Below are 57,671 nucleotides of genomic sequence, written 5' to 3'. Positions count from 1 at the left end.
TCCATCAATTTTAACATTAAAGATTTGCTCACCAAAGCTGTGATGAACCTACAAATAGAACTTGAACAGTAAGTATGAACAAAAAACTGATAGAAGTAGCGCTTCCACTTGATACCATTAACGATGCGTCTGCATACGATAAAATGCCAGGCATTGGAGCACATCCAAAAGGCATACATTATTATCCTGCGAGATTACCATTGCCTTCTGCTCGTGCAGTGCTATTTGCTTCAATGGTTGATGACCCCTCATCCCATCCCGACAAATTCCCTACAGAAGAAGAGCAAGAAAAAGAGCGAGACAGATTATTTGCATTGATTAGGTCACTTTGCGAAAATAAAATTCACACAAAGCCAAGGGCATTTCAAGCAGCCATTGATGAAATCAAGAAGCAATGTGATAATGATTTACCTAATGTTCATGATCCGTTCGCAGGTGGTGGTGCAATACCACTTGAAGGTATGCGCTTAGGAATGAAGGCAATTGCCACAGACTTAAACCCAGTTTCTATTTTCCTCAACAAAGCGACAATAGAGCTTCTTCCGAAATTTGCAAACCAAGCTCCAATTAATCCTGAATCGCAGATAAAAAGTGAAGGTCTAGAGTGGAAAAATGCTGCAGGATTGGTAGAAGATTTGAAATACTATGGAAATATCATTCATAAAAGAGCAGAAAAGAAACTGCAGCAGTATTTCCCCAAGGTTAAAGTATCAAGTAATCGGGAATCCAAAGTAATTACCTACATATGGAATAGAACGGTAAAATGTCCCAATCCTGCCTGTGGTTGTGAAATGCCTTTAGTCAAGTCATTTGCCCTACGCTCCAAAAAGAAACCTAAAGTATTTTATCGCCCATTAATTGAAAGAAATGATGGCAATAAGCTAGTCGGCTATGAAATAGTTGGCGAGAATCCCGAAAAAGGCACAGTACAGCGAAACAAAATAACCTGCTATGCTTGCCAGGAAGTAACCACTTTAGATTACGTTAAGAAGGAAGGTAAAGAAGGTAGAATGGGCATGCGTCTTGCCGCAATGGTTGTAGATAAAGGACGTGGAAAGGATTACTACCCTCCAACACTAGAGCAAGAAGAAATTGCATTAAATACTCCAACTGATTGGGCACCTGACTACATAATGTCAGACCATCCTCAGTACATGGCTCCTCCCCGATATGGCCTGACTCACTTCAAAGATTTATTTACAAAACGACAGTTATTAGCTCTCACCACAATTTCAAACTTGATTCACGAATGGCATGCTGAGCAAAAAGGCAAAATTGAACAAGACTACTTAAATCTCTTGACGCTATATATGTTTTTTGCTGTTGACCGACTTGCCGATTTTAACTGCAATGTTTCACGTTGGAAGGCATCAGGGGAACAACAAATGCAGCTTTTTTCAAGTAATCGTTTTGCTATGGCAATGGACTTTACAGAAGCCAACGTGATTGGCTCTAAAGCAATTTGTTGGCTGAAGTCTATGGGAATGGTCTATGATTCAATTGCAATTACAATCAATCAATTTTCAAAGCCAGGTTTGGTTAAACAGAAAAATGCTGAAAACCCAGATCCTGAAATTAATAAACTCCTAGTAAGTACCGACCCACCATACTACAACAATATTCCCTATGCTGAACTGATGGACTTCTTCTACGTATGGATGAAGCATAACCTTGAACCATATTTTCCTGACATTACCAAAACACTCCTAACACCAAAAACAGAAGAGCTTGTCGCAAATGAATTTAGGTTTGAAGGTGATAAGGATAAGGCAAAAGAACACTTTGAAGGTGGCTTCAAAAAAGCATTTACAGTTCTTAAAGAAGCAATGGACGAGCGTTTTCCTATGTCCATTTATTATGCCTTCAAGCAAGAAGAAACAGATGGTTCGTCAGATGATGATGAAGCAGCCAATGTAGCAGGAATAACACTGACTACAGGATGGGAAACCATTTTAGAAGCTGTTATCCAAAGTGGCTTTCAAATTACCGCTACTTGGCCTTTAAGAGCATCACAGAAATGGAGACTGCGTGCAATGGGTTCAAATGCACTCGCATCCTATATAGTTATGATTTGTAGGCAAAGAACCGATAAGGAGAGCACCATCACTCGCAGACAATACATGCAAGAGCTGAAACGAGAATTACCGCAAGCATTGGAAATTCTTCAAAAGTCCAATCTTGCACCAGTGGATTTAGCTCAAGCAGCATTAGGTCCGGGAATGGGTATTTTCTCAAGGTATGAGCAAGTAATAGAGCAAGACGGGTCTAAAATGAATGTTCGTACTGCCCTTTCACTCATTAACCGAACCATTGATGAAATCTTAACGGATCAGGAAGGTGATTTTGATGCGGAGACTCGATGGGCTTTAGCTTGGTTTGAGCAATTCGGTATCGAAAAAAAGCCATATGGTGATGCTGAATCGCTATCCAGAGCTAAAGGCACAGCTGTAAATGCATTAACCGAAGCAGGAATAATTTCAGCAGGACAAGGTGACGTAAAGCTGCTTTCACGAGATGAACTCGACCCTAATTGGAACCCAGAAACTGACAAGCGAACAGTAGTTTGGGAGGTGACTCAACACCTCATCAAACAGCTTCAGGAAAACGGAGAATTGGGAGCAGCTAAACTCTATAAAAAACTTGGAGCAGAAGCAGATATAGCAAGAGAGCTTTCCTATCGCTTATTTTCCATTTGCGAGAAAAAAGGATGGGCAAAAGAAGCTCAAGCCTATAACAGCCTTGTATTGGCTTGGAACCAAATAGTAACAGAATCTTTGAACATTAGAGACGATAAAGGATCTCAAACACAACTTGAGTTTTAAATATGGCACTAAGCAACTTAGACAGAGTAAACAAAGGACTCGAACTGCTTCGCAGCGGTTTGTTCCCGTATATCGTAAGAGAACTTAAAGAAGTAAACAAAGCCTATTGGCAAGAAGCTGCTGTTTCTTCTTTTCCTGAAGACCATCATTCTCGTGACTTAAACCATGAAGAATGGGATGTGCAGGCGCTTCTACTCATTATGTGGAAGAATTGGAACGGCACTTTCAATAAAACATTGGGCTTTGCAGAAAGGTCTATGGTGAGTGAGCTAATGGAAGTTCGAAAAAGGTCGGCTCATCAAAACAAACACAATAAGTTTGATACAGATGATGCCTACCGTGCTCTAGACAACATTGAAAGGCTATTAAGTGCCATTGCCGCTCCTGAAGCAGAAGAAGCACAAGAACAAAAAAGCGAATTGCTTCGCATTCGCTATGAAGAAAACACCAGGAAAAAGGCTCGTAAAATAGAAACCCAATTGGTTGATGTTAGCGGTGCAATCGGCTTAAAACCTTGGAAACAGATTATCACCCCGCATCCAGATGTTGCATCAGGCAAATTCCAACAAGCAGAATTTGCCGCAGACCTTTGGCGTGTTTATCAAGATGGAGAAGGTGCAGGAGAATACGGAAGGCCAGTTGATTTTTTTAATAGAACGTATTTAACCCAAGGAATCCAAAGACTATTAACCAATGCCATTGAAAGATTGAACAGCGATGGTGGCGATCCTGTAATCAATCTACAAACCAATTTTGGCGGTGGTAAAACCCACTCCCTTTTGGCACTTTATCACTTGTGCTCAGGTGCAGACTTCACTTCGGTTAGAGACCTTGAAGACTTTTTCAATGAACTTGGAGATAAGCGGCCACCAAAGAATGTAAATAGAGCGGTATTAGTAGGAAATAGAATCTCTCCCAATGTAAGAAATAATAAAACCGACTCAGTAACCGTGAAAACCCTTTGGGGTGAAATGGCCTGGCAATTGGCAGGTAAAGAAGGTTATGAGATTATTCGTGAAGCAGATGAAAGAGCAGCTAATCCGGGAGACTCACTTGTCCAGCTTTTTAAAAAAGCAGCCCCTTGCATGGTACTTATTGATGAGTGGGTCGCATACACACGCCAGCTTAAAGATGATAGCGATGACCTAAGCGGCACCTACGGAACACAAATGTCTTTTGCTCAGGCATTGTGTGAAGCTGCAAAAGCAGTTCCCAATGCCCTTGTAGTTATCAGTTTGCCAGCTTCTGATATTGAAATGGGCGGTGCAAAAGGTAGGCAATCGGCTGCCGAGCTAGGCAACATTGTTGGCCGAATTGAATCACCTTGGATGGCAGCCACAACAGAAGAATCATTTGAGATTGTTACTCGCAGACTATTCTCTCCAATATCAACTAAAGAGCAGTATGCTGAGCGAGATGCGACAGCTCGTTCGTTTGGGGATTTCTACAGGCAGAACAATGCAGATTTTCCAAATGAGACACAAGAGAATAGCTATGAAAAGCGGATCAGGGATTTCTTCCCAATACACCCCGAGCTGTTTGATGGATTAGCTGAAAGGTGGGCAAGTATTCCACAATTTCAAAAAACGAGGGGAATTCTTCGTTTAATGGCTAAAATAATTCACTCATTATGGGAAAATAATGATCAAAGCCCATTGATACTTCCTGCAAACGTCCCAATGGATGCAGCAGATATTCAAAACGAACTGATGCGTTACCTTGAAGAACCTTGGCGTGCAGTAATCCAAAAGGATGTAGATGGCTCAAATGCTGTTCCGCGACAGATAGATAACGATTTTCCAAACATTGGTCGCTTCTCAGCAACCAGAAGAGTAGCTAGAACTTTATTCTTTGGTTCAGCACCAACGTTTAACGCGGCAAACCGTGGTATTGATGAGCAAAAAATCAAGTTAGGAAGTATTCTGCCGGGTGAGAATATTCCAACCTTTACAGATGCTTTGAGACACCTTACTGATAAGGCAACCTATGTCTACCATCAAAGCAAAAATTATTGGTACAGCACACAAAACAATGTCAATCGAACAGCAGAAGAACGAGCTGCTCACATTAAAGTTGATAGGGTTGAACAAGAAATTGTCAATCTGCTTTCCAAGCAACTTATTCCTAATCAAGGGCAACTATCAAGAATTCATCTAATGCCGCAATCCTCAAATGATATACCCGATGATTTTGAAATGAAGTTGATAGTTATTGGAATAGACAATCCGCATATTCCAAGAGATGAGAACAGTCCTGCATTAGTTAAAGCAAAAGAAATTCTCTTAACCAAAGGCAAATCACAGAGGCTATATCGTAACACTTTGCTATTCCTAAGTGCCGATAGATCAAGGCTTGAAGAATTGAAGAAAGCAGTTCAACTTTATCTCGCTTGGAAATCTATTGTTGATGATAAGACTGCTTTAAACCTTGATGCTTACCAAAGTAATCAGGCAGAATCCAAAACCAAAGCAAGTCTTGATACGATTAAGCTAAGGTTACCAGAAACCTTTATTTGGATTCTTACATCATTCCAAGAAAGAGGATCATCCGATATTGTTTGGGACGTTTCCAAAATGAATGGAAGCAATCAAGAACCCTACCTTTCACGAGTTTTGAAAAAACTGACTTCTCAAAGTTTGCTGTACAATGATTTTGCCCCTACCCTCTTAAAGATGGACTTAGATAATATTCCATTGTGGAGAGATAATTCAGTAGAAATAAAGCAACTCAGGGAAGACTACGCTAAGTACCTATATTTAGCTAAACTCTCCAGCCCGACGCTTTTAGAACAAGCCATAGAGAACGGTTTGGCTTTAGTTTCGTGGAAGAAAGACTCTTTTGCCCTTGCAGACAGCTATGATGCTGAAAATCTTCGTTACTTAGGATTGCAAGCAGGAACTTCAGTAATGGTTTCACTTGACTCTTCAAGACTTTTGGTTAAGGCTGATATTGCTTCTACTCAAATCGAAAAAGACAAAGAAGAAGCTGAAGTAGAAAACGCTTCTACGGGTTATGGCAAGACAACAAAACCTTATGGTGGCGAAACTGAATTGCCAACAGTTAGTGAGCCATCTGCGAATACAAAGAAGACCAGATTTTTTGGTCATATTGAAACAGATGCCACCAGGTTTTTCAGAGCTGCTGATGATGTAGAGAAAGAGATTCTAAGGCACCTTGATGGTATTAAAGGTTCAGATGTCAAAATTACAATTCATATTGAAGCCAGCACGGAAGTAGGATTTGAAAATGATGTTGAAAGAACACTCAAAGAGAACGGAAGAACCTTAGGATTCGGAAGTGTGGAATTTGAATAATTAAGTCCTTATGATGGATCTTCCAGAAATACTGACCGCACACATCATGAATGGTGAAAGTCTTTGCTTTGTCATGGAATTCTGTGACAAGTGCAAACTCCATCAGCCATTACAGGAGCCAGCCTGGAACAGAAAATTAAATGGATTACCATAGCTAGCAAAACATGATTGGCTAGCTATGGTTTTAGAGCCAAATGGTTAGAAATTTTTTGTGGATTATTTTGCACTATCATATTATTGAAACAACAAATGGGAATTTACCATCACCAACCAATATAGGGTTTTGTTTTCCTTTTGTTTTCTGAATTACTACCTTTCTCGATTCATCAAAAATTTTTTGGATGCTAAATATTTTTCGTCTACCATATTCATGATAATGTCTAGCAACTATTATTAGGTATTGGACAAAATAGTATTCATAGGCTGATTCAGATATACTAGAAGCAAATAAATAGGTTATTCCATTTTCAATTCGATCTATTTCATCATTGTATTTTATTTTTGACGCTTTTGATGTTTTCGGTCTCTCAATTTTCCCTCCATCTTTAAATTTAGGAACTAAGCCATTTAAGTCTTCTACGAGTAAATCAAATTCAATAATGTCACGACAACTTTCAACTATAAAAAGCTGTTTCTTAGATGAAAAATTTAATTGTCCAGGAAAAATATATAGTTCCTTTTGTATCCAAAATATTTGAAATCCGTCCCTATTTCCACCATGGCCCAATAACAATATAATTAGCGAATCTAAAAATTGGTTTTCATCGTTAAACCTGTCTATAGTCTCAATTGATGGCTCTTCTAGAGCCACTATTTCAGTACTTTCATATACACCTCCCGCATTTGATGCAAAGTACTTTTTGTAGAGTTCTAAAATTTTTCTGTCGTTAATTAATTCAGAATCATTAACACTGAATCCCTTTATTAATAAAATCTTTCTGAACATTAAATTATTAGTTAAATTTATTATAAGTCATCTCCTTTTGAACTATTTATATAGCGTAACTACCGCTATGTAGGGCAATCATATTGTGAGTCCCATTAAAAAATTCACCGTTCATGATACTGATTATTTTAAATAGCAATAATATTTTTGTAAATGAAGGCATTTTTTGTAAAATAATATGCGCAATTGAATATCTAATTTCCACCCCCAATGGGGTGAAATTGGGGTATATGGATTAAGCTGTTTTTTCTAGAGCCTGAAAGGGATTGCGGGTAGGACCACTATCAAAACAAATAAATTGGATAGGCTTTAGAAATTCGTATACCAATAACCCCCTTTTTGGCTATAATACATTTTATAGGGAGCTTACAATTCAGTAAATATATTTTTTTAATTTGTCTAAATTTAGAAAAAACTCTGTTCTGATTTTTTCATGAACCAATACTTCTGATTGGAAAGATTTTTTTCCCTCGTTATCTAAATCGAAGTAATTATCTTTTTTAGCCACTTTGAAATTAATACAATTAAAATTATCAAATGAATTTCCGATAATTGCGTTTCTATCTGTAGCATTTCTATCTGAAAATAAAGTCTCTTTTAAAAATATAACAGATGGATCAATTTCAATTATGATAGGATGGTTTATTCTTTTTTCATAAATTGCTTTATGCATCATTGGCTGAGCTGAATTAAAACTCAATCTAACATAGTTTTCAAGCATTTTATGTGAGTCTAAGTCTTTAGAAAGGTTAGTTGATGCGAATGTATTTTTTACCATTTTGTCTTTTAAATAAAACCAAGAATACAAACCGCCTTTGTCGAAAATTGATTTGAGATTAGTGATATCTGTAAAGTGATACAGTTTAAATATATTATTTTCAATTAAAGTATTCTTCAATTTGTAAACATCAATTTTTAAGTTATTAGGGTCAGGTAGGTTAGAGTTGTATCTAATCTCTTTGTTTTCAAAGGTGTCTTCACTGGAAAAATAAAGTTCTTGGAATGATATGCTTTTCAACTCAAGGTTAAATTTCAGAGAATTCAAATCACCACGGTAAAATATTGTTTTAAACCAAGATTGCTCTTTAGGTTCAAGCGAATTACCATGACAAAAATCAAAATACTCAAATGAACTACTAAAAAAAATGTATTCGTTAGAATTAAATATCTTTTGGATAAATTCGTTAATTAATTTCCGTTCCTCATTTATTGAAAAGACATTTAAAACTAAATCCGAAAAAATTTCTCCATTTAAAAGAACTTTGATTTCAAAAATGTTACGATGGTTATTAACTTGAACGCTATGAGTTTTATATTTTTTATTTAATGTCATTTTATAAGTTTAAGGATGCCAGTTACCAACGTTTTCCCACACCCATTTCAAATTTGGCCCATGTCCTCCAAATGGTTTGATTATATCATAATATGCTTGCTGCATCAATTGAAGCCCTCCAAATTGGTGAAGTTTTAAACCAATTTCCTTTATTCTTGAGTTTGGAATTTCGTCACCATTACTTTGGACAATATAAAAGAGTGACCTACCTGGTTTCATTACAATATTGGGAATCCCTTGACCAAGCATATTTTGATAACCCCCTTTAGATTTTTCCAGATCAACGTCTTTCATTCCAATCTCGATGGCTTCTTTTATTAAAGAATAAACTAATTGTTCAGTGTTCATAATTTTAATAATATCTAATATGATAAATATGGTTTTTAATATATCTCAATGCGGTATTCATTTTGATATGTGCAAGCAACAGTATTTTCATACTTGGCTTTACAAGCCGAATGAAAAATCTAACCTGTTTGTAGTGAGTATTATGTTGCTTAAGGGGTTGTGGTGGTTCCGAACAAAAATCCAATGGCTGCTAGAAACGCTCCTCCAATAAATTGTAAAACCTGCTGGTCTGCTTGCCCTGGTCTAAATACTAAAATACAAAGTGTCACTAATAATACAAGTGTTACAATTGCAGAAATACCTGTTTTAGTAAACATTTGGAGGTACCATTTTTTATTCTGTCTATCTCCAATAAAATTAATTAGTTCTTCTATTGTCGAGAATATTCTCACTTTTTTGTCATTATCGACAAAACATATTTCCCCTTCTGTCTCGATGTCATTTTCTTTGGCTTTTACAACGAGATAGTAGCCATCGTCTGAATTCTTAATTGATTTAGTTATTTTTATATCTGTCCATTGAGGGTATCTACAAATATACTCTTTTATTACATTTTCTTTAATTTCATTTAAATTAGCCATGTTCCTTTTTTAGTATAAATGGAGATTTTCTTCTAAAATTTTTCCTTTTCTAAGTGCAACAATGCTTTGTCCCATGTTATGCAGCTACCTGATGAAGGTGGAGATTTATATGTACAAACTCGACTTAACCACTTAATCACCACCTCTAGGTAGGTACTGTTAAATGCCGCTTTCCCTATTGAATTTCATATTCTGATATCTTATGCCATACTGAAATATTTCCAATGAATTTTTCATATCCCTTCGTAATTGTGTTTCCTTGTCCAAATCCCAATTCAGTCAATTTTTTATCCAATTCGTCTATTTTTGGAATATCATGTAACAACATTTCAATAATCATTCTTGAAGCTAATATTTGTGCATACTCAAAAAACATTTCGAATTTATTGAAATTGTTACTGTTCATCCCTGAATGCACCAATTTCGAACGGTAACCATAAAGAAGGTTCGCATTTTTGTAAATTTTCTTTCCATTTTCATGAGATTCAGAACATAAAACTGCAAGATTTCTTCTAAATCTATATGAAAGTTGTTCGGTTCCTGGAACTATAGTCTCTAAACAAATACAAAGACATATAAACGACATTTCAACGCTATTAACGTTGAAAGAATCTAAGTAGTATCTAATAGCATTCCGAATATAATTTCTCTTATTATAGTTCTCCTTGTAAAATGCTAAAAAAGTGTTTGTTTCTTTTAGATGTTCCTCTGGATATACAAAGTAATGTTTTTTGGGATCTTGGTACTTATGCCAATGATGGTGATCGTAGGTACTCCAACTACTGAAGTATATACCTTTTCCTTCAAAATATTGAGCTCCTAAGATATTCTTTATGTATAATTCTGAAGGATGAATAACTTTGATTGCACCTATTGCCTCAAAATATGCAGCCTCCGATGGGGGATTGTTAAAGTCTAATGGCCAAAGGAGATTCATATATCTCCAATCACCGTGCATTCCAGCACCTCCCATTCCGTCAGCACTTTGGGAAACTTTTTTAATATGTTTCCAGTTTCTGTCGGCCTCATCAGGAATGGAATTAGATCGAATAAATTCCTCTGTATTTTTATTTTCTACCAATCCACCTATTATTCCCCATGGGGTTAGATCTAAATGAGAAAAATCAATATAGGTTCCTCCCACTGTTGCAAAGTGTATATATGATTCTTTTCTCTCCATTTTGTTTTTTAATGACCTGGCATATATCGAAAAGTGTAAATACCTGACACGATCATGGTTAAACAACAATCATATGTTGAGTAACCTCATTAAATTGACTTTTGATCGAGTATTAATATTACCGATAATTTCTCAGAAATCAATGCCATTTTTGTAGTTGAATGAAATCCACGGGATAAATCATGACCTATTTGTAGCACATATAAAAGAACTGCTCGAAAACTGGAAGCAAAAAGTATGTGTAAACAAGGAGTCAAATTGAGACCAATAAAAACCGGCCACACAATGAAATGGTGTGGGTATAAATAAGGTAAAAAAACCTCCTTATTTCAGACTTGTGTCACAAACGTGTTACAAGAATAAATAAAAAATGGCTACATTTCTGTAACCATTTGATTTTTAGGCTCCTCCTCTTGGGCTCGAACCAAGGACCCTCTGATTAACAGTCAGATGCTCTAACCAACTGAGCTAAGGAGGAATTACACTATTTCAACTTAATTTTCCAGTAACCCATTCTTAAAGGACCCTTCCCGATTAATCGGGATCAGATGCTCTAACCAACTGAGCTAAAGTGGAATTTTACTATTTCAACTTATATTTCCAGTAACCCACTCATAAAGGACCCTTCCCGATTAATCGGGATCAGATGCTCTAACAAACTGAGCTAAGGAGGAATAATCGTCGTTTAAGGGCGTTTCCTTAATTGAGATGCAAACATAACAGGTTACTTATTTTTTTCCAAATAAGGCTGCCTGGATTTTTCATAAATTTTATTTACTGTAAATCTATAGGTTCAATACCAGCGACTTAAAGTTTCTCCTGGCAAACACTGGTCTGGGCTTTACCCTTCCTGAAACAACTGCCCAATGCTTTTAAGGGATTTTTTAAATGCAAGCCTTTTTTTTACCTGAAAAAAGTATAAATTTGCCAATCCATTGAGAGAAGGAATGTCCGGAAAAACAATTCTTCTCCAAAACTGAGGAAATTTCTTTTCAAATCTCGGGGTGTAGCGCAGTCCGGTAGCGTACTTGCATGGGGTGCAAGGGGTCGTGGGTTCAAATCCCGCCACCCCGACGAATGTTGAGCCAGGCTGGATTCCCAGTCTGGCTTTTTTTTGGAAAATTTTGTACACATACTGTACCCCGCTTCCCTGGATCGTTTCTACGTAGGCCAGACGAGTTCGGCAGCGTATCCTTATTAGGGTCAGATGCTCAAATAGCGCGAATCCTGATGCCAGTGAGGGCACCCCGACCGGGGGGAATTATACAGGTTTCCTTGAATTCTTATCGGGAAAAAAGGTCAGGCTTGACTATCTATCAAGCATCATTTTACACTATTTAACTGGTGCATTCCTCAACGCCAGACCAACCGTATGCGGACTTGCATACCGATTAGGGGAAGGGGATGCTATCTGACTTAGCGTGAAGCCATTGGTAAAACCGGACCCTGGAGAATTATCCGCTAATTTCAAGGGTGGTTTACTTTTTTTAACTCCGAAAATGGTACCTTGCTGTGCGCATTTAAAATTCCTGGTTGGAGTTTTTTCGGCGCATAGTTTTTGAAATCAACGCATTACGTAACTAGCAAATTGAAAATGGCATTCAAATCAGCTTTATTCGCATTGCTTGCGGTTATTTGCTTTCAATCCCTGGCACAGGTCATAGAGATCAAACCCTACCTTCAAGATGTAGCGCCAAATTCTGCAATTGTCATGTGGCAAACCTCCGAAGGGGAAGAAAGTACGGTAGAATGGGGTACCAGTCCTCAATTAGGTGAAATAGGTACGGGTACTTCTGAAGCGATCAATTTTGACGAAGTACGGGTGCATACTGTCAAGATCACAGGTTTGGAACGGTTTACCGAATACTATTACCGGGTGCGTACCGGAAATGCTCGTTCAGATATTTTTCAATTTAAAACACCTCCTTTTTCTAGCGACGGTAAAGATTTTAGGGTGGTTGCGATGAGCGACATGCAGTATGACCACAATCAACCTGATAAATTTAGTGAAGTGTTGAATGACGGGGTGATTGGATATCTTGAAAAAGAGTTTGGAGGATCCTTGCCCGATAATCTGGCAATGGTGCTTATACCGGGAGACCTGGTAGAAAATGGCGCAAAATTTTTTCAATGGAAAGACCATTTTTTTAACCCGGCAGAGAAATTATTCGCGCAAGTGCCGGTATATCCTGTACCCGGAAATCACGAGCGCAATTCCGTATACTACTTTAAGTATTTTAGTCTGCCTGAAAATGGTACGCCTGCCTATTCCGAACATTGGTGGTACAAAGATTACGGCAACACCCGGGTAATCGGCTTGGACTCAAACGATGGCTACAGGGATTTGAGGGAACAATTGGATTGGCTAAAAGAACTATTGGCTGACACAGGAAAAGATGATAAAATCGATTTCGTTTTTGCGCAATTGCATCATCCGTTTAAGTCAGAACTTTGGATTCCGGGCGAAGAAGACTTTACCGGCCGAATCGTTGAACAATTGGAACAGTTTTCAACCAGAACAGGGAAGCCAAGTATTCACTTTTTTGGCCATACGCATGGATATTCCCGGGGACAGTCCAGAGACCACAAACACCTCTGGATCAATGTGGCCTCAGCAGGAGGCGCCATCGATAACTGGGGCGAATTTGAAGGTAGGGATTACGATGAGTTTACCGTTACGCAAGATGAGTACGGATTTGTCATGGTATCCATAGACGGCGATAGAAAAGATCCAAAATTCACGATAAAGCGAATCAGCCGTGGCAACACCATAGAGCACCGGGAGAATGAATTGAGAGATAGCATTACCGTATGGAGAAAAGAACGCAAACCCAATACCCCCCAGACCATTTCACCAACAGGATCAGGGGTTTCTGTCCAGGCTGCAGTTTTGAAAGCCAGTCCATTCAATAGCGATTATTCGGGTACGTTTCACGCAGCTTCACATTGGCAGGTGTCAACATCAAGGAGTTTTGAAAAATTGGAATTTGAGAGCTGGCAACAATTTCAAAATTGGTATTACAAAGAAAACCGACAAAAGGACGACGACTTAACGGATGAAAAAACGGAGCGACTAGCTCCGAATACCACGTATTACTGGCGGGTTCGTTACCGCGATCAAAACCTGAATTGGAGTGATTGGTCAGAAGTTATGACCTTTCAAACCGATGACAAATGATCCTTGATCCGTTGCTTTCGCCTGTAATAGGTACTTCGCAGCCGCGTGCAGTCCGTGAATGCTCCTGATCCCCTAAAAAGGCTGTTTTTGCGGATGGCAGTAACCTCAGACAGAGCTACCGTGTGGGATTTGTGGATGGGTATAAATTTATTCGGTGGCACTATTCACCTTATGGTTTATTGTGGTTTTTGATGGTTCAAAATTATATTTTGTAGAATAGATTTCCATCCACAAAATTTTTTATGGCATAGACATTGCCATTTTCAGGGATAACAAACCAAAAATCGCTACCGTCATGCCCAAAACAATGAAAATGGCCAACGGATAGGGGCCGATTTGTTCTCATGTGCAACAAATTGAGATTTTAAGGAAACACTCAACTTTTTACAAGCACCTACCAGTAATTACGAACGAAAAGACAAGCATGACCACCAAAAAAATTAATGAGCTGATTAAATTAAACGATGAGCTGGAGAATTACTTCAGGAATACCATCATTCCTCAACTTTTTGTGGATGCGAACCTAAGGTTGCGGAAATTCACGCCTCCGGCCATGAAACAGTTTAATTTTTCTCCGGAGGATATCGGTAAATCCCTGGAAGACCTGAATGATAACATCCGCTATTCTACTATTGTTGAAAATGTGACGATGGTCATTGAATCCGGAGAAATCTACGAAAAGGAGATTCAAACATCTGACTTCAATTGGTATCAGATGAACATTATTCCTTATTTAGTTGAAAAGTCAAAAAAGTCCAATGGGGTTATCATTACCTTCGTGGACATTACGGATCGGATCAAGGTATTAAAAGACCTGGAACGACTTATCGCTACCCACGAAACGTTTATTTATTCCGTCTCTCATGATCTGAAAGGCCCCCTTTCCAATATTGAAGGGCTTGTAAACGATTTGATCAAAAACGCAGGACCTACCTCTGATTGGAACGAGGAAGCCCAGGATGATCATAAATTAACCAGCTCCTTGCTTTTGGAATCGATTGCTTCTATGAGAAATGTGATTAACGAACTCTCCGAAATAATCAAAATTGAAAATAATTATAAGGAAGAAGTGGAACTGGTTAAAATTGAAAGCCTTATCAATCAGGTTAAATTGGTTATCCGAGATGCTATTCATGAGAGCAAAGCCATTATTCACCTGGATATCCAGGTTCCGAAAATCAAATTTTCCAGAAAAAACCTTCGGAGCATCTTGTATAATCTTTTAAGCAATGCCATTAAATATCGAATTCCAAATACGCCCCCCATTATTCATTTGAAAATTGAAAAAGCCGAAGGTTTCACCCATATCTCCGTAAAAGATAATGGCAGGGGCATGGATGAAGAGAAACAAAAGCTTATTTTCACTCCTTACACGCGACTTGCCAAAGATGTGGAAGGGACCGGCATTGGGTTATATTTTGTCAAAAAGATCATTGAAAATGAGGGGGGAAGGATCACCTTTAATAGCAAGCCGGGCGAAGGATCGGAATTTAATATTTACCTAAAAAACGTTTAACGGGGTTCTTTTTCATTGCCTCTTGATTTTCTGACCGATATAATCCTGATAAATTCATCTCTATGGGTATAAAAGGCTGACCAAACACTTTCGTCTAATCTGGCAAAACCCCTTTAACTCCCGCTACGCATCCATTTTTCCACGGCTTCCCGGTAAGACTCCCCGATAGAGAACTCCTGATCCCCCAAAAAAAGGCTGTTTTTGCGGATGGCGGTAATTTCAGACAGGGCTACCGCATAGGATTTATGGATACGGAGAAATTTATTCGGAGGCAAAATCGATTCAAGTTCCTTAAAACTCATGCGTACCAACAGCGGCTGCTCCTGGTTTTTTAAATGAAATTTTATATAGTCTCCATAGCCTTTCATCCATAGGATATCGTCAAACCTTATTTTTAGTTGACTGTAATCCACATTGGCGAAAAAATAGTCCGGAGCATTTTTGACGGGTGCTTCGGGTTTTCCGGCCTTCCATTCATGACGTTCCCTGGCCCGGTTACATGCTTTGATAAACCGCTCAAGGGATACTGGCTTTACCAGGTAGTCCACTACATCCAGGTCAAAACTGTCTACGGCATACTGGTTATAGGCGGTAATGAAAATCACCATGGGCTTCTGCTGAAGGCTGGAAATGAATTGAAATCCGGATAGGCCAGGCATTTGAATATCGGTAAATATCAGATCTACGGGGTTTTTGCGTAGGGACTCCATAGCCTCAAAAGCATCGCTACAGGCTGCCACCAACTTTAAAAAAGGCACCTTACTTATATTGTCTTTAAGTAATGCAAGGGCCAGGGGTTCATCATCTATGGCAATGCAATTTATCATGGCGTTAGCGTTAGTTTTAAGTTAACGGTATACCAGCCATCGGATTTTTGGATGCTGAGGTGTTGCTTGTCACCGTAAAGCAATTCCAGCCTTCTTTTCACATTGGCAAGGTCGATTCCGGATCCGCTATCCCGTGTCTCTTCTGCCAGCGTGTATTTGTTTTTTACGGTAAAATGCAGGTCGTTACCGCTTGTTTTAAGGGATATGTGAATGGCAGGTTCGGGGATCAGCCCGGTACCATGTTTAAAGGCATTCTCCACAAACGGTATCAGCAGCATGGGTTCAATGGCATGCCAGTCCTCGGTGGGGTTTAAATCCGTAATCAGATTTAACCGGTCCCCGATTCGTTGCTTTTGAAGGTCAATATAGCCTCGCAGGTAATCGAGTTCACTTTTAAGCAGTACTTTTTCCTCATCCGTTTCGTAAAACATGTACTTTACCAAAGAGGAAAGCTTTAGCAAGGTTGGCTCCAGGGCCTCGCTTTTCATACGAGCCAATGCTACCGTGTTATTTATTACATTTAAAAAGAAATGAGGATTGATTTGAGAACGGAGAAAGGCCAGTTCGGTCTTTAGGTTTTCCCGTTGTTTTTCGCTGGCCACCAGATCGGATTTAATCTTGTCAGACACGGACTTAAAAGCAATCGCGGCCATCAGGATAAATACAAAAGGAATCCCATTATAGAGCGCAGACCGGTAAAAAGAAAAGGATAGATCCGCCAAAAGGATACTGAACAGAATCCGGTGGAAGAAAAGTATGACGCCAAACAACAGCAGTTGGATCAGCAGGAATCCTGCAAATTTTCGCTTGTATAGGAGGTTTGGGATCAGCACCCTTGTGTTTAAATAAAACAGGATGACCCAGAAGAAATTGGTAAGGGTATTCAGATAAAGAAAATCAGTCTCCTGGGCCGATCTTGGCCTCCTGCCTCCGTAGCCCTGATCCAAGATGACGGGCAGCAGGAAAAAAATAGACCAGGTCAGTACATGTAGTAGGGTCGACTGGTATTTTTGAATAAAAGAAAAAGCCGGTCTCATTTAATAGGTTATTTTTTTAAATATAAGCAATAGTATTCAAACCCCTTTCAAAGTGCACAGCCAACGGGGGGTGCGGACAAAAAAAAGAAACCGATAGTTTTACCGGTTTCTTTTATCAAATCAAGCGATACTTGGTTGCTATTGGATAGCGAATTAGGAAGCTACTTCCACATGCTGGAAATAGGTGGTTTTTCCATCTTCAATCGTAATCGTATAGCTGTCTTTGACAGCCTTTTCAAAGTTGAACACCTTGTCTATGCTTCCATCAACCGTTTCAGATTTGGAAAATACTTCTGCATTATTGCTATTGGTGATTTTTATATCCACCTTTTTCAGATCCTTTTTTTCCAGCGTAAAGAACACCATATCTCCATCTATTCTAAAGGCCGAAGGCGAGGCTTTTTGCTCCTTTTGGATAATTTCTACCTTGTCATCCTTAAGGTTCAATTTGTAAACCAGGCTTGCTTCAGGATTGTCTACCGTGAAGAAATAAGTGCCATCGGCTAGTTGCTGCAGGTTAAACTTTTTCGCGTAGGTTCCATTGTACACATCGGCGAAAAACAGGGTGTTTTCCGAGTTATCGGTGATTGAGACGGTTGTTCCACGTAACTGGGAATTCAATTGTATGAAGAGATTTTTTCCCTCATCCGAAATCACCAGATTAGTAGTGGGTACAGGAGTCATGCTCGTAAGAGATACGACGAATAAGAAAGCTATTGCGGTACTTTTAATTAGATTTTTCATGGTTTTTGATGTTTAGGTCTGTCGTCGGACAGACAGGTAACAAATAATTTATGTGACAAACATACCTTGATTAATCAGCCCTTTTCAGGATAGGAGATGAACCGGCAATAGTCTGCGATGAATCCGAAAATTTCTGCGTTGAAAAGAGTTGGCAATGGTGAAAAACACACAAAATTCACCGGTTACGGGCTATTCAAAGTCGCTTCCAGAATGAATTATCGGTTAACTTCTAAACTGAGTTCGATAATAAAATAATACCATAGGTGCGAGTTAATGCTTTCCGAAAAAAATGGGTAATGGCCTGACCGGGCAACCAGCTAAGCATTTATCCAATTTTCATTTTCAGCGGCTCACCTGAACTGATGTCCCCTTTAAAGAGGCTTGGGAGATTTTTTCGGGCGTTTTAAATGTATAACAGATGACAAAAAAATATATAAATAGGACACAGGTTTCTACCTTCTTTAATAGGCAGTTGGGAAGACTTTTCGAATTACCTAGGAAGGTAGTAAAAATGCCCGTCCTCGGCCCCTACCAACAGTTCCCAAATGCCATCTTTATCCCAATCCACAAAGGTAGGACTGGTGGTGTGCCCGGCGAGCATGAGTTCCGTAAACGGTCCCTTATGTTCGAAGACCACCTTGTCCGGGCTTTGACTGATATTTTCAAACAAGGATACGTTCAGGCTGTTTACCAGCAGGTCCAGATCCCCATCATTATCCCAGTCTACAAAACTTATTTTCCTTCTACCGCTGCTTCCAGCTTCACTTGCATTAAGACGAAGGAGTCCATTTCCTGAATCCTGCACTTCATTTTTATTATTAAAAGTAGCTCCATTTTCTCCATAAAAAATTCTTTGTCCGGGTTGAAGGATGGTTTCACCCGCTTTGGTGTCGCCCTGATAATAGGCCAGATAACCTTCCTGGTCCAGCATGATCAGGTCCATGATGCCATCTTCATTCCAGTCAATCGCAAAGGGAGTAGTCCGCCACTGGGTGACCAACTCGTCCGCTGCCGGTTTCCACCAGTTCCAGGCCGGATAAGGAGGGGTCTGATTTCCCCAGTCTACCTTTACTGGTTGGGGGGCTTTGAGTTCTTCTCCTGTATTCTGGATCCATTCTACCTTTCCCCAAATAGAGTTAAAAATAATGTCTTGATGTCCATCTCCATTCCAGTCCGCCACAGAAAGCGTGGTATATCCCCATTTAGCTTCTGCGGGGCCTTGAATGGACCCCTTGTCCCCTGCCTGTATGCGGATGGCTTCTCCGTTGACTTCCAGTAACTCCGGTTCGGCCCAACTTGGGTCAGGGCCTCCGCTAAGGTTTTCGATAAAGGCAATGTAGCCTGCGGAATTTCCGGCTATCAAGTCTTCGTCTCCATCCCTGTCCCAATCCACGCTTACCGGGGTTACTAATGCGCCAAATTTTAAGTGATCGGCCTCTTGCCGGAAATACCTGGGAGCGGTAAACTCCGGAATTCCGTTGTATTGCTCACCCGTATTCCTTACCCAGGCTACCCTTCCGTCCTCGTCTCCAACGATCAGGTCAACGTGGCCGTCCTGGTCCCAATCGATGGCAACCGGAATGATCATCTCCAAATCCATCTTGATCACCGCATCCTGGTTTTCCAAAAACACCCCCTTGCTGAATATCGGTTGCTCTCGGGTGCCCACGTTTTCGAAATAGGTAATGCGGTCTAAAAATTCTCCGCATATCAAGTCCAGATCCCCGTCCCCATCAAAATCGGCCAGATTGGGAGAGGGAGCACCGTATACATCAATTTCTTCTCCCCCGGCTTGAAGGCGTCCGCGGTTATGGTATTCCCCTTCTATGTTTTCCAGCAGGTATACGTATCCATGGAGGGGCCCGTTTACCCAATTCCCCGTGCTATCAAAGGCATTGTCCCAGCCATAATCCGACCAGTCATCCATGCCTACCAGTATATCCAAATCCCCATCTCCCTCGTAATCGGCCATTTTCCATTGATTAAAGCGGGGGCTCTTTCCCAGGTCCTTGGTAAGTTCGTCGATAGGAAACAAGGCCTCTGGCTTGGAATCCAGTGATGCCCGGAAATCTTGAAGCAAGGCACCAGGAATGGTTACCTTCGGGTCACCCAGCCCGGTATGGGAAATCTGAACTTTTGGGATCGCATCGCCCAGCCGTACCGGAGGGGCAAATACAGGAAAAGCCTCTCCACTGGTGTTTTCGAAGAAGTAAAGTCCGTTAAATGGTTTGTCCGGACAGGAAACTAATAGGTCCATGTCTCCATCCCCGTCGTAGTCCATGGGCAAGGGCCAGGCCCAGAGGCCTACGCCCAGGTAAGCCGTAGCATCCGGTCGGTTATAATTGACACGGCTGAATTCGGAGGTGATTTCTGTGGCTTTTGGCTGGGGTTCCTGACAACTTGCTATCAGTAGCAAACCGAAAATTAGAAAGATTTTACCTGTTGGAATGGGGCTTAACATTAGATAAAAGGTTGTGGGCATATCCATAATCGTGAAATTGAGAGGCAGTTTACTAGTGGTTTTACCTGGGATTTTGAAAATCGGGCCATCAGCCCCGACCCATAAATGGCATGCCGTTGGCCATTAAGGTGATCCAGGGAATATTGGTATCCAGGGGTAACCCCGCCATGTAGACCACAGCCCGGCCCACCTCTGCCACGTCCATGGTGGGTTCCACCTTTTGCGTCCCGTCGGCCTGAAGGATACCTTCTTCCATTTTTTGGGTCATAGCACTTTTTGCATTTCCAATGTCGATTTGGCCACAAACGATATTATAGGCTCTTCCATCCAGGTTTGTGGAGCGGGTAAGGCCCGTGACCGCATGTTTACTTGCGGTATAAGCCACCGATAAGGGCCGGGGCACCTGTGCTGAGATGGAACCATTATTAATAATTCGTCCTCCTTTTGGATTTTGCTTTTTCATCAGCCGAAACGCCTCTTGGGTACAAAGAAAGGCCCCGGTCAGGTTGGTGTCGATGACCTTTTTCCAATCGGCAAAGGCGAGGTCTTCCAGGGGAACTGCCGGTGCATTTATCCCGGCATTATTAAACAAAAGGTCCAGCCGTCCAAATTTTTCTTCCAGGGTGAAGAAAAGTTGCCGTACCCCCGCAGGATCGGTAATGTCTGCTGGGAAGACCAAGTGCGGATTGCCCTCGCAGAGGTCGGCTGTTTCTTCCAGAGGTTCCTTCCTTCTGCCGGTGAGGATTAGGTGCCAACCGTCCTTGGCCAGTGCCTGGGCCACTGCTCGGCCAATTCCTGAACCCGCACCGGTGATCAATGCGGTTTTAACGTTTTGATTCATGTGTTTTTAATTTTTTTTCAACAGTCAGGTGGAATCTCGCATGTTTTATAATCATCCCTCCATGTATCGCTTGAGTCATGCTTGGGTTCATGCATTGGAAAGTTTTATGCTTTCTTCCTGTATGTAATTTCGAATGATTTCTGTTACATCCTTGTCTGCAGTAAAGCCTAGTTTGTCCGCTTTTCTGGTGTTAAAATGAGGGGGCCAGGTCAGAACGATGCTTTGTAAAAAGGCATCTGGTTCGTGGGTAATCAGTTGGACTGTTTCCGGACCTGCTACTTTTTCAAGGCAATCGATCATGTGCTGCACGGTGACGGTAAGGCCCGGCAAATTAATGGTACGATCGTCTCCGATACGGGCCGCGTCCAGAATCGCTGCATGGATAAAGTTTCTCACCACTTGTTTGGGAGATAGTATCCAGAATTCCGAGGAAGGATCCACGGGATAGCTGGCTTTTTTGCCATCGAGCGGCTCACGGATGATACTGCTTAAAAAAGAGGAGGTGGCCGCATTGGGTTTGCCGGGGCGCACCGTGATAGTGGGTAGTCGGAGGCAGCGTGCATCCACAAAGCCTCTACGGCTGTAATCATTCATCAAAAGATCCACAATAGCTTTTTGAGTACCGTAGGAGCTCCTCGGTTTGGGGGCAGTATCCTCAGAAATGACCTGATCCACGTCTCCGCCAAAAATACCACAGGAGCTGGCAAACACAATTCGTGGCTGATGCCCTAACGCCCTGCATTTTTCCAGCAGGTGCAGCGATCCCTTCAGATTGACCTGCATGCCCAGATCGAAATTTTTTTCAGCTTCCCCACTTACAATCGCTGCGAGGTGAAAGATCAGGCCCGGCTTCTTTTCCAGTAAGGGATCTATTTGAGAAGGATCGCCAAAATCTCCATTTACACATTCGAAGTCCGGATCCTTTTTCAAGACCTCCGGAAAGTGACGATCAAATAAGGTCACGGTAGTGGATGCAGTGGGATGTTTTTGGCGGTATTCAACGGCCAGGCGACTGCCTATAAAGCCTCCTCCACCGATTATCAATACGTGCATAGATTGATGGGTTTATTAGTTAGATCAATGGGATTATCCAGGACAATAGCCAAACCTGAACCATACCTGTCAACGAAATAATGGCAAGCAAAAAGGTCCAGGTTTTCAGGGCTTCTTTTTCTGTCAGCCCGCTCATTCGGGCAACTACCCAAAAGGCACTGTCGTTCATCCAAGATACGAAAAGGGACCCAAAACCCATAGCCATAAGCAGGTAAACCGGATGATAAGGTAAAGCAGGGCCATTGCCAATGAGAGCGGAAACAATGGCTGCGCTGGAAATCATGGCCACCGTGCCCGAGCCTTGTGCAGTTTTCAGTACAGCAGCGATTATCCAGGCTAGTGGCACGTAATGAATGTGGAAGTTTTCCGTTGCCAGACGTATTGCTTCTCCGATACCGCTACGACCTATCATGGCACCATAAGCACCGCCGGCGCTGGTAATCAAAATGATCAATCCTCCGATTTCCAGCGGTTTTCCGATTTTTTGCCAAAGTTGGTTGGATTCAAGTTCACGGGCTTTGGCCCAGAGGTATAAAGCCACCCCTGTCCCAACTCCCATGGCCAGGTTTTTATTTCCGAGAAACCCCAGCCATTCGGGTATCTTTCCGGTGATCGCCTCTACCAGGGAGGCGGATCCGATTAGAAGTATCGGCAAAATTATGGGCAGCAGGGAGGAGGTAAGGGAAAGTTTTTTTCTGACGTTTGCGGCATTTGGGGGAGCAATTCGTAGGGGTATGGAGAGTTTTTGATTGAGTTTTTTACCTACGAAGATGACTAAGATAGCCGGAAGGATACCCAGCAGCAGTCCTGCACTGATGACCAGTCCCAGGTCTATCCCCATCGTTTCGGCCATGATCAAAGGACCGGGGGTGGGAGGGACAATACTATGGGTGATGGCCGCACCGCCACCAATGGCGGTGACGTAGAGCACGTAATCTTTTCCGGTTTTTGCTGCCAGAGTGATGCCCAAAGGGATTAGCAAGAAAAAAACGGTATCCAGAAATACCGGGATGGAAAGAATAAAAGCTGCGACCATAAGGGCTAGGGCAGCTTGTTTTTCACCCAGTCTTTTTAGAAGGTGAGAGACGATTTGAGAGGCAGCACCGCTTTCCATCATGGCCGTACCGATAATGGCTGCTAAAGCAATGACCCAGGCAATTTTCCCGGCCATTACCCCTAATTCGGTCATGGGTAGCTCGAGAGTAGCCATCATACCCTGATCACCCACCACGCCGGGGGTAAGTAAGCCTACAAATACCGCTGCTAAAACGAGCGCGATAAAAGGATGGAACCGCCATCTGGAAATCAATAGAGCAACCAGAGCCACGCTCAGCAAAAGCACCAGAAAAGGCCAGTAAAAAGATTGGACCAGGGAAACCATTTTATAATTAAGAGAAAAAAAACGAAAAACGCCTACTTTTCTACTAATAAATGGGAGGATTTTCCCAGTGGATTAAATAATTCGGAAGTTATTTGGTTGGTTTCGCTGAAACCACTACTTTCAACGAAAATAGCAATGAATCTAAAACGGATTTTTTAAATTTATTTTAAAGTGTATCTGATAGAGGAAGACAAGATTCGTAACGCATTCAAGCAAAAAGACCTGAACCTTTTTACGCTGGTAGATACGGCAGACGAAGCCGTGGCCGCCATTGACAGGTTTTACCGCAACTATTTATTATCTCCAAATTATTAAGCCGTGGATACCAAACACCTTCCGTATGTGTATTTATTATTAGTCCTGCAGTTTGTTTTGATAGGCTATTTGTGGTTTCGGGTTTCAAATACGGAACTTGTGGAAAATCCGCGGGACACCCGGGCAAAAATCCAGGAAGCGAAACCTGACCGTTTACCCAGGGTACGGATTTTTGAGTTGCCGCAGTCCCCGGAATTTGCCGGGGAAAAAGTGCCTATGGAAGACCCAGAGGTATACGAGCGCTATGAAAGGGAATTATACGTCAATTCTTACTGGGAATCCAATACGGTACTGATGATGAAGCGGGCGGGAAAATTTTTCCCCCACATTGAGCAGACGCTGGAAGAAAATGGCATTCCGGAAGACTTTAAATATGTGGCCCTGATAGAGTCGGGCTTGATGAACGTGACTTCGCCGGCAGGGGCTAAGGGGTTTTGGCAGTTTATGAGAGGAACAGCTGGAGATTTTGGGCTGGAAGTAAGTCGGGATGTGGACGAAAGGTACCACTTCGAAAAAGCCACCCTGGCCGCGTGCAAATATCTCCGGGACTCGTATGGGAAATTTGGCAACTGGACCAGTGTAGCCGCTAGTTATAACATGGGGATTGCCGGAATAACCCGCAGAAAAAACCAGCAATTGAGTCCGGATTATTACGACCTGTATCTGAATGAAGAGACCAGCAGGTACCTGTTCCGGGCCCTGGCACTCAAAGAGATCTTTGAAAATCCCGGAAAGTATGGCTTTGAGCTTCAGCAGGACGATCTTTACAAATTGCCTCCGCTAAGGGAAATAGAGGTTACGGAGAGCATCACTAACCTGGCTGAATGGGCAAAAGAACAAAAAAGCACCTATAAGGAGGTCAAAACTTACAACCCATGGCTCATCAACCGGCAATTGAATGTGCGAAGGGGTAGGTCCTACGTAATAAAACTTCCTGTTTAATTATTGGCTGCATTTTTATGATTATCTTGAGAGGCAAATGATCTCTCATGAAAAAAACCCTGATAATTTCTCTGGTTATAGCAGGTATTATTTTTGCCCTGTTTAAACTAGTGCCCCTTTTGGTAAATAGTTACCTGAATCAGAATGCCGAAAGAATTGTCAGCAACATGATCACCAGGACCAATGATTTTGCCGGGCATGAGGTTCAGTTTGGCAATATTCAACTGGATTATGATTATCGTGGAACCTTTCTAAAAATGGAATCGGTGGAAATCTCTCCGGGGCAGGATCTCAATACCGAGAATAAAATCAAATTTCACCTTCGCTTCGAGGAGGCCAGCCTGACGGGATTTCAATGGATCGATTTTTTATTTTTTAACAGCATCCAACTGGACTCGGCTTACATAGAAAACGCTGATCTGAAAACGGTAACGCCAGATCTGGAGGAAATACAGGAAGGGCAGCCGGCTACGAATCCAAAGGAAGGAAAGGATTACCGCCTTATTGGTTTAAATTACCTGCGTGTAAATGGTGTTTCCTTTGAAAACCGGGATAGCAAAACCGATTCGATACGCTTATCCATGACGGATTTGTTTGTTTTTGCGGATGGCTTCAGTCTAAGCAAAGAGGACAAGGAAAGCTCCGATGCTCTTTTTTCAGTAAAAAGTATCGAGGGATATTTAGCAGAAACGCAGCTTCACGTAAATAATGCCATCAATGTCATAATGGCCAGGGATATATCCTTCAACACCACCGACCGGAGGATGATCGTAGAGCAGGTATCGTACAAAAACAAACTGGATAAGTACGAATTCGTCAATCGTTATGAGAAGGAAACCAATTGGATGGAACTCAGCCATGCGCGTTTGCAACTGGATGGAATGGATTTTCAGTCCTATTTCAGAGAGGGCGTGATTTTAGTAGACACCATGCGGCTGGATGGCCTGGAATTGGAAGTTTTTAGGGATAAAAGGAAGGTGGAAGATACCAGCAGACGGCCCAAAATGATCCATGAAATATTGGAAGAGCTGCCCCGCCAAGTGCATTTACAGACGATTTCCTTAGCAGATATCACCATAACTTATGAGGAAAGGCCGGATACCAAAGCACTTGCTGCAGGCAAAATATTTTTTGATCAGGTGAGCGGTGAGATTACCGGATTTACGAACATAGCCGAAGCATTATCAGAGAACGACACACTCAAGGTGAGTGCCAAAGGAAGGTTAATGGGCCAGGGGCAAATTGACCTTCAGGCAAACCATTTGATCAACAGTGAGATGGGGACGTTTTTTCTACAAGGCAAGGTGGGGCAGATGAGCCTTCCAACGCTAAATGATATGATCATGCCGGCTACACGGATTGCGTTAAAAAGCGGTAGGCTCAATGATTTGTATTTCAATATAACAGCAGATGACATTGAGGGTACAGGAGAAGTGATTGCCAAATACGAAGACCTGGAAATAGAGATACTGGATAAAAATTATCAACAAAACCAGAATTTGTTGCGGAAAATTGGCGCCTTTCTGGCTAACAAGGTGGTGATTCCTACTAATAATCCCGATAATTCGGGAAACCTTAGCAAAGGTGCAGTTTATTTTGAAAGGGAGCAGCACAAGTTTATTTTTCATTACTGGTGGAACCTGATCCTGAGTGGTCTCAAGTCCACTATTACAGGACAAACAGCGCAAGAAATGAAGGAGAAATAAGAAAAGGCAGCAGAATGAACCATCCTGTGATTTTTCAGTTTATTTGATTTCAGTTAAGGCTTTACCAACCGATTCCTTAATTTTGTCTAATTAAACCAATTATTGCGCAAGCCATCCGTATGTCAGCAGATAAAACACCTTCGCAGGAACACATTGAGATTTATGGTGCACGGGAACACAACCTGCAAAACCTGGACCTAACCATACCCAGAAATAAATTGGTGGTGATTACCGGCTTGAGCGGAAGTGGAAAAAGTTCGCTGGCGTTTGACACCATTTATGCCGAAGGACAGCGGCGATACATGGAAAGTTTTTCGGCCTATGCCCGGTCATTTTTGGGGGGAATGGAACGGCCGGATGTGGATAAAATCAATGGGTTATCTCCTGTAATCTCAATCGAGCAGAAAACCACCTCTAAAAACCCCAGGTCTACCGTGGGCACGGTCACAGAGATTTACGATTTCATGCGTTTGTTATACGCGCGCTCTGCGGAGGCTTATTCGTATAAGTCGGGGGAGAAGATGGTTCGACAGACAGAGGATCAGATCATTGAACAGATTTTTCAAGCATTTTCCGGAAAAAAACTCTCCATTCTTGCTCCGGTGGTTAAAGGAAGAAAAGGGCATTACCGGGAGCTTTTTGAACAAGTTCGAAAAATGGGCTATTCGAAAATCAGAATAGACGGGGAAGTACAGGAGTTGCTGCCAAAAATGCAAGTGGACCGATACAAAATTCACGATATAGAATTGGTGGTAGACCGGGTTCTGGCAGATGAAGCGGACCGGTATAGGATTACGCAATCCCTGAAAACAGCTTTGCAGCATGGAAAGGGAATCGTGATGCTGCTGGAGGAAGGAGGCCAGATACATCATTTTTCCAAGTTCCTGATGGATCCCCAGACAGGGCTCAGCTATGATGAACCTGCTCCTAATTCTTTTTCATTTAATAGTCCGTACGGGGCTTGTCCCACCTGCAATGGCTTGGGAGTAATAGAAGAAATTACCCGGGAAAATGTTATTCCAGACCCTTCCTTGAGTATCAGCCGGGGAGGGATAGCACCGCTGGGCGAATACCGGGACATTTGGATTTTCAAAAAAATTGAAGCCATCCTCAAGCGATATAAGGGAAGCCTGTCCACCCCCATTGACAAACTGGATGAGAAGGTCATTGACATCTTATTGCACGGGGACAAAATGGAAGTAGCAGTTGACTCTGTTAAATATCCGGGTACCAAATGGACCACTACTTTTGAAGGTATTCTTAATTTTCTGCAAAAGCAGCAGGAGGGGGGATCGGATAAATTGCAGAAATGGATCAGCGATTTCACGACCACCCGAACCTGTCCGGATTGCGAAGGATACCGGCTAAAGAAAGAGGCCCTTCACTTTAAAATAGCGGAAAGACATATAGGAGAATTGGCTCAGATGGATATCCGCAGCCTTGGAGATTGGTTTGCGACTATTGAAGAGCGAATGACGGATCGGCAAAAGCTGATCGGGGCGGAAGTGCTAAAGGAGATTCGGAAACGGATCGGATTTTTATTGGATATCGGATTAGATTACCTCTCACTCAACCGGCCCTTGCGAACTTTGTCTGGAGGGGAAGCCCAACGAATACGCCTGGCCACCCAGATCGGAACCCAGTTGGTGGGGGTGCTTTATATCCTGGATGAACCCAGTATTGGTTTGCATCAGCGGGACAACGTGAAATTAACACGAGCCCTAAAAGACCTTCGTGATATGGGAAATTCGGTGATCGTAGTGGAACACGACCGGGATATGATGATGGAGGCGGATCATGTGGTAGACATTGGACCCGGAGCAGGCAGGCATGGTGGCCATATTGTGGCCAGCGGAACACCGGAACAATTGCTGCAGGCAAATAGCCTGACGGCCAAATACCTGAAGGGAGAGTTGCGCATTGCAGTACCTGCAAAAAGAAGAGCGGGATCTGGAAAAAAATTAAAATTAAAAGGAGCCAGCGGACATAATTTAAAGCAGGTAAACCTGGAACTACCGCTGGGAACCATGGTATGTGTAACGGGCGTTTCCGGTTCCGGGAAGAGTTCGCTTATCCACGAAACCCTGTACCCTTTACTCAACCGGCAGTTTTACAATTCCAAAAAAGAGCCCCTTCCTTACAAGGAGATCAAAGGGTTGGAGTATCTGGATAAGGTGATAGAAGTAGACCAATCGCCGATAGGAAGAACTCCGCGGTCCAATGCAGCCACCTATACAGGTGTTTTTACGGACATTCGGGCACTTTTCACGGAATTACCAGAATCCAAAATTCGGGGATACAAACCTGGTAGGTTTTCCTTTAATGTCAAAGGCGGTCGTTGCGAGGATTGCGAAGGGGGAGGAATGAAATTGATAGAAATGGATTTTCTTCCGGATGTGCACATTCCCTGTGAAACCTGCAAAGGAAAGCGCTACAACCGGGAAACACTTGAAGTCCGGTTTAAAGGAAAGTCCATCGCGGATGTTTTGGACATGACGGTAGAACAAGCCGTCGCTTTCTTTGAGAACCAGCCAAAAATCCTTCGTAAGATCAAGACCTTGCACGAGGTGGGCCTGGATTACATTACCCTGGGGCAACATGCCACCACCCTTTCCGGAGGAGAAGCACAACGGGTAAAACTAGCCACGGAGCTTTCAAAAAAGGATACGGGCAAGACTTTTTACATTTTGGATGAACCAACTACCGGATTGCATTTTCAGGATATCGAACATTTGCTAGAAGTGTTGCAGAAGCTGGTGGATAAAGGAAATACGGTATTAATCATTGAACATAACCTGGATGTGATCAAAGTGGCGGACCACATCGTAGATTTGGGTCCGGAAGGAGGAGAAAAGGGTGGAGAAATTCTTTTTAGTGGAACTCCTGAGAAGATGCTGGGTCATCTCGGAAGTTATACCGCCCAATTTTTAAAGGATGAGTTAACTCGAAAAGTGGACATAGAGGTATAGGGGCCTGTTTTTAAAATTAATGTTACCATAAAATTAATTTTCGAAATATAATTTTAAAATTTGATAATTTCTTTTTCTAAGGGGATAAGATTATTTAAGTCAATTTTGCACCAGTAGACAAATTAGACTTACTAATCTAACACTCGTTATGAAAAGAATTTTCAAAGGATTGATGACATTCGTAGTGGTGGCGGTTCTGTTGAGCGCTTGCAGCGAAGAAGATCAACCCAACAATTCAGTTACTATTTCAGGAATTCCTGCTACCGCGGTAATTGAAGCTGGAGAAAGGGTCGGGCCGGTATCGGCAACGATCAGTGCTGAAGACGGGCTTGCCTCCCTGGTAGTCCTGAAGGATGGCGCAACGGTTGAAACCATTAATTTCAACGGAGAAACTTCCGCTACTCATGAGTTTTCTTATACTTCTGTTGATGAGGATGCCAACAAAAATGTGGTGTTTGAATTTGTAGCTACCGATAGCAACGGGGATAGTCAGACGGTTACTCATGTATTAACTGTGGGAGAGATTGCCAATGTTATTCGAATTACAGAAAACATCACTTCAGATCAAACATGGGAGACAGGTAAGGTTTATGTTTTAGGTAACCGAATTGCGGTGACCGAAGGAGCCACATTGACCATTAATCCTGGTGTAATCGTAAAAGGAGAAGCGGGTTCTGGTGCCAATGCTACTGCACTTATCATCGCCAGGGGATCTAAAATTGATGCGCAGGGAACCGAAACACAACCCATTATTTTCACCTCTGTTGCTGATGAAATTGAGCCCGGAATGATCGTCAGCCCTAACTTGGATCCGGACCTGGAAGGTCTTTGGGGAGGACTTTTGATATTAGGAAATGCTCCGGGTTCTTTTGCCGGAGATGTAAGTGAAGTACAAATTGAAGGAATACCACCATCCGATACAAACGGCCTATACGGTGGAGACAACCCTGCCGATGATTCCGGTATTTTGAAGTTCATCTCAATCCGACATGGAGGAGCCAATATCGGTGAAGGCAACGAAATAAATGGACTAACCCTGGGTGCCGTGGGATCTACTACGATTATTGAAAATGTAGAGGTTGTTGCCAATCAGGATGATGGAATTGAATGGTTTGGTGGCACGGTAAGTGTTAAAAACGCAATAATTTGGAATGCTGCTGACGATGCGTTGGATACAGATCAGTCCTGGTCCGGTACCATGGACAATTTCATCTTGCTTTGTGGTCCCAATACAGACCATGCCCTCGAAATTGACGGTCCGGAAGGTTCTTTCAATGCTGCTCACACCCTGACAAACGGAACGGTAAGAGGAAATCCAGCTTCAGAGATGGGAGACTTCAGGGACGGTGCCAGAGGCACTTTTGAAAATATCTACTTCTTTGGGTTTGCAGATCCAGCAGACCCTGAAGCAGAAGGAAGAGGAGACCTATCCGTTAGCGGTGATCAAAGCCTGGAGAATTTCCAAAATGACATTCTGAATTTTAATAACCTGGAAGTGACCCTTGCTGAGGGAGTTTCCCTCGCAAATGTTTTCCGCAACGGTACGCATGAAAGCGCCAGCGAAGTAGTACTGGGAGATAATACCGTTGGAGCAGATAAATCTGTTTTCGCCGGCTGGTCCTGGGCCGCTGTGGCCGGAGAACTAGATGAATTATAATTAAGACCACTAAATCACTTTTTGAAAGGGATGGGTCAACCATCCCTTTCCCTATTTTTTTACCTAATCGCTGTATATCTAAAAAAATATTTCAATGAAAAAATTAATCATTAGCTGGTTTTGCTTGGGACTGGCGCTTTTGTCAACCTCTGTGTTGGCACAAAACGGTACGGTGCGGGGCACGATTTTCGATGACGCATCCGGTGAGCCCTTATTTGGAGTAGCGGTATCTGTAGTAGGAACACAAACCGGAGCCGTTACGGACTTTGACGGAGATTTTGAACTTCAATTGGCTCCTGGGACCTATACCCTTCAGGCTTCCTTTATTTCCTACAATGCGCTTAATCTGGAAGGGATTGACGTTGTGGGGGGAGAGGTAACCGTCCTGGATAATCTTAAATTGACGGAGTACACCTCCGACCTGGAAACGGTCACGATTTCCGCAGAAGCCATCCGGACTACAGAAGCAGCACTAATGACAGTGAAAAGAAATGCAGCCCAATTGATGGATGGAATTTCTTCCGCTGCCTTTAGGCAAATTGGAGACGGTGATGCAGCAGCTGCCATTAAGCGGGTAACCGGCGTTTCTATCGAAGGCGGAAAATACGTTTACATTCGCGGATTGGGAGATCGATATACCAAGACGGTATTAAATGGGGTGGATATTCCCGGCCTGGACCCAGACAGGAATACCATCCAGATGGATATTTTCCCCACCAATATCATTGACAATATCATCGTTTCCAAATCCTTTACCAGCAATCTTCCGGCAGACTTTACCGGAGGTGTAGTGGATATAGAAACAAAGGATTTTCCGGAAGAAAAAACCATGCGGATTTCCCTCAGTGGGGGCTATAATCCTTCCATGCATTTTAATAGCGATTTTTTACGTGCTGGAACCAGCAGAACCGATTTTCTCGGTTTTGACAATGGCTACCGGGATATTCCTACCAAGGGACTAACCGATATACCTCAATTTGCAGAGGTAGTAGGGAATCCTTCCAGTGAAAGAGGCCAGACTTACCAACGAATTCTCAGGGGCTTCAACCCTGAATTTGGGGGAAGAAGGGATCAAAACGGGATGAATATGGGGGTTAGTTTTTCTCTGGGTAACCAGTTGGGACTCGGGAATAACACGCTGGGGTATAATCTTGCCCTTACCTACAAAAATAGCTCAGAATATTTTCAGGATGCCGAATACAACCTCTTCGGCAAATCCAGAGAAACAGGAGAAACCGAACTCGAACCATTGGAGAGATCTCTGGGAAGTTATGGAGTAAACAATGTATTGCTGGGGGGCTTGTTTGGTTTGGCCTACAAGACCGATCTGTCCAAGTACAAGTTAAACCTGATACGATTGCAAAATGGCGAATCCAAAGTCGGCGTTTTTGACTTTAAAAACACGAACCTGGGTGCTGTATTCGAAGCGGATCAGTATAATATAGAATACAGCCAACGATCGCTGACCAATTTGATGCTGAGTGGCTTCCATTACCTGGAAGGAAGTAATTGGGAAGTAAATTGGAAAATTTCTCCCACGCTGTCCAGTATTGAAGATCCAGATGTGCGCGTGCTGCGGTTTCGAAGACCTAACCAAACCATTTCCTCGGAGGTAGGTTTACCACAGCGAATCTGGCGTTCCCTGGAAGAACAAAATCTGGTGGGCAAACTGGATCTTACCAATAACCACCAACTGTTTGGGAAGATAGCAAAACTGAAATTCGGATCTTCTTACGTTTATAAAGAAAGGGATTTTTTAATTCAGGACTTTCAGTTTTCTACCGGAAACACCAGCTTGAACGGTGATCCCAACGAGGTGCTTCGGGAAGAAAACCTCTTTTCAGAATCCAACCGGAACGGAGTAAGGTATAGCCCCTTGTTTATTCCTAATAATCCCAACAGCTTTCAGGCAAACCTGCAAAACCTGGGCATTTATGTACACAGCGAATTTTCTCCTCTTGATAAGTTGAAAGCTATCGTGGGCCTTAGGGCTGAAAAGTACGATCAGTTCTATACCGGTTCCAATCAGACGCAAACCATCGTTTTAGATAATGAAAAAGTATTGGATGATATGGACTTTTTTCCTACCATCAATCTGATTAACAGCATCAGAGAAAATCAAAACATCCGCTTTTCGTTTTCCAGAACCATTGCACGCCCTTCTTTTAAAGAAATGTCTTTTGCCGAAATCCTCGATCCAATCACCGGGAGGACTTTTGTCGGAGGTTTGTTTCAAGAAACTACCAACGGAGGTACAGAGGTGCTTTGGGACGGGCAACTGGAAGCCACCCGTATCAATAATTTTGATCTGAGATGGGAAAAATTCCTTCCTTCCGGACAGTTGTTATCGGTCAGTACCTTCTACAAAACCTTTGATAAGCCGATAGAAATGGTGCAGTTTTTGTCCGATCCGGGAGCTTTTCAGCCCAGAAACGTTGGAAACGGTACCGTGGCAGGATTGGAATTGGAATTTAGAAAGTCTTTGGCTTTTATTGCGCCAAAACTGGAGAACCTATTTTTCACCTTTAACGGAACACTAACTGAATCGAGCATTCGAATGTCCGAATCTGAATTGCGATCCCGGCAACTGACCGCAAGAGAAGGACAGGAAATTTCATCGAAACGCGATATGGCAGGACAGGCTCCGTATATCATCAATTCCGGAATTGCCTATACCGATTTTGTAGGCGGATTAGAAGCAGGGTTATTTTATAATGTGCAGGGATCTACACTGAATTATGTGGGTTTTGGCAACCGAACAGATACCTATACCGTGCCTTTCCATGCCGTCAACCTGAGTATAAATAAAACCCTTGGTCAGGAAGAAAGAATAAAAGCCGGATTGAATGTTCAAAATTTGCTGAACCAATCCCGGCAGGAGGTATTCCGGTCCTATCAGGCGGAAGATCAGATATTTACCAGCCTGAACCCGGGAACATTGATCAATTTTAGCTTCTCTTATTCGCTCTAATACCGTTTTAAACCCTTAAAAAGTATCCTTTCGAAATAGAAGGGATACTTTTTTTGTTTCTATGTTAATAAATTGTTAACTTAAGTTAACATTAGATTAATTTAGAGGCATGCGTTGGTTTTATCTTTGGTTGGGATTGTTTTGCATTCCGGGGCTGCTGGCCGCCGGGAGTGGGGAGAGTCCTGCCTTGATTACCGCTAACTCATCAGAAGAAAAGGAACAACCCTTGGTTAAAGCCTGGGTAGCCGAAAGCGGTCCCTTTGCAACCTTATATCAGAAATTAGAAAAAGATTTTGACCGCTTTGGAAATTCCGAAAGGATGATACGATCTATTTTTTACCGGTCACATCAGCATCTATTTCATAAGTACAGGCAATTTACCCTGGATCAGGATGCCTTAACAGAAGGACTTTACGACTGTGTCAGCGGTTCACTCATTTTGGCGGCCCTCCTGGACCATTTTGGATTTTCTTTCGAAGTCATAGAAACTTCCTATCATGTGTTTCTACAGGTCGTCGTAGAGGAAAATCAGTTGTTCCTGGAAGTTACCGACCCTCAGGGAGGTTTTATTACGGATCCGGATCGCAAAAAACAATATATCAGTGGTTATTTCGGGGAGTTGGGTGATAGGGTTTTATGGGAAGGAGAAAAAGCGGAAGAATCCTTTGCATCCCCTGAAATTTATCAAAAAATCAACTTTCAAAACCTGCTTGGCTTGCAATACTTCAACCAGGCGATTCGGTATTTCAATGAAGGGAATCCGCTAGCCGCGTATCAATTTTCCGTCACCGCACTGAAATACCACGATTCCGAAAGGATCCGGGATTTTAGCCATTTCCTAAAACAGGAATTGGTACTTGCCAATATTTAAACCTGGGTAATTTGAAAAAGCGAATGTAGAGGTTCGCGTACAAACCCCTTCGTTGTGACTGAAAACCGTTGAGGTCTTTGAGACCTCGACGGCTTTTTTCGTTCCCGTTTCGCAAGAAAACCGAACGCCATGTTGGTAGTACCGGGTAGGCCAGCGCAAGTGCAACGACCCCGATTAAAATACCGTTGGTGTTTTTATAACCGCAAGCAAGCTCAACAGTGGGATCGGCCTTTCGCAGATGCCAGTGACGCTCGATTTTACCTTACTCGCCGGAATAAGCTGATAGTGGGAGCTCCGTTCCGTCCAACCCTGCTTGGAATTTTTAATTTAATTTTTCAGCGCTTCACATCGATCGTATTGAGGGTCAATATCTATAAATACCTCCTCTTTGGCCAATACAAACCAATTAGATAAAATCTCCTCTTCCTTTTTCCTGCGGGCAGCGGCTTTTAATTTTTCGTAATCGTCCGAAAGATTAGCCCTGTGGGCGGGAAATCGCTCTTTGTAAAACAGAAGGCGAACGCCCGGCTCGGATCGGCCGGTTCGGGGGTCTACGTCATCATAGCGTATAGGCTGGGTAAGAGTACCTACCTCCATACTGTCCAAGGTAAAATAGAGCACCGGGTCTTCCAATGTTCGTAATGTCAATTTATTAGACCCGGTTCCGGGATCGGTAAAGAAGCCGCCATTATCGGAAGTCTCTCTGTCATCTGAATATTCTTTGGCAGCCTTGGCGAAGGTTATTTTTTCTTCCACTATCAGTTGCCTCAGGCTGTCAAGATACCTTTCAGCCTTTTCAATATCATTTTCTGAGGGGGTAGGAATGCGTAAAATATGCCTAGAATTAAAGGTATTTCCCCTTCTTTCCAGAAGTTGAATCATGTGAAAGCCAAACATGGTCTCCACGGGATCACTGATTTCTCCCGGTTTCAATTCATACACCGTTGCTTCGTATTCCGGGGCTAGTTCACCTCTTTTGAAAAAGCCCAAATCACCTCCCTGAGCTGCAGAAGCAGGGTCTTCGGAATATTGGGTGGCCATACTTGCAAAATCAGCATCCCCATCCAAAATACGCTGCTTGATGGAAAGCAGTTCTTCTACTACCTTGTCTTTTTCAGCCTGGCTTACTTCGGGCTTTTTGACAATCTGTCCTACCGTCACCTCGGCCGAGAAAAAGGGAAGCGAATCATTGGGTATGGATCCGTAAAATTGTCTTACGTCATTGGGAGAAACTTCCAGGCCCTCTGTAATGACTCCCTGCATTTTTTGCACGACCATCTGTTCTTTTACAGCATCCTGAATTTCACTTTTTAGCTGATCGGCAGTTTTGCCATAGGCCTCAATCAGGGTTTCCTCGTCGCCTCCAAATTGCTGCAGTACCATACTGAACCGTTGATCGGTTTGGATGATCACTTCCGCTTCCGAGACGATTACCGAATCGATTTCCGATTTTGCCATCATCAGCTTATTGATAAGCAGGGATTCAAATATTTGGCATCGTGTGGGTGTTTCCATCCCCTGCTGTGCCTGAGAGATGGCTTCCAGGTAAGCTTTTTGCAAATCGGATTCCAAAATGATGTAGTTGTCGACTTTTGCGATAATTTTATCCAGCACCTGTCCGCTTGGCTTTTCCTCAGAAGCTGGTTTTTCGCTGCTAGCTAGGGTGTTATCAGTTTCTTGCGCCCAAGCGAACTGGCTGAATACAAGTCCTGCAAGCAATAGTACGGTTAGTTTTCCGGACCAGTTATTCATAAATGGTAAACTCATTATTTTCAAGTGCATGGTTGTAAATATCTCTTTTTAATTTGTCAGCTAGTTCCACTCTTCTCTTGTTAACGATAATCTTCGAAATTTCGTCTCTGACAAATTCAAGAGGAGGAACCTGATCCTGCAGTCGGTATTCCAGAATCTTAAAATAGTACGAGTAGGTCTCGTCGTCTACATTGATTAATCGTTCGTTTTGAAGGAGTTGTACCTGATTGTTGTTCTGAGTAAGGGGAGTATTGATGATAATGTCATCGAATTTAACCCAGGTAGAATCCTCAATGAAATAATTGTTTGCATAACGAATGGCAAAGTCCTTTAGTTCATTGTTTTGCTCCTCCCGGTCATTACCCAGCAATCGTTCCAGCTGCCTTTTTTGTGGCAGGGATTTTTCCAGCTTGATATAATTTGTTCGCACAATTATCTCTTTTAAGGCAAAGTTTTGCTTATTAGCTTCGTAGTAGGCGGCAATTTCTTGAGGCGTAATTTCTCTGTCCAGACTTTCCTCAACGACCTTTTTTTCGTATTCATAGGCTATCAGTGCGTAGCGATAATCCAGGAGTTTGCGATTGATTTCTGCTTCGTCCAAAGTGATGTTTTCCCTTGCTTCGCGGATCATCAATTGCTTCTTAATCCAGCTCTGTACATACCGGTTTACGAGGTCTGCGGAGTCCAGCCCAGTTGCCATTTCTTTGCTAATATGATCAATATCGTCCAGGTACAGCTGGGCTGTTCCTACTGACGCCACCACGGGGTTATCCGGGTCTTCTTCCTCGGTTTTGATCCGGAAAAAATCGCATGAGCCAAGCAGCAGTAAACCGCTTAACGCCAGCACCGCCTTACTTCTCAAGTTCCCGATATGTAGTTTCTTTTTCATCCTCGTTGATTTGGATGGTGTATGTTTTTCTTAACGTAGCAAGTAAGTTTTTTTCCAGAAATTGCTGGTAATCCTGAATCAATTTGCCCCTGGTTTCTTCAAAGGCTTTCAGTTTCGCAGGGATTTTTTTCCCTGTTACTACCAATATCGTTTCTCCATTTTTTGTGATCGTATGGAAGGATTGGTCCGGATTCAGTTTAGAAAGAATTTCTTTTTTAGAAATCTCAAAGACCCCTTGCTCATGGGTAAATTTTAATGGATCTTCCCGAAGGAATCTTTCTTTTACCTTTTCTTCCAGTTCCTCACTATAGGGCTGGGCAGAGAGCCAGCTTTTGACCTCCGACAGGTCCTTGCCTGCATCCGCTTTCAAAATAAGGGCAGGCAGGCGTTCTTCCCAGCGGTACGTCTCCCGGTTTCCCTGAAAATAGTACCGTTGTCCAAGACTATCATCGACGGCTTTTTGCCACACTTCATTGTTCATCAACTCAAACAGCAGCATGCCATTCCGGTATTCATTCACCAGTTGCCGGTATTCCTGATTGCTAGCATACAGATGCGCTTCTTCCCATTCGCTAAGCAGCGCTGTAATAAACCGCTCGTACCAGAAATCAAAGGGCTGCTGAACCACCGATTCAGTGGATCCGATTTGAGATTCCAGGAACCGGGCAAAGTCCTGAGAGTTTGCCTGTTTCCCTTCCGACCATACAAGGCTATCTTGCTTCCATTCAGCTGTTTCCAGGCTACCCAGCAATACACCGGCAGCTTTTCCCTGACTGGACCTTACTAATTCCTCGATTTTTTTCCAGAGGGCTGAATTTTCACGTACTCCAAATTTTGATTTTTGTTGTGCCAGTACCTGGCTGCGAAGCATCTCTGAGCGGCTATCACGAAGGATTCGGGATTTTATCGTGGGCATTGCCTCTTCGAAAGGAGGTACCGGACGTTGGTCTTCTAATCGCAGCAGGTGATAGCCATATTGGGTTTTGACCGGCCTGGAAATAGCTCCCGGACTGTCGAGTGAAAAGGCAGCCTGTTCAAATTCAGGAACCAGGGAACCCACCCCAAACCAAGGTACCAGGCCTAGATTGGACTTGCTGCCGGTATCTTCCGAAAAGGTGCTCACCAGTTCCTGCCAGGTTTCCGGGTTTGCTTGTACTTTTTGATAAAGCTCCGCTATTTTTCGTTGGGCCAGTGCCTCGGTTTCCGGCTGCTCCGGATTAATACGGATCAACAAGTGGGATACCCGCAGTTGTCCGGGATTTGGCCGGCGATCTTCTAGCCGAATGATATGGTAGCCAAAATTGGAGATTACAGGATCCGAAATTTCTCCAACAGATAACGAATAAGCAGCTTCCTCAAAGGGTAACACCATTTGAAGGGCGGTAAAGTATCCCAGGTTGCCCTTATTGGTTTGGGCAGAAGGGTCCTCTGAATGAAGTACTGCCAGTTCAGAAAAGTCTTCTCCGTTCTCCGCTGCTGCTTTGAGTTTCTCCGCCATTCTGAAGACAGCAATGGAATCTTCGGTGCTGGCATTGGGAGGAAACTGAAGTAAAATATGACTGGCCTTTACCATTTCCTGCATCCGGTCATAGACCCTTCTTAACTCACCCTCCTGCAAGTCGTTTTCCAGCAGGTAGGGTTTGATTAGTTCTTTCTGAAAGGATTCAAATTCAGTTTGAAATTCTTCTGATTTATCCAGCCCAAGCTCCATGGCATGTTTCACCTTAAGCTTATAATCAATAAACAGGTTGAAATTTTCTTCAAATTCCGTTTTGCTTAGAGCTCCTTCCTGATTTTGCCGGTTTTTATTTAGTATATAAAGAAACTCCTCTCTGTCTGAAGGTGAATCGGCAATTTTGATTAAATAGTCCGATGGCTGCAGATTATCACTGAATTTATCAGGAACCTGAGCCGCACTGGCAGATAAAATTCCCCAAAAAAGGAAACATACATGCGTTAAATTCATAGGACAAAAGATACTTTCTAATCCGCAATGTTACGAATTTTACCCCACAATACGGGGCGATGGAGGGGATATGTGAAAGGATTTAACATTTATTTGGATTTCAGCTTTTTAATCAACCGGCAGGTATTGAAAGTGTGGTCAGTCTCAAATTCGATTTTATCCATGATTTTTCGCACCAAAAGCAGGCCGAGTCCCCCTTTTCTTTTTTCCCTGACCACCGCATTGATTTCGGGGGATTTATACTCGATAATATTGAATGCTTTTCCCGAATCTTTGATTTCAAAAATGATTCGATCGGAGTTTAAATGAATTGTAAGCCAGATATAACTTTGCGGATTACAGTCATGTGAATGAATAATTAGGTTCGCACATACCTCTTCTACTGCTAAAATCAACTGATTTTGACTGATGGCACTGAGCTGGGTGGGAACCAGGACCTCAGCGATAAAGGATCGCAGTTCGGCCAACCGGCTTTTTTCGCAATATAGCTTTAGTTCATGCGTCATACAGCGATTCTTCGGCTTCCTCCTGGGTGTTTTTAATTCGAATGAGCTGGTCCAGACCAAGTATATGAAAGACATTCATTACTTTGTCGTTCAAACCAAAAATAACAAAAGCTACCTCCTTCTCCCGGAAGTCTTCCAGATAGGACATAAACACCCCCAAACCTGCAGAGGAAATGTATTCCAGATTTCTGCCATCTACCAGAATTTTTTGAGTGCTTCCCGAAAGTGCCTCCTGAATTACCTCATCCAGCTCTACCGAATTACTGGCATCCACCTCTCCGTTCAGTGCAATTACCAGGTGGTCCCGGGCACCCGTCATATTGATTGATAACATACTCGATTATACGCTTTACACATGATTAAGTTTATGCTTTAAATTTGATTGCCAGTAAGGAATAATCATCATCTGGCAGTATTTCTTTTCCTACAAATGCAAAAACGGATTCAATTATTTTAGTCCTGATTTCCCGGGCAGGCAAGTGGTAATTAAGGTCCAGAAGGTTTCGCAAATTGTCGTATCCAAACTCCTGACCTATCTCATTTTTGGCCTCCACGATCCCGTCTGTGTACAATACCATGACATCTCCGGACTGAAAATGTAACTTCCCTTCTTCGATATATTGTTCGAAACTTTCGTTTCTAACAATTCCCAACCCCATTCCTTTAATGTTGAGAAATCGTGCGGCCCCCTTTTCCCTGGAATAATACAGCGTTGGACAATGACCCGCCCGTGCAAAGTGAATCTCTTTTTCAATGGTATTGACCGTGTAATACGTGGTGGTAATGAAATTGTTTTTCTCCAGACAGCGGCTCAGGGCACTATTGGCTTTTGTAAGGAAATCTTTCGGGCTTAGGTTTAGCTGTACCAGGCTATGAAATACGCCCTTCATTTGGGACATATTGAAAGCCGCAGAAGTTCCTTTTCCCGACACATCCCCGATAATAAGCGCAAAATGATCCCGGTCAAAGGAATACGTTTCGTAATAATCCCCTCCAACTTCGTCAGCGGCGGCGGAAAACCCGTCTATTTCGAAGCATTCATTGTGATGCAATTCAGAAGGCAAAAGGCTTCGCTGAACTCGCTGGGCAATTTCCAATTCTTCCCGATACCGCTCATTTCTGATGGCCTCGTTCAGGAGACGGTAGTTTTCAATGGAGATGGAAGTTTGGCCCACAAAGGTGGATATGATATTAATCATTTCTTTATTAAACCCATCTTTCACTTCTTTGAGCAAAAAGAGGTCTCCCAGGATTTTTTTGTTTGCACGTATGGGAATGATCAATACAGATTGAAAGGTTTCGTGAGGTATCTTACCGTAAATATATTCCAGCTTGCCATTTTTTTGTTCGTTTAGGTAACTTGCAAAAGGTTCTGTTTTTTTTAGTGTGGCCATGAGCTCCTGCCTTTCCCCATTACTTATAAATTTTTGATGTAGGATCTTGCCGGGCAGATCTTCTTCCTCCTGGGCATGGAGTTCCAACCAGGCAGCATCTACGTAGGCGGCACTCATGCTACTGTCCATCAATATATCCAAGACTTGCTCCTCATTTTCACCTGGCTGAATGGACTGACTTAATTTCTGGAAACTAATGGCTTCCGTCAGTTTCTGTTCAAAAACCGAGGAGGTGGGCAGGTTAAACAAAGTTACCAGAAAACTGAACACAGCGTAAATCAAAACAAAGGCAAAGAGCCCCAATAGAAATAGGTTTTCACTAAGGTTGACAAAATCAATGTTTTTCTGGTTATACGACACCAATTGTACTAATAGGTAGGCCGTACAGACAATGATAATGGCAAGAAACAAAATAGACTTCCACTTTTCCCGAAAAGTCAGGTAAGGAATCCATTTTAGGTTTACAGACAAAATGACTCCATAAATAACCAGAAAAATAAGGCCAAACATAAAACCATAATCGTAGCTTTCCTGATTGATCAGGACGAAAAACATGCTAATAAGCAGAATGACTTCGTAAGCCTGCCACTGTTGCACCACGGCCTTGCTTTTTTGGTAAAGAATCAGGTGCTTCCACAAAAGTGCAGCGGAGATCAAGAACAAAGAGGTCAGGGCAAAGTTTACGTGATAGAAAAAATTCCTTAACAAGGGGTCATCCGACAAGCGACTTCCAGCCAGCAGGTAATAAAAATAAATGATCAAAAATGAGGTAGTGGTCGCAATCAGGCCAGTAGAAGCTGCTCTCCAGATCAGATTTAGGAAACTGCTGTTTTCATTTTTATTGATGGAATCATTAAAATAAAGATAGAGGATAATAAAAAAAATGATTTCCAATATCCAGGTAATTTCGCGCGAAATATCCCCTTCCATTTGGTTTATTTCCCCAAAAAGCCGAACCAGGTCCACAAATAACAGCGCGAACCATGTCAGGATGGCCAGCATGATATAAATTTTGCCCCGCTGTATGTTGGGTAGTTTCACCATAGAAAAACATACAATAATATAAATAGAATGTCAAAATTCATTGATCCCGGTAATAAAAGGTTGGTGGAAGAGTGGTTTTAAAATCGTAAGGGAAGCCATCAATAAAATATAAGTGCGTATAAACAGTCTCCTGGCTGGATTTAAGATCAAATTTAATAAATTCGGATCATGAAGAAACAATTCCTCCAAACTCTGCCCAAGATCCGGTTCTGGTTTTTTGTAGTCCTGCTCACTGGTTGGGGAGGTACAGCAATCGGCCAAAGTAAGGTGCATCTCCGAATCAATCAGCTTGGATATTTGGCATCGGATAGTAAGGAAGCCCTGGTTTTTAGCGAAGCCCCTTTTCGTGAACGGTTACAATTGCGGCTAACTGAAAATTCCGAAGTAGTTCTGGAAGGGAAACCGGTACGGTTAAAAACGGCTACCTGGGGAAGTTTTGATTATTATTACAACTTTGATTTTTCTTCCGTGATGCAAGCCGGAGAATACTACCTCCAATCCAAAAATTCCGGAATTCGCTCTCAGTCGTTTCACATAGGGCCTCAGGCTTACGCAGGTCATCAGGAAACATTGCTGGAATTTATGCGTCAACAACGCTGCGGGTATAACCCTACCCTGGATATGGTCTGTCATGAAAAGGATGGTCGAAGTTTCTATGGCCCCATGCCGGACAGCACTTACTTGGATCTCAGTGGGGGATGGCATGATGCAGGCGATCAGCTCAAATACCTGATTACTGGCAGTTATGCCACCGCTCACCTATTGCTTGCCTTTGAACTATATCCAGACCGGTTTGCCGATCATCACAATGCCTTAGGGCAGCCAGGAAGTAATGGCATTCCAGATGTACTGGACGAGGCCAAATGGGGCCTGGATTGGATTCATAAGATGCACCCCTCGCCCGATGTGTTGTTTCACCAAATAGCGGATGATCGGGATCACCGCGGTTTTAAAATACCTAATCAGGACAATTCTGACTATGGATGGGGAGCCAACAGCTATCGGGCTGCTTATGCAGCCACAGGTAAACCCCAGGGTTTGGGGAAATACAAGAGCGAAGCCACTGGATTGGCCAACCTTGCGGGAAGGAGTGCCGCAGCCATGGCGCTTGCGGCGAGAATCTGGAAGGAACATTTACAAGATTCCGTCTATTCCGCCAAATGCAGAGGAGCTGCTCTTTCACTTTACGCCCTTGGCAGGAAGCAGGAGGGTTACCAACAGGGTAATTCCTATGGAGCTCCTTACCGGTACAACGAGGAAACCTGGGCTGATGACATGGAATGGGGTGCGGCAGAACTGTATGCGCTAACAAACGAACCAGCCTTTCTAAAACAGGCCAAGGAATATGCCCTGGTAAGTAGTAATCAGGATGCCTGGGCAGTTCGCGATACAGCGGCGCATTACCAATTGTATCCTTTTGTCAACATGGGACATTATGCCCTGCACCGGCATGTTGACCAGGATTTTAAAAAGGAACTTGAAAATTATTACCTGGAGGGTATTTCCTATACCTTGAAAAGGGCGCAGCAAAACCCCTTTCATATAGGTGTGCCGTTTATCTGGTGTTCCAATAACCTGCTGACCAGCCTGGTAGCGCAAGTCATTTTGTATGAAAAAATGACTGGAGACAGGCAATTCCAGCCCTTTCTGACCGCCCAGCGGGACTGGTTGTTTGGAAGAAACCCTTGGGGTACCTCCATGTTTACAGGTCTGCCAGCGGACGGGGAGTTTCCGGAAGACGTGCATACCAGCATCTATGTCATGCTTGGCCTAAGTGTGCCAGGAGGACTGGTGGATGGCCCTATTTACCGGAGTATTCACGATAACCTGCTGGGCCTTACGCTAAATGATCCAGACGAATTTTCTCATTTACAAAACCAGCATGTGGTCTATCAGGATGATGTGGGCGATTACAGTACGAATGAACCCACGATGGACGGTACTGCCGGTGCCATTTTGATGATGGCTCATTTTGGGAAACCTGCTGAATAGGCTCGAAAAAGGCAGGCCGATTTTTAAGGATCAGGAATTCAATTGTATGGCCCGCCGCATAAAAGCAAGCTGGGTGTGGATTTCCTGCCAGGAAAAAGGAAGGCTGGGCTGAGAGTGTGCCAGGGAATCTCTCAGTTTACCGATGTTTCTAACCATGGCATCGTATTGGTCCCGGCTTGCCCCAGGCATCAGTTTTCGGAACCGTTTGTTTTTGGAAAAAACACTTCCCAGATCTGCTAGTTGCAGGCATTGAATCAGGTCAATTTCTTCGTCTCGCCTCAATTTGAGCTGATATAATTCCTGTGCAGAGGCCAGCCTTTCTGCTGACAGGCTGGCTTGCCATTGTGGGATCGTTTGTCTGATTAGTTCCCTGAGAAACGTTTCCCAAACGCTGATAAATCCAAAGACCACCAGCCTTACAGGGATTTTGTCCAAATCGCTTTGCGTTACAATATGGGAAATTGTCCCTTCCGTTTCGATAAAGAACCGCCTTCTGGAAAGCAATTTTTCAAAGGCTCGAACCAGAGGCGTATTGCCGTTCATCAGATCATCCTCCCCGATGAAAGATAAGTCCGAATCTCCGACGTCAAATTTCCGAAGACCTTCAGGGGTTTGAACCAACACCGTTTGAAAATTCCTTTTCGACATTTCTTCCCGAAAAGTATTTGGCTGAAAAGGAATTGTCCTCTCGGCAATACTGAGGACCGGAACATAGCGGTCAAAAAGATCAAATAGTGACTGGTGTTGCGCTCGATTCATTGGCTGATGGTACTACTTTGGTCATGGAATGCAGGTTTTTCTTCAGGAATTTTGAATTTAACCATTCCCGACGGTATATTGAATTTTTAAAATGAAATTAAGGAACCTGCTAGGCAGATAGGATGCCGCAGAACTTTTACTTTAGCCGAAAGGAAGCATGTTACCCGATAAGCAGCCACCAGTCACCAAAGAAGCCAGAGAATTAGCCAAGCGATTATGGGAATACCACCAACTTCGCCATTCCATTCAGAAAAGCGATGCGATTCTGGTGTTGGGTAGTCACGATCCACGGGTGGCCGAACGAGGTGCAGCGCTTTGGCTGGAAGAAATGGCTCCCTTGCTGATTTTTTCGGGAGGGTTGGGTAATTTTACCGCAGGTGTCTGGGAGGATCCGGAAGCGGTTATATTCGGCCGGATTGCCCGAGAGATGGGCGTACCGGATGAAGCCATGCTGCTAGAGAGCCGGTCTACCAATTCCGGGGAAAACATCCGGTTTACCCAGGAACTATTGAAAAGCAAGGGATTGGATCCCAGGTCATTTATTATCGTTCAGAAGCCTTACATGGAGAGACGTGCTTATGCTACTTTTAAAAAGAATTGGTCTGATAAATCCGTGCTGGTGACCAGTCCGCGCATTTCCTTTGAAAATTATCCCTCCGAGTCCATTTCCCTGGAAATAATTATTCAATCCATGGTAGGGGACCTGCAGCGCATAAGGGAATACCCTAAAAAAGGCTTCCAAATTCATCAGGACATTCCGGAAGAAGTTTGGAGGGCATTTGAACGATTGGTAGCCTTGGGCTTTGACCAGCACCTGATCTCCTGAGGCTACTTACCCAAGGCCTTTTTAAACACTTCCAGTGCACGCTTCCGGGCTGCTTTGTGGTCCACGATGGGATCCGGGTAGTTATCCGTTCCAAATTCCGGCACCCAGCGCTTGACGTATTTCCTGTCTTTATCAAATTTCTCTAACTGCGATGCGGGATTGAAAATCCGAAAATAAGGTTGGGCATCCGTACCTGTTCCCGCTGCCCATTGCCAGCCGCCGTTATTGGAGGACAATTCGTAATCCAGCAACCTTTTAGCAAAGTAGGCCTCTCCCCACCGCCAGTCTATGAGCAGGTGTTTGGTCAGGAAACTGGCCGTGACCATGCGTACCCGGTTGTGCATGTAGCCGGTTGCATTTAGTTCCCGCATGCCCGCGTCTACCAAGGGGTAGCCCGTTTTTCCTTCACACCAGCAGGAAAATTCCTTTTCGTCATTTCTCCAGGGAATGCGGTCATAGGCCGGTTTAAAAGCCCTGTCCACCACCTCAGGGTTATGGTAAAGGATCATCATGTAAAATTCCCTCCAAATCAGTTCGTTAAGGAATGTATCATTTAGCTGAGCTGCTTCCAGGGCCAGTTTACGAATGCTGATGGTGCCGAACCGCAGGTGGATGCCCAGGCGGCTGGTTCCCGCTATCGCTGGAAAATTCCGGGTTTGGTCGTATTTGCGGATCAAATTATTGTCAACTTTGGGCGATGGTAGAATGATTTCCGAAGCCTCAAACCCGATAGCTCTCAAACTTGGCAAAGGCATCGGTTTGGTTTGGTAAAATGATTTTTTCCTTCCATCCAGATTTACGAGGGTAATTCGGGCCTGCTCGAATTTTTGCAACCAGCGTTTGCTGTAGGGAGTAAAGACCTTGTAAAAATCACCTTTGTCCGTTGTGATTTCATCGGTCTCAAAAATCACCTGATCTTTGAAATCATAAAAATCAATACCTTCTCCCTGTAAAAACGCCGCTACCTCTTTGTCCCTCTTTCTAGCATAGGGCTCGTAATCTCTGTTGGTATACACGTTCTGAATGTTGTATTCCTGGGTTAGGGATTGAAAAACTTCCAACGGCTTGCCCTGCCGAACCAGTAGGGAACTTTGATAGGAGGCCAGTTCGTCCCGCAGCCTTTGTACCTGTTCGTGAATAAATTGCACGCGGGCATCTGTTTTATCCTCTAGTTTGTCCAGTATTTCCGTGTCAAATATAAAAAGTGGTAACACCCGTTTTTCATTTTGATGGGCATAATACAGCCCCAGGTTGTCTTCCAGCCTCAGGTCTCTTCTAAACCAAAATAGTGTTATTTTATCCATAAATAGGTAAGTCAGGACTTCGAAAAATGTTTACGGTTTTTCGGGCTGTTCCTTTTCAAGGATGCGGATTCCTGAAGGATCTGTTTGCGGATCAGGACGAAACAATTCGGGGGCCACTTCGTCCAGATCGATGGTGAAATCGCCACGCAGGTATTCGTCCGAATCGCTGATCGGCAGGTCTCTGCTTCTACTAAAGTTCTGGAATAGCTCTTTCAATGAGCTAAAGAGCAGGTTTTGGGATATCGATACCCCGTAGGTATTGGGAGCCCGGTTATTGATGCCAAGGGCAGTGAGCGTATTGAAATTGTTGCGGTTATATACCCGAACGCGGTACCTACCGTCTTCGGTAAGCAGGTATTCAGCCTGCCAGTCCCCGGCAATGGTGTTGAAATCGGCATTTCCTTGCAGGTCAGTAAAACCACCATCGCGGGTAACTCGAAGGCGTCCATCAAAAAAGGTATAAGCCACCCTCAACTGAAACGTTTCAAGCGCTGTATCATCCAATCCTACCAGGTCAAAATCGATTTCCAGATTTTCATCTACCTGAGCAACTAGGTTGTTGAGTTGGGAAGAAATGAGTTGGCTGAGGTTGGAAAAGCCGATGCCTGCTCCGCTAAACTGTCCCTCCGGAGAAAAGCGGCGCAACATGATGAGTGAAAAGACCTGGCGGTTTTTTTCCTGTTCGTCATTCGCTATACGGTTTCGGAAAGCCGATATGGTAGTTTGCAACTCGCTGTCTTCGGGAAATTCGGAAAAATCAAATTCAAAACTAATATCTGGAGAAAGCAAAGGTCCGTCCAGGTCCATGATCACTTGTACCGGAAAACGCCGCTTCAACTGATTGCTTTCAAACTGGTTCTGGTTGGCGGTGGTTTGCAGGGAAGCCAGGGAGACATTTTCCTCATAGACCGCTGAAATGTCCATCACTCCCTCGTAAGGATCACCATACCAATTAATTACGCCTCCCGGAACTATCAGAAATTTTTTGTTGATCACGTTGTATAGCGAAAAATTATACAGTGCATCCACGATTTCAAAATTGCCTGTCATGTTGAAATTCCCCTGGGTATCAATATTCAGGTTCAGCACCCCTCTACCCCGGCCCTGGATGTTTTCTTCCGTTTTGGGATCAATTTGGATTTCCACGTAGGCATCAGGGGTAAGGTCCAGGTTGAGGTTCATGCGCAGGTTATTGATAGTCAATTTGTCAACGGTTTCTTCAAAGGTAACCGACTGAGTAGTATCCCGAACATTGATGATGTTGATAAAGTCTTCCTGAGATTGTCCGTTGGTGTCTCCTATGGGAATGAACACCTGGGTATTGGGTTGGGAGGTGGCGTTTGCTGTCAGGTCCAGGTTATTGGCTGCCCCGAAAACATTGATGTTTCCAGTGGCGTAGGCCTCGCCGAAAAATAGGTCGTTATCGGCTGCACTGGTATTCATCACCTGAAAATTGGTGATGGAGGCGTCCAGGTCCAGGATAAAGTTAGCAAAATTATCGTGGGTGATCCCGCCCCTCAGCCGTGCCGTATTGTTATTGACATCCTTTAGCTCCAGTCCCCTGAAGCTGATGTCATTGGGCTCAAAAATTACATTTCCGTCTATCAGATAGGTGGTATTCAGGTAATTGAACCGAAAAGTGGCTCCTTCCAATTTTCCCAATCCTTCCACAATCGGCCGGGTAATGCTGCCGCCGACCTTAAGGTTTCCGCTGAGGTTGCCATCGATCTGGCTGAGATAGTCGGAAATGAAGGGCTCGATTACCGACAAATTTGCATTCTCAAAAGCAGCAGTCAGGGCCATTTCCTGTGTATCAGAGCCCAAGTTGCCGGAAAGTTCGATTACTTTCTTTCCTTCCCGGTAGTTTTGAAGTGATAAGTTGACCGCTTGATCAGCGAAGAGGGCGTCCGCTTCAATTTCGCCTACCAGGAAATCATTGATCCGGATTCCTTCCACGGACAAGGTGCCCTGCATGCCTTCTTTATTCCAGCCTTCGGCCAGGATGACCCGACCATTGGCGGTACCCTCGTATTCCCGCATACCGAAAGAATTCAGAAAATCCAGGTTCAATTCGTTAACCGTGATTTCCATTTGATCCCCCGGATCCAAATTGATTTTTCCTTCTGCAGAGAGGTATTGGTTTTCATGAAAAATTTTAAGGTTTTGAAAATGGGTTTCTGCTGCCCCGATGGTAATGCTGTTTCCGGGTTCAAATTGCCAGAAATCTTCCAAAAGTTTGATTTCCGATGGAGCAAATTCTATCTGGGTCTGGTCTCGAGAAAGGTTGATTCCCGCGGAAATGTTCGCATAACTTTCCGTCTGCAATTGATCCAGGTAAAAGGAGAGGTTTAGCCGGGACTGATCCCAAATGGTTTCCATGGAAAGATTGTGAAAATTAAATCCCGAACTTAACTGGATCTCTTTGGAGAGTACGTAAAAGGAGGCCAGCACCTCGTCGCTGTCCCTGTATTTGGAGGTATTGAGGTCAATGTCTGTATTAATAAAATAATTGTCATTATAATAGATGGTATCAATTCCTGAATAGAAATTGAATACCGTATTGCGTTCCGTTTTGTAGAAAGCCCCCTCCATTTGGGTATTACTAGAAATAAACAGTCTGGGATCAATCAGGTTCAGAATTGGATTCGGGTCCCGAAAGTCCAGTGTCAGGTCGATGTGGTAGGGGTCTCCATTCAGCGGTTGTTTGGTGGTGGGCGGGCTGTAGTCGTTAGTGAGAATGGCATAGTAGTCCTCCCACAGGCGTTGTATGTCTTGACCCAATTGTTGCACCTTAAAATCTCCGCTGATCCCTGCAACCAATAAGTCTGAGTTGAGTGAAATAACTCGGGAGTCTTCGGTAAACAGGGATTGAAACAAAAAATAGTCGAGGAAAAGGTCCCTTCCGTCGTAGCTGATCAGTACGTCCCGGAAGCGGGTCACTCCTTCGATGTTATCCCAATGAATGCCTTTGGTATCCAGTTCAAAATTTCCGCTCAGGAAAATATCCTTTTCGGTAAGGTGAATGCGGTTTAGAAAAGCGGTGTCCAGGCGGAGCATCAGGTTAGCGGAATCTTTGTTGTTTCGTAAATCCAGCGTACCGTCCACGCTCATAACCAGATTTGAATCATTGACGCTGAGCGTTCCCTGAAAAAGGTCCTTTCCATAGGTAGCCTTTGTTTCAATTTGGTTAAAATCGTATTGGTTGATGCCGATTTTGCTAATGCTTGCGTCCAGCTCGATGAGTGCCGTGTTTAACGTGAGTCCGGTGCCTTTAATATCCCCTTTAAAGCTGACTTTCTGAAACTTTTCGGGATCTTCGCTCAGTACTCCCAGATTGAACTCCACCGCTTCCAGCTGGCCTTCATAGGTAGGAAGGTCTCCCTCATCGCGGTAGTTGAGTTGTCCCTTTAGCAGGCCAATTCCAGTCCTGAAATCTCCCTTGGCAGTAAAATCGCTGAGGTACCCTTCAAAGTCAGAATCAAAGCGGACGGTTCCAAACTTATCCAGTTCCTTTCTGGCATCGGAACTGACATAGGGATACAAATCTTCCGGCAGCAAAACGGAATTCGTCAGGGAGAGATTGAAAAAGGTTTCTTTCACCAGGGGTAGCCCTTCGATATTAAATTTTCCGAAAAGCGCACTTCTTTCCCCAAACCGCAATAATAATTCCTCGGAAAAAACAGAGTTAATTTTGCCGATGATTTCTCCGCTAAGGTAGATTCGGTCGTCTATGGGAGGGATATTGTCCGAAAAATACCTCAAATCCCGGATGTCCAGTACAGCTTCATCCAATTGAGCGATCAGGTCCACCTTGCGGTTAAAATCCCTTAAATCGGCGACTGATTCATAATCCATTCGGAGGTAATTTTTGATCACCGTTTCGTTGGATTTCAGGTACAGGTATTTAAACTCCATCCCAGTGCCGGAATAGATGAAATTGGTTCGCAACTGCTGGAATACCATTCCGGAATTAGACTCTACACCCTTCATGTACCGCAGATCAAAAGCCACCGTATCTCTACGCACGTAAAAATTTTCCGCCCTTGCCACCAGATCCCGAAATAGCAAGTTTGCATAGTCGAATTTAATGTCCATTTCCGGCTGGGTATAGTCAATGATGTCCAGGGATGTTTGGTCAAAGGAAATGGAAGCGATTCCAAAAGTAGTGGTAGTCGATTTTTGTTTTTTGGGCTGCACAAAAAATGTTTCCCGCAGCCTTTCCAGGAAAACGGAAATATTGAGACCTTCCCCATCTTGGTGAGTCAGTAGTCTGACGTTTCCGTTTCGCAGGTTTACTTCGTCCAGACCAGGTCGATCATTATTCAAGAGGCCCCTGACCGAAAAGTCAATGTAGACCTCATCCAGGTCGGCCATCAGGCTGTCCTGAAGATCGTATACCCGCACATCGCGTAGACTGATGGCATCCCACCAGCGGAGATTTACTCGACCAATATCGGTGAGGTAACCCGTACTGGTGGAAATGCGGTTGGTAATAAATCCAGCCAGGTAGGTTTGAATGGTTGGGATTTGCAACAATATGGCCAGGAATATAAGGAAGAACAGCACATATCGCAGGATCAGAAAGACTCTCCTGAGGGCTTTCATCAAAATTTCCTTAACTTTCGGTTTATTTTCCAACAGACGCTAAATGAGTTGTACTATATTGGCTATCGAATCCTCTTGTGATGAAACGTCGGCAGCGGTGATTTCTGATGGCAAAATACTTAATAATATTGTCGCCACGCAATCCGTCCACGAGAAATATGGTGGAGTGGTGCCTGAATTGGCTTCAAGAGCCCACCAGCAACACCTGATTCCGGTGGTGGCCGAAGCCCTCAGAACCTCGGGAGTTTCCAAAAAGGACCTGACCGCAGTCGCATTTACCCGTGGTCCCGGGTTGATGGGAGCCCTTTTGGTAGGCGGGTCTTTTGCAAAGGCCTTTGCCTATGCGCTGAACATTCCTTTGATCGAAGTGAACCATATGGAAGCGCATGTGTTGGCTCATTTTATTGAAAAACCATATCCGGAATTTCCCTTTATATGCCTTACCGTAAGTGGGGGGCATACTCAATTGGTGCTGGTAAAGAATCACCTGAACATGGAGGTGCTCGGCGAAACCTCGGACGATGCGGTGGGAGAAGCCTTCGACAAGATAGCCAAAATCCTTGGGTTGCCCTATCCGGGGGGGCCACACCTGGACAGGCTGGCTGGTAAGGGCAATCCAAAGGCCTATTCCTTTCCCCTATCCGATATGAAGGGCCTGGCATTTTCTTTTAGTGGAATTAAGACGGCTGTTTTATATTTCCTCAAAGAAAACATCAAACAAGAACCGGATTTTATTGCGACTCATCTGGAAGATATTTGTGCTTCCGTGCAATTTACCCTTGTAAAAATGCTGATGCAGAAGCTAGTGAAAGCGAGTCGGGAGCATCAAATTCTAGAAGTGGCCATCGCAGGAGGTGTGTCAGCAAACTCCGGGCTGAGGAATACGTTAAAAGAAGCAGCCCTCGAAAACGATTGGCAAATCTACCTTCCCAAACTAGAATATTGCACCGATAATGCCGCCATGGTCGCTATGGCAGCACATTATAAGTATCGGGCAGGGATATTTTGCGACCTGGATATCAGTCCACTTGCAAAAATGAAAATTGGATACCATGGCTAAAAAAAACACATTTGATAAGATCATCAACATCAAAAATAAAAAGGCGAGCTTTGAGTTTGAATTTTTGGATAAATTCAAGGCGGGCCTGGTCTTACGTGGATCGGAAATTAAATCCATACGCGAGGGTCGGGTTTCCCTAACCGAGGCCTACTGTTATTTCAAGGGAGAAGAGCTTTTCATCAAGCAAATGCACATAGCCCCTTACACCCTGGCCACCCATTATAACCATGATCCTGTAAGGGAGCGCAAACTTTTGTTGCAGAAGCAGGAACTTCGGAAACTTCAAAATAAGTTTTCAGAAAAGGGCCTTTCCATTGTTCCGGTTCGTATATTTATCAACGACCGAGGCCTTGCCAAAATGGAAATAGCGCTGGCAAAAGGCAAAAAAATCCACGACAAAAGGCAATCTATAAAAGAAAAAGATGCAAAACGGGACCTCCAACGAATGGCTTTCTGAACGTATTTACGGGATTTGCCGGGTAACACTGCTTCCCATGTACCGGGAACCGGTCCCAGGTTCCGGGATGAGTTCACAATTGCTTTTTGGGGAACTGTATCAGATCCGCCGACGCACGAAAGAGGGAGATTGGCTTTTCGCTGAAGGAGAAAATCAGGCCGGTTCCGGGTGGATACTGGCTTCCCAACATCAGGAGTTGGAGGAAGGGGGATTTGAATTTCTTAGCCAGGCAGCCCTGCACGTCACCACCAGCCCCATCAGTAAACTCATTTGGGACAAATCGCCCATTTATTTACTTCCCGGAAGCCAGTTGCATGCAGACCGAAACGAGCTTTTTGACTGGGGAGCTTCCTTTTTTTTTGAAGGAGAAAGCCGGCCTTTTTCTGAAAAAGTAACGAGAGAGCAGCTCGTGACCATTGCATCTACATTCATCAACGCGCCTTACCTATCGGGAGGCAGGAGTATTTTTGGCTTGTTTGGAGGGAGCTGGTTGCAGCTTGTGTTCAAAATCGGGGGATATCGGGTTCCGAATTACCTGTCTACGTTTCTTACAGCAGGAGAGGAGGTAGGCTTATCCGGAATGCAGGCCGCGGATGTATTGATTTTTGGAAACGAACTCGGGATTCCTTCCCGGGTTGGCCTGTACGCAGGAGAAGGGAGACTGTTATTGGTAGACGGAAAGGTCCGATTCGAGGCATTTGACCCTGATAATTGGTCGGCATCTAAAAACAAATCCCGTGATGCTCAGGTTCTTCATGTTAAAAATCTCGTGAAAAAATGAAGGAGCGGATGGAAAAAAAGGTTTTGGTGCTGAATTTGGATCATACACCCATCGGAATTGTCAACATTCAAAAGGCGTTTGTATTGACCTTTCTGGAAAAAGCGACTTCTTTGGTACATTTTGACTCTCTGGAAATTCGAACCGTAGACCGGGTGTTTCCCTACCCCGCCGTAATCCGCCTTTACGAATATAAAAACATTCCTTATAAAGGGGTGATGCTCAACCGGAACAATCTGTTTAAGCGGGACCAACACACCTGCCAATACTGCGGGGGGGAAAAGAGCCTAACGCTTGATCACGTGATTCCTCGTTCCAAAGGAGGTAAGAGCAGTTGGAAAAACCTGGTAACGGCCTGCCACCGTTGCAACACCCTCAAGGGTGACAAAACACCCGAACAGGCAGGTATGCAACTGCGTAACATGCCCTTTCGCCCCACTCTGTCCTATTTTTTGGCTGAATATGCCGAAAGACATGCAACGGAGTGGTTACCTTTTCTGGAGGTCAAGCCGGTGGGATAATTACAACGACGGGGGAGAAAGAACTTGATTTTTTGTGGGTTACGGGTTTCGATTGGCAAAATTATTCGTAAATTTGCAATCCGTTCGAGTGGACGGTTCGCTCTCAGGAGTGAAATCCATAATAAAACCTCAGCCAGATGACCCTAAGGCTGTTGAAAATCAGGGTTGTACTATATTATATGTCAAATCAAGAAGATTTTAACTGGGAAAAATTCGAAACCAAGGGATTTGGAGAAGGCTATACCAAGGCTGAGAGGGCCGAAATGGAAAAGCTGTACGACAAAACCCTTAATGAGATTACCGAAAAGGAAGTTATTACCGGCACTGTAGTCGGTATTAACGACAAGGATGTGATCATCAATATTGGTTTCAAATCAGACGGGCTGGTGCCTTTGAACGAATTCCGTGACCTTGAAGACCTGAAAATAGGAGACGAGGTGGAGTTGTTTATTGAGGAGCAGGAAAATTCATTGGGTCAATTGGTCCTTTCCCGCAAGAAAGCGAAAATGGTCAAAGCCTGGCAGACCATCGAAGAGGCATTGGAAGAAGACAATGTGATCGAAGGTTTGGTGAAGCGCAGAACCAAAGGCGGATTGATCGTGGATATCTACGGTGTGGAGGCTTTCCTCCCGGGATCCCAAATTGACGTGAAGCCCATCCGGGATTTTGATATCTACGTGGGCAAAAAGATGGAAGTAAAAGTGGTGAAAATCAACCATGCAAACGACAACGTGGTGGTTTCTCACAAAGTGTTGATAGAAAAAGATCTGGAGAAGCAAAAAGCCGAGATCCTGAACAACCTGGAAAAAGGACAGGTACTGGAAGGGGTGATCAAAAACATGACCAACTTCGGTGTATTCATCGATTTGGGTGGTGTAGACGGATTGTTGCACATCACAGATATTTCCTGGGGCCGAATCAATCATCCCGAAGAAGTGCTCAACCTGGACGACAAAGTGCAGATCGTGGTATTGGACTTCGATGATGATAAGAAGCGAATTTCCCTGGGCATGAAACAATTGACGCCACATCCATGGGATTCCCTTTCAGCCAGTCTGGAAGTTGGTTCCAAGGTTAAGGGTAAAATTGTCAACGTGGCCGATTACGGCGCCTTCCTGGAGCTGGCACCTGGAGTAGAGGGGCTGATACACGTTTCGGAAATGTCCTGGTCACAGCACCTGAGAAATCCAGCCGACTTTGTAAAAGTGGGTGACGAAATCGATGCGGTTGTATTGACGATGGATAAGGACGAACGAAAAATGTCCTTGGGCATCAAGCAACTCACCGAGGATCCTTGGACGAAGGCGGAAATGGGCGAGAAATACGCTATCGGTACCAAACACAAAGGTATCGTTCGAAACCTGACCAATTTCGGGTTGTTCCTGGAACTGGAAGAGGGAATCGACGGCTTGGTACACGTATCCGATCTTTCCTGGACCAAAAAAATCAAGCACCCATCTGAATTTGTGAAAGTAGGAGACGAGCTGGACGTAATTGTTCTGGAATTGGATCTTGACAGCAGAAGATTAGCGCTTGGTCACAAGCAACTCGAAGAAAATCCTTGGGATACTTTCGAGAGCGTGTTCCCGATCGGTTCTTCCCACAAATGTTCTATCATCTCTAAGAATGACAAAGGAGCCGTGTTGGAGCTTCCTTATGGACTTGAAGGTTTTGCTACCGCCAAAAATCTGGAGAAGGAAGACGGAACGCAGGCGGAAGCCGGGGAAAGTCTGGACTTCAGGGTAACGGAATTTTCCAAAGACGATAAGCGTATTGTGCTTTCGCATACAGCTACGTTCAAAGAAGATGCCATGCCGAAAGCTACTGCCAAGAAAGCGACAACGGGAGCCAAGAAAAAGGCTACCGGATCTGACAGCGCTGCTGGAGGGGAAAAATCCACCTTGGGAGATTTGGACGCATTATCTGCTTTGAAGGAAAAAATGGATCAGACAAAAAAGTAAGAATTGTTAAATAAGATTGAAAAGCGCCTTCCGGTACCGGTTGGCGCTTTTTTTGTGGTCTTGAGTGTTTTATTTCACCACTGATGGATACAGATTATCCCAGATTTATTTTTTAGCGTAGTTCTTTGGTTTACCACAGAACTTTTTCCGAGTGAAGGTAATTTTTCTTTTCCGATAAGCACACTGAAAGACGATGAACTCCCGTAAAGAAACAAAAAAAGCATCCCTTAGGGATGCTTTTCGGAGGTCGAGAGCGGATTCGAACCGCTGTACAAGGTTTTGCAGACCTCTGCCTAGCCACTCGGCCACTCGACCTGTTGATTAATTGAAGCGCAAATTTAGGGATTAAATATTCCCTATTCAAATCAACCAGTTAAAAATTATTATTTTCAATCTAAGACCGGATTTTTAACTAAAAATCTAAACCTGACCTTACCCATTGCCCGACCGGGTAATTATATTTCACAAATTATAAGTAAATGGAGTTATTTATAACGGTTCTAAATTAATTAAAATCCAATCACCTGTTTTATAATACTTTGGAATACAAAAGGTTACAATCATTTTACAATTTTTAACCAATCAGATACCCTGCTCTTCTCCAAGTTTGAAAAATAGAACTTGGGTAGTACATTTGTGGGGAATTTGAATTGCACTGAGATAATCTGAAAAAGTATATATAACTATGTCGATCAAACGCTCATTATTAGGGGTTTCCTTTCGCGTTATTCACCTGATGGTCCTGTTTTTCCTCTTTTTGGGGTTTCAGGCGTATGCGGTGGACCCTGAAGTACCGGATAGCGAGGATGCCATCTCCGCGGGTCAGTCTATTTTCAACGCTAACTGTAAAACCTGTCACCGGCT

The 57,671-nt window shown here is 43.5% G+C and carries 41 protein-coding genes and 3 tRNA genes (2 of these 44 running past the window's edge); 21 read left to right on the top strand and 23 right to left on the bottom strand.

The window, feature by feature from the left end:
- The 3 genes in view from GKS34_RS07185 to GKS34_RS07175 are tightly spaced (at most 2 nt apart) and all read left to right on the top strand, a layout consistent with a single transcriptional unit that may run on beyond the window.
- Nucleotides 1–72, top strand: the 3' portion of a protein-coding gene (locus tag GKS34_RS07185) for a helicase-related protein (RefSeq protein WP_163384121.1). Its footprint begins 3,453 nt before the window's first position; only the last 72 of its 3,525 coding nucleotides appear in the window; its start codon lies beyond the left edge, outside the window; its stop codon occupies nt 70–72.
- 2 nt (nt 73–74) lie between these two features.
- Entirely contained in the window at nt 75–2,822 is a 2,748-nt protein-coding gene (locus GKS34_RS07180; RefSeq protein ID WP_163384120.1) for a DUF1156 domain-containing protein, read from the top strand.
- Nucleotides 2,823–2,824: 2 nt separating this feature from the next.
- Nucleotides 2,825–6,136, top strand: coding sequence for a Swt1 family HEPN domain-containing protein (locus tag GKS34_RS07175; protein WP_163384119.1), 3,312 nt, complete (start codon nt 2,825–2,827; stop codon nt 6,134–6,136).
- Nucleotides 6,137–6,365: 229 nt separating this feature from the next.
- Here the strand turns inward: GKS34_RS07175 and GKS34_RS07170 are convergent, their stop codons facing one another.
- The 6 genes from GKS34_RS07170 to GKS34_RS07145 all read right to left on the bottom strand — a co-directional run bounded on the left by GKS34_RS07170 (nt 6,366) and on the right by GKS34_RS07145 (nt 11,002).
- Nucleotides 6,366–7,082, bottom strand: a complete 717-nt coding sequence (locus tag GKS34_RS07170) for a caspase family protein (protein WP_163384118.1) — start codon at nt 7,080–7,082, stop codon at nt 6,366–6,368.
- A gap of 373 nt (nt 7,083–7,455) precedes the next feature.
- Complete coding sequence (locus tag GKS34_RS07165) at nt 7,456–8,415, bottom strand: DarT ssDNA thymidine ADP-ribosyltransferase family protein (RefSeq protein WP_163384117.1); 960 nt, start codon at nt 8,413–8,415, stop codon at nt 7,456–7,458.
- A gap of 9 nt (nt 8,416–8,424) precedes the next feature.
- The gene (locus GKS34_RS07160; protein WP_163384116.1) at nt 8,425–8,763 is read right to left on the bottom strand and encodes a hypothetical protein; all 339 of its coding nucleotides are present in this window, start codon (nt 8,761–8,763) and stop codon (nt 8,425–8,427) included.
- Nucleotides 8,764–8,912: 149 nt separating this feature from the next.
- A complete protein-coding gene (locus GKS34_RS07155; RefSeq protein ID WP_163384115.1) occupies nt 8,913–9,344 on the bottom strand; it encodes a hypothetical protein in 432 nt (143 codons plus the stop codon).
- Nucleotides 9,345–9,519: 175 nt separating this feature from the next.
- Complete coding sequence (locus GKS34_RS07150) at nt 9,520–10,524, bottom strand: HEPN domain-containing protein (RefSeq protein WP_163384114.1); 1,005 nt, start codon at nt 10,522–10,524, stop codon at nt 9,520–9,522.
- A 404-nt stretch (nt 10,525–10,928) separates the two neighbouring features.
- Nucleotides 10,929–11,002 (bottom strand) — tRNA-Asn (locus GKS34_RS07145).
- Between the two features lie 522 nt (nt 11,003–11,524).
- On the opposite strand from GKS34_RS07145, the gene GKS34_RS07140 reads away from it, so the two are divergent.
- The 3 genes from GKS34_RS07140 to GKS34_RS07130 all read left to right on the top strand — a co-directional run bounded on the left by GKS34_RS07140 (nt 11,525) and on the right by GKS34_RS07130 (nt 15,218).
- Nucleotides 11,525–11,598: transfer RNA gene (locus GKS34_RS07140), tRNA-Pro, on the top strand.
- 520 nt (nt 11,599–12,118) lie between these two features.
- Complete coding sequence (locus tag GKS34_RS07135) at nt 12,119–13,702, top strand: fibronectin type III domain-containing protein (RefSeq protein ID WP_163384113.1); 1,584 nt, start codon at nt 12,119–12,121, stop codon at nt 13,700–13,702.
- Between the two features lie 424 nt (nt 13,703–14,126).
- Nucleotides 14,127–15,218 (top strand): sensor histidine kinase, encoded by a 1,092-nt coding sequence (locus GKS34_RS07130; protein ID WP_163384112.1) that lies wholly within the window; start codon nt 14,127–14,129, stop codon nt 15,216–15,218.
- 113 nt (nt 15,219–15,331) lie between these two features.
- Here GKS34_RS07130 and GKS34_RS07125 read toward each other — a convergent pair whose 3' ends face one another.
- The 7 genes from GKS34_RS07125 to GKS34_RS07095 all read right to left on the bottom strand — a co-directional run bounded on the left by GKS34_RS07125 (nt 15,332) and on the right by GKS34_RS07095 (nt 23,562).
- Nucleotides 15,332–16,045, bottom strand: a complete 714-nt coding sequence (locus tag GKS34_RS07125) for a LytR/AlgR family response regulator transcription factor (RefSeq protein WP_163384111.1) — start codon at nt 16,043–16,045, stop codon at nt 15,332–15,334.
- Nucleotides 16,042–17,082, bottom strand: a complete 1,041-nt coding sequence (locus tag GKS34_RS07120) for a sensor histidine kinase (protein ID WP_163384110.1) — start codon at nt 17,080–17,082, stop codon at nt 16,042–16,044. The genes GKS34_RS07125 and GKS34_RS07120 overlap by 4 nt, the downstream gene beginning before the upstream one ends.
- A 153-nt stretch (nt 17,083–17,235) precedes the next feature.
- The gene (locus tag GKS34_RS07115) at nt 17,236–17,826 is read right to left on the bottom strand and encodes a T9SS type A sorting domain-containing protein (RefSeq protein WP_163384109.1); all 591 of its coding nucleotides are present in this window, start codon (nt 17,824–17,826) and stop codon (nt 17,236–17,238) included.
- A gap of 490 nt (nt 17,827–18,316) precedes the next feature.
- On the bottom strand, nt 18,317–20,314 hold the full coding sequence (locus GKS34_RS07110) for an FG-GAP repeat domain-containing protein (RefSeq protein WP_240459220.1): 1,998 nt from the start codon (nt 20,312–20,314) through the stop codon (nt 18,317–18,319).
- Nucleotides 20,315–20,375: 61 nt separating this feature from the next.
- Complete coding sequence (locus tag GKS34_RS07105) at nt 20,376–21,128, bottom strand: SDR family oxidoreductase (protein WP_163384108.1); 753 nt, start codon at nt 21,126–21,128, stop codon at nt 20,376–20,378.
- 87 nt (nt 21,129–21,215) lie between these two features.
- Nucleotides 21,216–22,181 (bottom strand): D-erythronate dehydrogenase, encoded by a 966-nt coding sequence (gene denD / locus GKS34_RS07100; RefSeq protein WP_163384107.1) that lies wholly within the window; start codon nt 22,179–22,181, stop codon nt 21,216–21,218.
- Between the two features lie 19 nt (nt 22,182–22,200).
- Nucleotides 22,201–23,562, bottom strand: a complete 1,362-nt coding sequence (locus tag GKS34_RS07095; RefSeq protein ID WP_163384106.1) for a GntP family permease — start codon at nt 23,560–23,562, stop codon at nt 22,201–22,203.
- 171 nt (nt 23,563–23,733) lie between these two features.
- Between GKS34_RS07095 and GKS34_RS07090 the strand changes: the two genes are divergently transcribed.
- The 7 genes from GKS34_RS07090 to GKS34_RS07060 all read left to right on the top strand — a co-directional run bounded on the left by GKS34_RS07090 (nt 23,734) and on the right by GKS34_RS07060 (nt 34,993).
- Nucleotides 23,734–23,877: a hypothetical protein gene (locus tag GKS34_RS07090; protein ID WP_317167961.1), complete on the top strand. Its 144-nt coding sequence runs from the start codon at nt 23,734–23,736 to the stop codon at nt 23,875–23,877.
- A gap of 3 nt (nt 23,878–23,880) precedes the next feature.
- Nucleotides 23,881–24,819: a lytic transglycosylase domain-containing protein gene (locus GKS34_RS07085; RefSeq protein WP_163384105.1), complete on the top strand. Its 939-nt coding sequence runs from the start codon at nt 23,881–23,883 to the stop codon at nt 24,817–24,819.
- Nucleotides 24,820–24,866: 47 nt separating this feature from the next.
- Nucleotides 24,867–26,525, top strand: coding sequence for a DUF748 domain-containing protein (locus GKS34_RS07080; protein ID WP_163384104.1), 1,659 nt, complete (start codon nt 24,867–24,869; stop codon nt 26,523–26,525).
- A 119-nt stretch (nt 26,526–26,644) separates the two neighbouring features.
- Entirely contained in the window at nt 26,645–29,494 is a 2,850-nt protein-coding gene (gene uvrA / locus GKS34_RS07075; RefSeq protein WP_163384103.1) for an excinuclease ABC subunit UvrA, read from the top strand.
- 148 nt (nt 29,495–29,642) lie between these two features.
- Entirely contained in the window at nt 29,643–31,151 is a 1,509-nt protein-coding gene (locus tag GKS34_RS07070; protein WP_163384102.1) for a beta-helix domain-containing protein, read from the top strand.
- Between the two features lie 94 nt (nt 31,152–31,245).
- Complete coding sequence (locus GKS34_RS07065) at nt 31,246–34,122, top strand: TonB-dependent receptor (protein ID WP_163384101.1); 2,877 nt, start codon at nt 31,246–31,248, stop codon at nt 34,120–34,122.
- Nucleotides 34,123–34,231: 109 nt separating this feature from the next.
- A complete protein-coding gene (locus tag GKS34_RS07060; protein WP_163384100.1) occupies nt 34,232–34,993 on the top strand; it encodes a hypothetical protein in 762 nt (253 codons plus the stop codon).
- A 327-nt stretch (nt 34,994–35,320) separates the two neighbouring features.
- On the opposite strand, the gene GKS34_RS07055 is transcribed toward GKS34_RS07060, so the two are convergent.
- From GKS34_RS07055 to GKS34_RS07030, 6 genes are all read right to left on the bottom strand, one after another.
- Nucleotides 35,321–36,760, bottom strand: a complete 1,440-nt coding sequence (locus GKS34_RS07055) for a peptidylprolyl isomerase (protein ID WP_163384099.1) — start codon at nt 36,758–36,760, stop codon at nt 35,321–35,323.
- Complete coding sequence (locus tag GKS34_RS07050) at nt 36,738–37,634, bottom strand: peptidyl-prolyl cis-trans isomerase (RefSeq protein ID WP_163384098.1); 897 nt, start codon at nt 37,632–37,634, stop codon at nt 36,738–36,740. The genes GKS34_RS07055 and GKS34_RS07050 overlap by 23 nt, the downstream gene beginning before the upstream one ends.
- On the bottom strand, nt 37,597–39,600 hold the full coding sequence (locus GKS34_RS07045) for a peptidylprolyl isomerase (RefSeq protein WP_163384097.1): 2,004 nt from the start codon (nt 39,598–39,600) through the stop codon (nt 37,597–37,599). The genes GKS34_RS07050 and GKS34_RS07045 overlap by 38 nt, the downstream gene beginning before the upstream one ends.
- Nucleotides 39,601–39,689: 89 nt before the next feature.
- On the bottom strand, nt 39,690–40,106 hold the full coding sequence (locus GKS34_RS07040; protein WP_163384096.1) for an ATP-binding protein: 417 nt from the start codon (nt 40,104–40,106) through the stop codon (nt 39,690–39,692).
- Nucleotides 40,096–40,440, bottom strand: coding sequence for an STAS domain-containing protein (locus GKS34_RS07035; RefSeq protein ID WP_163384095.1), 345 nt, complete (start codon nt 40,438–40,440; stop codon nt 40,096–40,098). Before GKS34_RS07035 ends, GKS34_RS07040 begins: the two co-directional genes overlap by 11 nt.
- Before the next feature lie 31 nt (nt 40,441–40,471).
- Complete coding sequence (locus GKS34_RS07030; protein ID WP_163384094.1) at nt 40,472–42,544, bottom strand: GAF domain-containing SpoIIE family protein phosphatase; 2,073 nt, start codon at nt 42,542–42,544, stop codon at nt 40,472–40,474.
- 168 nt (nt 42,545–42,712) lie between these two features.
- Between GKS34_RS07030 and GKS34_RS07025 the strand changes: the two genes are divergently transcribed.
- Nucleotides 42,713–44,536, top strand: coding sequence for a glycoside hydrolase family 9 protein (locus tag GKS34_RS07025; protein ID WP_163384093.1), 1,824 nt, complete (start codon nt 42,713–42,715; stop codon nt 44,534–44,536).
- A 30-nt stretch (nt 44,537–44,566) separates the two neighbouring features.
- Here GKS34_RS07025 and GKS34_RS07020 read toward each other — a convergent pair whose 3' ends face one another.
- Nucleotides 44,567–45,295: a hypothetical protein gene (locus GKS34_RS07020; protein WP_163384092.1), complete on the bottom strand. Its 729-nt coding sequence runs from the start codon at nt 45,293–45,295 to the stop codon at nt 44,567–44,569.
- A 157-nt stretch (nt 45,296–45,452) separates the two neighbouring features.
- Here GKS34_RS07020 and GKS34_RS07015 point away from each other — a divergent pair, with 157 nt between their 5' ends.
- Entirely contained in the window at nt 45,453–46,121 is a 669-nt protein-coding gene (locus GKS34_RS07015) for a YdcF family protein (protein ID WP_163384091.1), read from the top strand.
- 2 nt (nt 46,122–46,123) lie between these two features.
- On the opposite strand, the gene GKS34_RS07010 is transcribed toward GKS34_RS07015, so the two are convergent.
- A complete protein-coding gene (locus tag GKS34_RS07010) occupies nt 46,124–47,425 on the bottom strand; it encodes a cryptochrome/photolyase family protein (RefSeq protein WP_163384090.1) in 1,302 nt (433 codons plus the stop codon).
- A gap of 30 nt (nt 47,426–47,455) precedes the next feature.
- The gene (locus tag GKS34_RS07005; protein ID WP_240459219.1) at nt 47,456–52,030 is read right to left on the bottom strand and encodes a translocation/assembly module TamB domain-containing protein; all 4,575 of its coding nucleotides are present in this window, start codon (nt 52,028–52,030) and stop codon (nt 47,456–47,458) included.
- 43 nt (nt 52,031–52,073) lie between these two features.
- On the opposite strand from GKS34_RS07005, the gene tsaD reads away from it, so the two are divergent.
- From tsaD to rpsA, 5 genes are all read left to right on the top strand, one after another.
- Nucleotides 52,074–53,090 carry a tRNA (adenosine(37)-N6)-threonylcarbamoyltransferase complex transferase subunit TsaD gene (tsaD, locus tag GKS34_RS07000; RefSeq protein ID WP_163384088.1) on the top strand — a complete coding sequence of 339 codons (1,017 nt, stop codon included), beginning with the start codon at nt 52,074–52,076 and terminating at the stop codon, nt 53,088–53,090.
- Complete coding sequence (gene smpB / locus GKS34_RS06995) at nt 53,083–53,547, top strand: SsrA-binding protein SmpB (protein WP_162341268.1); 465 nt, start codon at nt 53,083–53,085, stop codon at nt 53,545–53,547. The genes tsaD and smpB overlap by 8 nt, the downstream gene beginning before the upstream one ends.
- Nucleotides 53,513–54,328 carry an NlpC/P60 family protein gene (locus GKS34_RS06990; RefSeq protein WP_163384087.1) on the top strand — a complete coding sequence of 272 codons (816 nt, stop codon included), beginning with the start codon at nt 53,513–53,515 and terminating at the stop codon, nt 54,326–54,328. Before smpB ends, GKS34_RS06990 begins: the two co-directional genes overlap by 35 nt.
- A gap of 8 nt (nt 54,329–54,336) precedes the next feature.
- Nucleotides 54,337–54,846, top strand: a complete 510-nt coding sequence (locus tag GKS34_RS06985) for an HNH endonuclease (protein ID WP_163384209.1) — start codon at nt 54,337–54,339, stop codon at nt 54,844–54,846.
- Nucleotides 54,847–55,025: 179 nt separating this feature from the next.
- Nucleotides 55,026–56,807 carry a 30S ribosomal protein S1 gene (gene rpsA / locus GKS34_RS06980; protein ID WP_163384086.1) on the top strand — a complete coding sequence of 594 codons (1,782 nt, stop codon included), beginning with the start codon at nt 55,026–55,028 and terminating at the stop codon, nt 56,805–56,807.
- A gap of 244 nt (nt 56,808–57,051) precedes the next feature.
- On the opposite strand, the gene GKS34_RS06975 is transcribed toward rpsA, so the two are convergent.
- Nucleotides 57,052–57,122: transfer RNA gene (locus GKS34_RS06975), tRNA-Cys, on the bottom strand.
- 370 nt (nt 57,123–57,492) lie between these two features.
- Between GKS34_RS06975 and GKS34_RS06970 the strand changes: the two genes are divergently transcribed.
- Nucleotides 57,493–57,671 carry the 5' end (the start) of a c-type cytochrome gene (locus tag GKS34_RS06970; protein ID WP_163384085.1) on the top strand. The gene runs 1,090 nt beyond the window's last position, so 179 of the gene's 1,269 nt are visible here — the first part of the coding sequence; its start codon is at nt 57,493–57,495; its stop codon lies beyond the right edge, outside the window.

The organism is Cyclobacterium jeungdonense (genome assembly GCF_010994275.1).
Taxonomy (GTDB): Bacteria; Bacteroidota; Bacteroidia; order Cytophagales; family Cyclobacteriaceae; genus Cyclobacterium; species Cyclobacterium jeungdonense.
This window is presented reverse-complemented; position numbering and strand designations above follow the sequence as displayed.

What these genes read in the sequence shown, in the direction of transcription:
- GKS34_RS07120 (WP_163384110.1), bottom strand. Translation starts at nt 17,082, where the DNA reads ATGAGACCGGCTTTTTCTTTTATTCAAAAATACCAGTCGACCCTACTA.
- GKS34_RS07160 (WP_163384116.1), bottom strand. Translation starts at nt 8,763, where the DNA reads ATGAACACTGAACAATTAGTTTATTCTTTAATAAAAGAAGCCATCGAG.
- smpB (WP_162341268.1), top strand. Translation starts at nt 53,083, where the DNA reads ATGGCTAAAAAAAACACATTTGATAAGATCATCAACATCAAAAATAAA.
- GKS34_RS07055 (WP_163384099.1), bottom strand. Translation starts at nt 36,760, where the DNA reads ATGAGTTTACCATTTATGAATAACTGGTCCGGAAAACTAACCGTACTA.
- GKS34_RS07060 (WP_163384100.1), top strand. Translation starts at nt 34,232, where the DNA reads ATGCGTTGGTTTTATCTTTGGTTGGGATTGTTTTGCATTCCGGGGCTG.
- GKS34_RS07050 (WP_163384098.1), bottom strand. Translation starts at nt 37,634, where the DNA reads ATGAAAAAGAAACTACATATCGGGAACTTGAGAAGTAAGGCGGTGCTG.
- GKS34_RS07150 (WP_163384114.1), bottom strand. Translation starts at nt 10,524, where the DNA reads ATGGAGAGAAAAGAATCATATATACACTTTGCAACAGTGGGAGGAACC.
- GKS34_RS07030 (WP_163384094.1), bottom strand. Translation starts at nt 42,544, where the DNA reads ATGGTGAAACTACCCAACATACAGCGGGGCAAAATTTATATCATGCTG.
- GKS34_RS07015 (WP_163384091.1), top strand. Translation starts at nt 45,453, where the DNA reads ATGTTACCCGATAAGCAGCCACCAGTCACCAAAGAAGCCAGAGAATTA.
- GKS34_RS07065 (WP_163384101.1), top strand. Translation starts at nt 31,246, where the DNA reads ATGAAAAAATTAATCATTAGCTGGTTTTGCTTGGGACTGGCGCTTTTG.
- GKS34_RS06985 (WP_163384209.1), top strand. Translation starts at nt 54,337, where the DNA reads ATGGAAAAAAAGGTTTTGGTGCTGAATTTGGATCATACACCCATCGGA.
- rpsA (WP_163384086.1), top strand. Translation starts at nt 55,026, where the DNA reads ATGTCAAATCAAGAAGATTTTAACTGGGAAAAATTCGAAACCAAGGGA.
- GKS34_RS07155 (WP_163384115.1), bottom strand. Translation starts at nt 9,344, where the DNA reads ATGGCTAATTTAAATGAAATTAAAGAAAATGTAATAAAAGAGTATATT.
- GKS34_RS07025 (WP_163384093.1), top strand. Translation starts at nt 42,713, where the DNA reads ATGAAGAAACAATTCCTCCAAACTCTGCCCAAGATCCGGTTCTGGTTT.
- GKS34_RS07110 (WP_240459220.1), bottom strand. Translation starts at nt 20,314, where the DNA reads ATGGATATGCCCACAACCTTTTATCTAATGTTAAGCCCCATTCCAACA.
- GKS34_RS07125 (WP_163384111.1), bottom strand. Translation starts at nt 16,045, where the DNA reads ATGATAAATTGCATTGCCATAGATGATGAACCCCTGGCCCTTGCATTA.
- GKS34_RS07010 (WP_163384090.1), bottom strand. Translation starts at nt 47,425, where the DNA reads ATGGATAAAATAACACTATTTTGGTTTAGAAGAGACCTGAGGCTGGAA.
- GKS34_RS07095 (WP_163384106.1), bottom strand. Translation starts at nt 23,562, where the DNA reads ATGGTTTCCCTGGTCCAATCTTTTTACTGGCCTTTTCTGGTGCTTTTG.
- GKS34_RS07115 (WP_163384109.1), bottom strand. Translation starts at nt 17,826, where the DNA reads ATGAAAAATCTAATTAAAAGTACCGCAATAGCTTTCTTATTCGTCGTA.
- GKS34_RS07135 (WP_163384113.1), top strand. Translation starts at nt 12,119, where the DNA reads ATGGCATTCAAATCAGCTTTATTCGCATTGCTTGCGGTTATTTGCTTT.
- GKS34_RS07070 (WP_163384102.1), top strand. Translation starts at nt 29,643, where the DNA reads ATGAAAAGAATTTTCAAAGGATTGATGACATTCGTAGTGGTGGCGGTT.
- GKS34_RS07035 (WP_163384095.1), bottom strand. Translation starts at nt 40,440, where the DNA reads ATGTTATCAATCAATATGACGGGTGCCCGGGACCACCTGGTAATTGCA.
- GKS34_RS07175 (WP_163384119.1), top strand. Translation starts at nt 2,825, where the DNA reads ATGGCACTAAGCAACTTAGACAGAGTAAACAAAGGACTCGAACTGCTT.
- uvrA (WP_163384103.1), top strand. Translation starts at nt 26,645, where the DNA reads ATGTCAGCAGATAAAACACCTTCGCAGGAACACATTGAGATTTATGGT.
- GKS34_RS06990 (WP_163384087.1), top strand. Translation starts at nt 53,513, where the DNA reads ATGCAAAACGGGACCTCCAACGAATGGCTTTCTGAACGTATTTACGGG.
- GKS34_RS07165 (WP_163384117.1), bottom strand. Translation starts at nt 8,415, where the DNA reads ATGACATTAAATAAAAAATATAAAACTCATAGCGTTCAAGTTAATAAC.
- GKS34_RS07045 (WP_163384097.1), bottom strand. Translation starts at nt 39,600, where the DNA reads ATGAATTTAACGCATGTATGTTTCCTTTTTTGGGGAATTTTATCTGCC.
- denD (WP_163384107.1), bottom strand. Translation starts at nt 22,181, where the DNA reads ATGCACGTATTGATAATCGGTGGAGGAGGCTTTATAGGCAGTCGCCTG.
- tsaD (WP_163384088.1), top strand. Translation starts at nt 52,074, where the DNA reads ATGAGTTGTACTATATTGGCTATCGAATCCTCTTGTGATGAAACGTCG.
- GKS34_RS07080 (WP_163384104.1), top strand. Translation starts at nt 24,867, where the DNA reads ATGAAAAAAACCCTGATAATTTCTCTGGTTATAGCAGGTATTATTTTT.
- GKS34_RS07005 (WP_240459219.1), bottom strand. Translation starts at nt 52,030, where the DNA reads ATGAAAGCCCTCAGGAGAGTCTTTCTGATCCTGCGATATGTGCTGTTC.
- GKS34_RS07180 (WP_163384120.1), top strand. Translation starts at nt 75, where the DNA reads ATGAACAAAAAACTGATAGAAGTAGCGCTTCCACTTGATACCATTAAC.
- GKS34_RS07020 (WP_163384092.1), bottom strand. Translation starts at nt 45,295, where the DNA reads ATGAATCGAGCGCAACACCAGTCACTATTTGATCTTTTTGACCGCTAT.
- GKS34_RS07040 (WP_163384096.1), bottom strand. Translation starts at nt 40,106, where the DNA reads ATGACGCATGAACTAAAGCTATATTGCGAAAAAAGCCGGTTGGCCGAA.
- GKS34_RS07105 (WP_163384108.1), bottom strand. Translation starts at nt 21,128, where the DNA reads ATGAATCAAAACGTTAAAACCGCATTGATCACCGGTGCGGGTTCAGGA.
- GKS34_RS07170 (WP_163384118.1), bottom strand. Translation starts at nt 7,082, where the DNA reads ATGTTCAGAAAGATTTTATTAATAAAGGGATTCAGTGTTAATGATTCT.
- GKS34_RS07130 (WP_163384112.1), top strand. Translation starts at nt 14,127, where the DNA reads ATGACCACCAAAAAAATTAATGAGCTGATTAAATTAAACGATGAGCTG.